Annotated in this window: 46 protein-coding genes (2 of these 46 cut by a window edge); 39 read left to right on the forward strand and 7 right to left on the reverse strand. The window is 62.1% G+C overall.

What is annotated here, in order from left to right; translation table 11 throughout:
- The 9 genes from LDL28_RS13820 to LDL28_RS13860 all read left to right on the forward strand — a co-directional run.
- Nucleotides 1-287, forward strand: the 3' portion of a protein-coding gene (locus LDL28_RS13820) for a hypothetical protein (RefSeq protein ID WP_233059076.1). It extends 97 nt beyond the left edge of the window; only the last 287 of its 384 coding nucleotides appear in the window; its start codon lies off the left edge, out of view; the stop codon is at nt 285-287.
- Nucleotides 284-1,081, forward strand: coding sequence for an SCO family protein (locus LDL28_RS13825; protein WP_233059077.1), 798 nt, complete (start codon nt 284-286; stop codon nt 1,079-1,081). The genes LDL28_RS13820 and LDL28_RS13825 overlap by 4 nt, the downstream gene beginning before the upstream one ends.
- Entirely contained in the window at nt 1,078-2,076 is a 999-nt protein-coding gene (gene coxB / locus LDL28_RS13830; RefSeq protein ID WP_233059078.1) for a cytochrome c oxidase subunit II, read from the forward strand. Before LDL28_RS13825 ends, coxB begins: the two co-directional genes overlap by 4 nt.
- A 5-nt stretch (nt 2,077-2,081) precedes the next feature.
- Entirely contained in the window at nt 2,082-3,722 is a 1,641-nt protein-coding gene (locus LDL28_RS13835) for a cbb3-type cytochrome c oxidase subunit I (protein WP_233059079.1), read from the forward strand.
- A complete protein-coding gene (locus LDL28_RS13840) occupies nt 3,715-4,347 on the forward strand; it encodes a cytochrome c oxidase subunit 3 (RefSeq protein WP_233059080.1) in 633 nt (210 codons plus the stop codon). The genes LDL28_RS13835 and LDL28_RS13840 overlap by 8 nt, the downstream gene beginning before the upstream one ends.
- Nucleotides 4,347-4,661: a hypothetical protein gene (locus tag LDL28_RS13845; RefSeq protein WP_233059314.1), complete on the forward strand. Its 315-nt coding sequence runs from the start codon at nt 4,347-4,349 to the stop codon at nt 4,659-4,661. Before LDL28_RS13840 ends, LDL28_RS13845 begins: the two co-directional genes overlap by 1 nt.
- 223 nt (nt 4,662-4,884) lie before the next feature.
- Nucleotides 4,885-8,058 carry an efflux RND transporter permease subunit gene (locus tag LDL28_RS13850; RefSeq protein ID WP_233059081.1) on the forward strand — a complete coding sequence of 1,058 codons (3,174 nt, stop codon included), beginning with the start codon at nt 4,885-4,887 and terminating at the stop codon, nt 8,056-8,058.
- Nucleotides 8,051-9,223: an efflux RND transporter periplasmic adaptor subunit gene (locus LDL28_RS13855; RefSeq protein WP_233059082.1), complete on the forward strand. Its 1,173-nt coding sequence runs from the start codon at nt 8,051-8,053 to the stop codon at nt 9,221-9,223. Before LDL28_RS13850 ends, LDL28_RS13855 begins: the two co-directional genes overlap by 8 nt.
- A gap of 16 nt (nt 9,224-9,239) precedes the next feature.
- A complete protein-coding gene (locus LDL28_RS13860; RefSeq protein ID WP_233059083.1) occupies nt 9,240-10,613 on the forward strand; it encodes an efflux transporter outer membrane subunit in 1,374 nt (457 codons plus the stop codon).
- A gap of 17 nt (nt 10,614-10,630) precedes the next feature.
- Here the strand turns inward: LDL28_RS13860 and LDL28_RS15735 are convergent, their stop codons facing one another.
- From LDL28_RS15735 to LDL28_RS13870, 3 genes are all read right to left on the reverse strand, one after another.
- Complete coding sequence (locus LDL28_RS15735; protein WP_370636350.1) at nt 10,631-10,888, reverse strand: YXWGXW repeat-containing protein; 258 nt, start codon at nt 10,886-10,888, stop codon at nt 10,631-10,633.
- A gap of 176 nt (nt 10,889-11,064) precedes the next feature.
- Complete coding sequence (locus tag LDL28_RS13865; RefSeq protein WP_233059084.1) at nt 11,065-11,364, reverse strand: hypothetical protein; 300 nt, start codon at nt 11,362-11,364, stop codon at nt 11,065-11,067.
- Nucleotides 11,365-11,631: 267 nt separating this feature from the next.
- Nucleotides 11,632-12,465: a DeoR/GlpR family DNA-binding transcription regulator gene (locus tag LDL28_RS13870; protein WP_233059085.1), complete on the reverse strand. Its 834-nt coding sequence runs from the start codon at nt 12,463-12,465 to the stop codon at nt 11,632-11,634.
- A 224-nt stretch (nt 12,466-12,689) separates the two neighbouring features.
- On the opposite strand from LDL28_RS13870, the gene LDL28_RS13875 reads away from it, so the two are divergent.
- From LDL28_RS13875 to LDL28_RS13920, 10 genes are all read left to right on the forward strand, one after another.
- The gene (locus tag LDL28_RS13875) at nt 12,690-14,288 is read left to right on the forward strand and encodes an FGGY-family carbohydrate kinase (RefSeq protein WP_233059086.1); all 1,599 of its coding nucleotides are present in this window, start codon (nt 12,690-12,692) and stop codon (nt 14,286-14,288) included.
- Nucleotides 14,285-15,997 carry a glycerol-3-phosphate dehydrogenase/oxidase gene (locus LDL28_RS13880; RefSeq protein ID WP_233059087.1) on the forward strand — a complete coding sequence of 571 codons (1,713 nt, stop codon included), beginning with the start codon at nt 14,285-14,287 and terminating at the stop codon, nt 15,995-15,997. Before LDL28_RS13875 ends, LDL28_RS13880 begins: the two co-directional genes overlap by 4 nt.
- Before the next feature lie 3 nt (nt 15,998-16,000).
- Entirely contained in the window at nt 16,001-16,999 is a 999-nt protein-coding gene (locus LDL28_RS13885) for a hypothetical protein (protein WP_233059088.1), read from the forward strand.
- A gap of 400 nt (nt 17,000-17,399) precedes the next feature.
- Nucleotides 17,400-18,164 carry a triose-phosphate isomerase gene (locus tag LDL28_RS13890; protein ID WP_233059089.1) on the forward strand — a complete coding sequence of 255 codons (765 nt, stop codon included), beginning with the start codon at nt 17,400-17,402 and terminating at the stop codon, nt 18,162-18,164.
- Nucleotides 18,161-18,979, forward strand: a complete 819-nt coding sequence (locus LDL28_RS13895; RefSeq protein WP_233059090.1) for a DeoR/GlpR family DNA-binding transcription regulator — start codon at nt 18,161-18,163, stop codon at nt 18,977-18,979. Before LDL28_RS13890 ends, LDL28_RS13895 begins: the two co-directional genes overlap by 4 nt.
- 34 nt (nt 18,980-19,013) lie before the next feature.
- Nucleotides 19,014-19,496 (forward strand): RpiB/LacA/LacB family sugar-phosphate isomerase, encoded by a 483-nt coding sequence (locus tag LDL28_RS13900; protein ID WP_233059091.1) that lies wholly within the window; start codon nt 19,014-19,016, stop codon nt 19,494-19,496.
- 52 nt (nt 19,497-19,548) lie between these two features.
- Nucleotides 19,549-20,469, forward strand: coding sequence for a substrate-binding domain-containing protein (locus LDL28_RS13905; protein WP_233059092.1), 921 nt, complete (start codon nt 19,549-19,551; stop codon nt 20,467-20,469).
- A 28-nt stretch (nt 20,470-20,497) separates the two neighbouring features.
- Nucleotides 20,498-22,006, forward strand: a complete 1,509-nt coding sequence (locus LDL28_RS13910) for a sugar ABC transporter ATP-binding protein (RefSeq protein WP_233059093.1) — start codon at nt 20,498-20,500, stop codon at nt 22,004-22,006.
- On the forward strand, nt 21,996-23,012 hold the full coding sequence (locus LDL28_RS13915) for an ABC transporter permease (protein ID WP_183480707.1): 1,017 nt from the start codon (nt 21,996-21,998) through the stop codon (nt 23,010-23,012). The genes LDL28_RS13910 and LDL28_RS13915 overlap by 11 nt, the downstream gene beginning before the upstream one ends.
- Before the next feature lie 37 nt (nt 23,013-23,049).
- Nucleotides 23,050-24,831, forward strand: coding sequence for a dihydroxyacetone kinase family protein (locus LDL28_RS13920; RefSeq protein ID WP_233059094.1), 1,782 nt, complete (start codon nt 23,050-23,052; stop codon nt 24,829-24,831).
- A gap of 53 nt (nt 24,832-24,884) precedes the next feature.
- Here LDL28_RS13920 and LDL28_RS13925 read toward each other — a convergent pair whose 3' ends face one another.
- Nucleotides 24,885-25,835: a helix-turn-helix domain-containing protein gene (locus tag LDL28_RS13925; protein WP_233059095.1), complete on the reverse strand. Its 951-nt coding sequence runs from the start codon at nt 25,833-25,835 to the stop codon at nt 24,885-24,887.
- Nucleotides 25,836-26,059: 224 nt separating this feature from the next.
- Between LDL28_RS13925 and LDL28_RS13930 the strand changes: the two genes are divergently transcribed.
- The 18 genes from LDL28_RS13930 (at nt 26,060) to LDL28_RS14015 (ending at nt 51,935) form a co-directional block, all read left to right on the forward strand.
- The gene (locus LDL28_RS13930) at nt 26,060-27,025 is read left to right on the forward strand and encodes a thiamine pyrophosphate-dependent dehydrogenase E1 component subunit alpha (protein ID WP_233059096.1); all 966 of its coding nucleotides are present in this window, start codon (nt 26,060-26,062) and stop codon (nt 27,023-27,025) included.
- 32 nt (nt 27,026-27,057) lie between these two features.
- Nucleotides 27,058-28,086: an alpha-ketoacid dehydrogenase subunit beta gene (locus LDL28_RS13935; protein WP_183480715.1), complete on the forward strand. Its 1,029-nt coding sequence runs from the start codon at nt 27,058-27,060 to the stop codon at nt 28,084-28,086.
- Between the two features lies 1 nt (nt 28,087).
- Nucleotides 28,088-29,236 (forward strand): acetoin dehydrogenase dihydrolipoyllysine-residue acetyltransferase subunit, encoded by a 1,149-nt coding sequence (locus tag LDL28_RS13940; protein WP_233059097.1) that lies wholly within the window; start codon nt 28,088-28,090, stop codon nt 29,234-29,236.
- A 331-nt stretch (nt 29,237-29,567) separates the two neighbouring features.
- Nucleotides 29,568-31,037, forward strand: a complete 1,470-nt coding sequence (xylB, locus tag LDL28_RS13945; RefSeq protein WP_233059098.1) for a xylulokinase — start codon at nt 29,568-29,570, stop codon at nt 31,035-31,037.
- Nucleotides 31,038-31,136: 99 nt separating this feature from the next.
- Nucleotides 31,137-32,267 carry a major royal jelly family protein gene (locus LDL28_RS13950; protein ID WP_233059099.1) on the forward strand — a complete coding sequence of 377 codons (1,131 nt, stop codon included), beginning with the start codon at nt 31,137-31,139 and terminating at the stop codon, nt 32,265-32,267.
- Nucleotides 32,268-32,299: 32 nt separating this feature from the next.
- Nucleotides 32,300-33,667, forward strand: coding sequence for a sugar porter family MFS transporter (locus tag LDL28_RS13955; protein ID WP_233059315.1), 1,368 nt, complete (start codon nt 32,300-32,302; stop codon nt 33,665-33,667).
- 585 nt (nt 33,668-34,252) lie between these two features.
- The gene (locus tag LDL28_RS13960; RefSeq protein ID WP_233059100.1) at nt 34,253-35,548 is read left to right on the forward strand and encodes a LysR family transcriptional regulator; all 1,296 of its coding nucleotides are present in this window, start codon (nt 34,253-34,255) and stop codon (nt 35,546-35,548) included.
- On the forward strand, nt 35,545-36,771 hold the full coding sequence (locus LDL28_RS13965) for an MFS transporter (protein WP_233059101.1): 1,227 nt from the start codon (nt 35,545-35,547) through the stop codon (nt 36,769-36,771). The genes LDL28_RS13960 and LDL28_RS13965 overlap by 4 nt, the downstream gene beginning before the upstream one ends.
- A gap of 69 nt (nt 36,772-36,840) precedes the next feature.
- Nucleotides 36,841-39,186, forward strand: coding sequence for a TonB-dependent receptor (locus LDL28_RS13970; protein ID WP_233059102.1), 2,346 nt, complete (start codon nt 36,841-36,843; stop codon nt 39,184-39,186).
- 74 nt (nt 39,187-39,260) lie between these two features.
- On the forward strand, nt 39,261-40,541 hold the full coding sequence (locus LDL28_RS13975) for an MFS transporter (RefSeq protein WP_233059103.1): 1,281 nt from the start codon (nt 39,261-39,263) through the stop codon (nt 40,539-40,541).
- 67 nt (nt 40,542-40,608) lie between these two features.
- Nucleotides 40,609-42,159 (forward strand): aromatic amino acid lyase, encoded by a 1,551-nt coding sequence (locus tag LDL28_RS13980; RefSeq protein ID WP_233059104.1) that lies wholly within the window; start codon nt 40,609-40,611, stop codon nt 42,157-42,159.
- Nucleotides 42,152-43,510 (forward strand): dihydroorotase family protein, encoded by a 1,359-nt coding sequence (locus LDL28_RS13985; RefSeq protein WP_233059105.1) that lies wholly within the window; start codon nt 42,152-42,154, stop codon nt 43,508-43,510. The genes LDL28_RS13980 and LDL28_RS13985 overlap by 8 nt, the downstream gene beginning before the upstream one ends.
- Nucleotides 43,507-44,769 (forward strand): Zn-dependent hydrolase, encoded by a 1,263-nt coding sequence (locus LDL28_RS13990; RefSeq protein WP_233059106.1) that lies wholly within the window; start codon nt 43,507-43,509, stop codon nt 44,767-44,769. Before LDL28_RS13985 ends, LDL28_RS13990 begins: the two co-directional genes overlap by 4 nt.
- A 44-nt stretch (nt 44,770-44,813) precedes the next feature.
- Nucleotides 44,814-45,920: a DUF917 family protein gene (locus LDL28_RS13995; RefSeq protein WP_233059107.1), complete on the forward strand. Its 1,107-nt coding sequence runs from the start codon at nt 44,814-44,816 to the stop codon at nt 45,918-45,920.
- On the forward strand, nt 45,917-47,563 hold the full coding sequence (locus tag LDL28_RS14000) for a urocanate hydratase (RefSeq protein WP_233059108.1): 1,647 nt from the start codon (nt 45,917-45,919) through the stop codon (nt 47,561-47,563). Before LDL28_RS13995 ends, LDL28_RS14000 begins: the two co-directional genes overlap by 4 nt.
- A 49-nt stretch (nt 47,564-47,612) precedes the next feature.
- On the forward strand, nt 47,613-48,662 hold the full coding sequence (locus LDL28_RS14005; RefSeq protein ID WP_233059109.1) for a site-specific integrase: 1,050 nt from the start codon (nt 47,613-47,615) through the stop codon (nt 48,660-48,662).
- A 733-nt stretch (nt 48,663-49,395) separates the two neighbouring features.
- A complete protein-coding gene (locus tag LDL28_RS14010; protein ID WP_233059110.1) occupies nt 49,396-50,937 on the forward strand; it encodes a carbohydrate porin in 1,542 nt (513 codons plus the stop codon).
- Nucleotides 50,938-51,155: 218 nt separating this feature from the next.
- Complete coding sequence (locus LDL28_RS14015) at nt 51,156-51,935, forward strand: acetoin reductase (RefSeq protein WP_233059111.1); 780 nt, start codon at nt 51,156-51,158, stop codon at nt 51,933-51,935.
- Nucleotides 51,936-51,989: 54 nt separating this feature from the next.
- On the opposite strand, the gene LDL28_RS14020 is transcribed toward LDL28_RS14015, so the two are convergent.
- The gene (locus LDL28_RS14020) at nt 51,990-52,790 is read right to left on the reverse strand and encodes an alpha/beta fold hydrolase (RefSeq protein ID WP_233059112.1); all 801 of its coding nucleotides are present in this window, start codon (nt 52,788-52,790) and stop codon (nt 51,990-51,992) included.
- Between the two features lie 220 nt (nt 52,791-53,010).
- Nucleotides 53,011-54,180 carry a glycosyltransferase 87 family protein gene (locus LDL28_RS14025; RefSeq protein WP_233059113.1) on the reverse strand — a complete coding sequence of 390 codons (1,170 nt, stop codon included), beginning with the start codon at nt 54,178-54,180 and terminating at the stop codon, nt 53,011-53,013.
- A gap of 776 nt (nt 54,181-54,956) precedes the next feature.
- On the opposite strand from LDL28_RS14025, the gene LDL28_RS14030 reads away from it, so the two are divergent.
- Nucleotides 54,957-56,279 (forward strand): UDP-glucose/GDP-mannose dehydrogenase family protein, encoded by a 1,323-nt coding sequence (locus LDL28_RS14030; protein ID WP_255663281.1) that lies wholly within the window; start codon nt 54,957-54,959, stop codon nt 56,277-56,279.
- Nucleotides 56,280-56,422: 143 nt separating this feature from the next.
- Nucleotides 56,423-57,193 (forward strand): SDR family oxidoreductase, encoded by a 771-nt coding sequence (locus LDL28_RS14035; protein WP_233059115.1) that lies wholly within the window; start codon nt 56,423-56,425, stop codon nt 57,191-57,193.
- Between the two features lie 71 nt (nt 57,194-57,264).
- On the opposite strand, the gene LDL28_RS14040 is transcribed toward LDL28_RS14035, so the two are convergent.
- Nucleotides 57,265-57,671 carry the end of a phosphoenolpyruvate hydrolase family protein gene (locus LDL28_RS14040; RefSeq protein ID WP_233059116.1) on the reverse strand. The gene runs 424 nt beyond the window's last position, so only the last 407 of its 831 coding nucleotides appear in the window; its start codon lies off the right edge, out of view — the gene reads right to left on this strand; the stop codon is at nt 57,265-57,267.

A 57,671-nucleotide genomic window follows, 5' to 3' on the forward strand; every position in this document is an offset into this window, starting at 1 on the left:
GCCTTGCCGTGGGGGGGCTGGTGATCGTGGCCGACATGCTGTTTCCGCAAAAATCGCTCGACCGCCTGCTCAAGCCGCCATTCCCGGTGATTGCGGAACCGGCACTGCAATCCGATCCGGTGGCGGACATGGTGGCGTTCCATGCACGCGAAATGGCCGTGCTGAACGGTTTTGGCTGGACCGACCCAGCCCGTGGCATGGGCCACATCCCCATCGAACAGGCCATGCGACAGATCGTGCGTGAAGGCATCAAGGGCTGGCCCGTGGAGGGAGGGACCGGGCCATGACCATGCCGCGCCGCGCAACGGGTGTGAAATGGGCCCTGCTGGCATGTCTGGCCGCCCTGTCATGGCCCGTGCCCGGCGCGGCGGATGACGCGATGACGGCGCTGGCTTTTACGCCGCATCAGGGGGCGCTATTGCCGCTCGACGCCCGGTTTGCCGATGCGACCGGTCAGGTCCGGCCGCTGGGTAACTTCCTTGGTGGCAGGCCCGCCATCGTGTCCATGGGTTATTATGCCTGCCCCAATATGTGTGAACTGGAGCGCACCGACCTGCTGCATGCGCTGGCGCGCAGCGGGCTGAAAACCCCGTCCGACTATACTCTGGTGGTGGTCAGTATCGACCCATCGGAAACGCCCGCCATGGCGCGTCAGGCCCGTGAGGACGATCTGGCGCATTTTCCCGTAACGGCGGCGGAACAGGGGTGGCATTTCCTGACCGGGGATTCCGCCAGTATCCAGCGCCTGTCACGCGCGGTGGGGTTTCATGCGCGCTACGACCCCGGGCTTCGACAGTACGTTCATCCCATGGGGCTGGTATTTGTTACCCCGGCGGGCATGGTTTCCGGTTATGTCCTGGGTATCGGCTACCAACCGGGCGATGTACGGCAGGCCGTGGCCCATGCGGCGCGTGGCGAGCGTGTTACGGCGTCGCCCATCCTGCTGCTGTGCTTTCACTATGATGAAACGACGGGACGTTACACGCTGGCGGTTGAAAAGCTGCTACGGATCGGGGCCGTGCTGACCGTGCTGATGCTGGGATCGGTACTGGCCATGGCCCATGGGCGGGGCCGCCGATGAGCTGGCTTCCCGAAGCATCATCGCATGCCGTGCGGGTTGATGTCCTGCTGGCGGGGCTGCTGCTGATCAGTCTGGCGGTGCTGGGGCTGGTGTTCGGGTTGATGTTTCTCAATATCATCCGTTTTCGGGTGGGGAGCCGGATGCCCGTCGCGCATGAGGTGGCGGCCCATAAAAGCTGGCGTTTGGAGATTGGCTGGACCACGGCGACACTGGTGATTTTCTTCGCCCTGTTCATATGGGCGGCGCGTCTGTACGTGGTGGGGTTCCAGCCGCCCACGGGCGCGATCCAGATTTATGTAACGGGCAAGCAGTGGATGTGGAAGGTCCAGTATCCGGGCGGCCAGCGTGAGATCAATGCCCTGCATGTTCCGCTAGGCCGGGCCGTACAGCTTTTGCTGACATCGGAAGATGTCATCCATGATTTCTCGATACCCGTCCTGCGGATCAAGCATGACGTCCTGCCGGGGCGGTACCAGAGCCTGTGGTTCATCGCCACCCGGACGGGATCGTTTCGTTTTTACTGCACGCAGTTCTGCGGCATCGGGCATTCGCGCATGACCGGCACGCTGGAAGTCCTGAACAGCACCGACTACGCCGACTGGCTGGACCATACGCCCGCCAGCGGAAGCCTGGCCACGACGGGGGAAGCCCTGTTCATCCGTAACGGATGTAGCGGCTGCCACGTATCGGGGCGTTACGCGCCCGATGCGCAGGAGACTGCCCGCGCGCCGTCCATGGTGGGGCTGTACGGCGCCGTGGTGCCCGGCCCCGATGGGCGGCCCGTGCGGGTGGATGGCGCCTTCCTGCATGACGCCATCCTCCATGCACGCGCAGGCCGCGCGCCTGCGGGAACCTACACCACTGAAATGCCGTCGTTTCGCGGCGTGCTGGGGGAGGACGAACTGACGGCGCTGGTTGCCTATATCCAGACATTATCGCCATCCGTTCCATCGGGCGCGCAGGCCGTGGCCCAGACCCCGCGTGAAGGGAAGTGACCGTCATGGCCCCCCAGCCCGGCAGTGAACGCAGTTACCTGTGGCAGGACGGCACCCTGCGGTCATGGCTGCTGACAACCGACCATAAACGGATCGCGCTGCTGTACATGGCCTCCATCACCGTGTTCTTCGCCATTGGCAGCATGGGGGCGGCCCTGATCCGGCTGCACCTGATCATGCCGACGGGCGCGATCGTGTCGGACGAGACCTACAGCCGCATGTTCACCCTGCACGGCGTTGTCATGGTCTGGCTGTTTCTCGTGCCCTCCATTCCCGTCACGCTGGGCAATTTCCTCGTTCCCCTGATGCTGGGGGCACGTGACCTGGCCTTTCCGCGGCTTAACCTGATCAGTTGGTACCTGTTCGTCATGGCCGGGATGCTGGTGGTGTACGGGCTGTTCCGTGGGGGGCTGGAAACCGGGTGGACATTCTATACGCCGCTTTCCACCGATTATACGCAGGGTCGGGTGCTGCCGGTCGTGGCGGGTGTCTTCCTGAGCGGCTTTTCGTCCATCGCCACCGGGGTCAACTTCATCATAAGCATCCACCAGCTACGTGCGCCGGGCATGACGTGGTATCGCCTGCCGCTCATGCTCTGGGCGCTGTATGCCACCAGTGTCATTTTCGTGCTGGCAACCCCGGTACTCAGCATTACGTTGCTGCTTCTGGCGTTTGAGTACTTTTTTCGTGTCGGCGTGTTCGATCCTGCCCTGGGGGGGGATCCGCTGCTGTTTCAGCACCTGTTCTGGTTCTACTCCCACCCGGCAGTTTACATCATGATCCTGCCGGGCATGGGGGTGATCAGCGAGGTGGTCAGCACTTTCTGCCACAAGCCGGTTTTCGGATACAGGTTCGTGGCGTGGTCGTCCATTTCCATTGCGGCCATCGGCTTTCTGGTCTGGGGGCACCATATGTTCGTGGCCGGGACATCACTTTACGCCGCCGTTGTATTTTCCATGCTGAGTTTCCTTGTCTCCGTTCCTTCGGCCATCAAGGTCTTCAACTGGCTGGGCACCATGCATGGCGGCGCCATCCGGCTTGATGCGCCCATGCTGTACGCCATGGGCTTTATCGGGCTGTTTACGGTGGGGGGACTGACCGGGCTGTTCCTTGCTTCCCTGGCCAGTGACGTGCATCTGACACAGACATATTTCGTGGTGGCCCATTTCCATTACATCATGGTGGGGGGAATGGTGTCCGCCTATTTTGCCGGGCTGCATTACTGGTGGCCCAAAATAACGGGACGCATTTACCCCGAAATGTGGGGGCGGACGGCGGCGGCGCTTCTGTTCTTTGGCTTCAACCTGACATTCTTTCCGCAGTTCCTGCTTGGTTATGAAGGAATGCCGCGACGCTACGCGACCTATCCCGCGCAGTTCCAGGTGCTTAATGTGCTGTCTTCCGCCGGGGCCAGTATCCTTGCCCTCGCCTATATCCTGCCGCTGGTCTATTTTACGTGGTCGCTGTTTCGTGGCGCGCGCGCAAGTGACAACCCATGGCAGGCGACAGGGCTGGAATGGCGCACATCCTCCCCGCCGCCGACGGAAAACTTCATCCATCCCCCCGTCATGACCCATGAGGCCTATGATTACGCCGCACTGGATCAGGCGCATGACGCCGCGCGGCAGGAGGAAGCGCATGGCTGATCACCTCGCGCCCTATGATACGCCCCTGCACCGTGACGAAACGGCAGTGGCCGGCATGTGGCTGTTTCTGGCCAGTGAAGTCCTGCTGTTTGGCGGGCTGTTCCTGATCGTTCTGGTCTATTCGCACACGCATGCGGCGGGATGGGCTCTCGGGGTGCGGCATACCAGCCTGACGATCGGCTGTATAAATACACTGTTACTGATAACCAGCAGCGCCGTTTATACCCTTGCGGTGGAGGCGGCCCGGCAGGGAAAGGACCGCCGCATCATTCCCGCCGGGCTGGGGGCGGCGGGACTGGGGGTGGTGTTCCTTGTGCTCAAAAGCCGGGAATGGCGTCTTGAGTTTACGGAACACCTGTTTCCCGGTGCGGACTTTTCCATTTCCGGGCCGGATGCGGGCGGTGCGCAACTGTTCTACAGTTTTTATTTCCTGTCCACCGCATTGCATGGGCTGCATATGCTGGTCGGTATCGGGCTGATCGTGTGGGTCTGCTACCGGACCCGGGCACGGATGGGCCAGCGTGCTTCCGACATGGCGGTGGATGTGGTGGGACTGTACTGGAGTTTTGTCGATCTTGTCTGGATCCTGCTTTTCCCGGTCCTCTACCTGATCGGGCGGGCGTGATGGCGCGTATCGTGGCGTGCTGGGTTCTGCTCATGCTGCTTTTTGGGGAAGAGCTGATCATGGCAAAAATCGGTTTCACCCCCGGCATCTGCGCAGGCGCGGTCCTTATGGGGCTGATTATTGTATTCGGCTTCATGCGGATTGCGCAGGCACCGCCTCTGGCCGCGATATTTGCACTGGGCGGCCTGTTCTGGCTGACAATATTACTGGCGCTAGGCAGTCTGGACAGCTTTACCCGAACAAATTTCGCCGTAGGCGACAGCCTGTCTTCCCGATCCCATCATGTACCAGCGTCACGGGGCGTCTCCCCCTGACATGGCCCGCGCATGTTTTCGAGGCCTGTTTTTCATCTTCCCCGATCAGCCGATCGCCCCGTTGATGCGTTGAGACCAGATCAGGCTGGCGACCGGATATGGCGGGAACCGGCTCGGGGACCACGATCATGAAGATGCTGCGCATTCCACGGGTTTCAGGCAGGTCCGATACTTCGGCTGTACTGGCGGGTGCCGCCCAAACCTGCCGGGGTTGCGCCACGGCATGAATGCGATTGTCCGTCTCGCACTCGCGCGGCCCTATACATTCGTGGTGATGGCCATCCTGATCGTTTTTATCGGTGTGCTGTCCGCCATCCGGACGCCGAAGGATATCTTTCCCGAAATCCGCATCCCCATCATTGCCGTGGCCTGGACCTACAGCAACCTTTCACCGCAGGACATGTCGGGGCGCATCGAACTTCCGTTCCAGCGCGTCCTGACCACGACGGTGAACAATATCGAACATATCGAGGGGCAGTCGCTGACGGGGATCGGGGTTACGAAAATCTTCTTCCAGCCGGGAACCGATGTCCGCATCGCTAATGCGCAGGTTACGGCCATCGCCCAGACCATCCTCCGCCAGCTTCCCATTGGCACCACACCCCCGCTGATCCTCAATTACAGCGCCTCCACGGTGCCTATCGTCCAGCTTGCGCTGTCGGGCGCGGGCCTGAGCGAACAGCAATTGTATGATTATGGCTTCAACTTCATCCGCAACCGGCTGGTTACCGTGCCGGGGGCCGCCATTCCCTATCCCTATGGCGGCCGGGTGCGCCAGATCCAGATGGACCTTGACCCCGGGCAACTGCAATCGCGCGGCGTATCGGCGCAGGATGTAGGCAACGCGCTGACAAGCCAGACACAGATCACGCCGGCTGGCTTCGTGAAGATTGGCGAGTACCAGTATAACTTCAGGTTGAACAATGCGCCGCTTTCCGTGGAGCTGCTGAACAGCCTGCCCGTGCGAACGGTCAATGGCGCGGTGGTGCGCGTGCGCGATGTGGCCCATGTGCGTGATGGCTCAACGCCCCAGCAGAATGTGGTCCATGTGGACGGGCAGCGTTCCGCCCTGATGACGGTGCTGAAATCGGGCGCCACCTCCACCATCGCGATCGTGGCGGGGATCAAGGCGATGATGCCCGATGCGACGCGCGGATTGCCGAAGCAGCTCAGGCTCAAGCCCGTCAACGACCAGTCGCTGTTCGTGAAGGCCGCCGTGAACGGCGTGGTCCGCGAAGGCGCGATCGCGGCTGGCCTGACCAGCCTCATGATCCTGCTGTTCCTGGGTTCGTGGCGGTCCACGCTTATCGTGGCCACGTCCATTCCCCTGTCGGTCCTGGGGGCAATTACGGCGCTTTCCGCGCTGGGGGAAACGCTGAATGTCATGACCTTGGGCGGTCTTGCGCTGGCCGTGGGCATCCTGGTGGATGAGGCCACGGTCACGATCGAGAATATCGAGCGTCATCTGGAAATGGGCAAGGATGTCCATGCCGCCATCATTGACGGATCGGGTGAGATCATCGTTCCGGCTTTTCTCTCGCTCATATGCATCTGCATCGTGTTCGTCCCGATGTTCTACCTGCCGGGCATCGCGGGTTTCCTGTTCGTGCCCATGGCGTTTTCGGTCATGTTCGCCATGGTGATGTCCTTTATCCTGTCACGCACGCTGGTCCCCACCATGGCCATGTTCCTGTTGCGGCCGCATGGGCAGGAAAACCAGACGGGTGGAAATCCCTTCACACATTTCCAGCAGGGGTTCGAGCGGCGTTTCGAAGCACTTCGTGCCGGTTATGGCGCGCTGCTTGCCGTCGTGCTGGACCATCGGGGCTGGTTTGTGGGCGGATTTTTCGGGTTCGCCATGCTGAGCATGGGCCTGCTGCCTTTTCTGGGGCGCAATTTCTTCCCCCAGGTCGATGCCGGAACCCTGACACTGCACGTGCGCGGCCCGGTGGGGATGCGCATCGAGGAAACATCGGCCCTGTTCCAGCGTATCGAGAAGCGGATCCGCCAGCGCATTCCCCCAACGGAACTTGACTCGATCGCCGATAATATCGGCCTGCCCACCAGCGCCATCAACACGGCGTACAACGCCTCCGGCACGATCGGGCCGCAGGATGGCGACATTATCGTGGCGCTGAAGGAAGGCCATCGCCCCACCGGACACTACATTCGCGTTCTCCGTGCCGAACTGCCCGGATTTTTCCCCGAAGCGACGTTTGCGTTCCTGCCATCGGACATTACCAGCCAGATCCTGAATTTCGGTGCGCCCGCGCCGATCGACATTCAGGTATCCGGTCCCAACCCGGACGAGACCCGCCAGTTCGCCCAGCGGATACTGCGCGCCATACGCCCGATCGACGGCCTGGTCGATGCCCGCATCCAGCAGCCCGGACATTACCCGGAACTGCGTTTTGATGCGGACCGCACCCGCATCAACCAGCTTGGCCTTACGGAAGGGGATGTGACCAGCAGCATCGCGACCTCAATTGCGGGCACGGTGCAGACGGCGCCGCTGTACTGGCTCGATCCCCACAGCATGGTCACCTATCCCATTGCGGTGCAGATGCCCGAATACCGGATCAGTTCGCTGGCGGATCTCATCGGGTTGCCGGTTACGGGCGTTTCGACAACCCAGCTACAGGTGCTGGGCGCGCTGGGCGCGCTGGGCACGATTACGCGGGGCACGACTTCCCCGGTCGAGGCGCAGTACAACATCCGTTCGCTGATCGATGTGTTCGCGGCGGGGGATGGCCGTGATCTCGGCGCGATCGCGGAGGATGTGCAAAGTGCATTGCGGCGTCTCGATCATGACCGCCCGGAGACGGTCACGGTCACGCTGCGTGGCCAGTATCAGGCCATGACGACTGCCTTTTCAGGCATGGGTTTCGGCCTGATGGGGGCGATCGTGCTGATCTACCTGCTGATTGTCATCAATTTCCAGAGCTGGACCGATCCCTGCATTGTCGTCCTTGCCCTGCCGGGCGCGCTGGCGGGCATATGCTGGATGCTGTTTGCGACACGCACGCCCCTTTCCGTTCCCGCGCTGACCGGGGCGATCATGTGCATGGGGGTGGCCACGGCGAACTCCATCCTTGTTATCAGCTTCTGCCGCGAACAGCTGGCGGAACATGGCGATACGATGCGCGCGGCCATAACGGCGGGCAGCACCCGCCTGCGGCCCGTCATCATGACGGCGCTGGCCATGGTCATCGGCATGCTGCCCATGGCGCTGGGGCTGGGGGAAGGGGGAGAGCAGAACGCACCATTGGGCCGGGCGGTCATAGGGGGGCTGTTATTCGCCACCTGTGCCTCGCTGTTTTTCGTGCCTACGTTATTCGCCACGATTTATGACTGGCGCGCGCGCCATGGGGCGGATGGAGCACGCGCCCATGCCTGATACGCAGATATTGCCACAGGCGGCCCATAAACCGCGACTGGGGTGGATACTCCTTGGCGGGCTGTGCATCTTCGGGATCATCCTTCTGGTGGGAACGATTGTGCGCATCCATGCACGCCATCGGCTTCATGCCGTTAATCTCGCGTCCTTGGTTCCTGCCGTTACCATCGTGCATCCGGGTGGGCATGCCGTTGACACGCTGGTTCTGCCCGGTTTCCTTCAGGCATGGTACAGTGCGCCGGTCTATGCCCGGACCAGTGGCTACCTGCGGCGATGGTACGTCGATATCGGGCAGAAGGTGGACGAAGGCCAGACCCTGGCGGAAATTGATACGCCCGATGTGGATCTGCAGCTTGCCGCGGCAAAGGCGGCGCTGGGCACACGGACCGCGCAGCGTGATCTGGCGCGGATCACATCACGGCGGTGGGACCGTCTCATTGCGCAGAATGCCGTGTCCCAGCAGGAAACGGACGAGCGCCGGGGCAACTTCGCGGCCAGCGAGGCAGCCCGCCACGAAGCGGCGGCGGATGTCGAGCGGTACGAGACACTTTCCGGATTCAAGCGCATTATTGCGCCATTTCCCGGGGTTGTGACCAGCCGCGCGACGGATATTGGCGCGCTGATCGTCGCGGGCACCGCCGCCAGCCAGCCGCTTTTTACGGTATCGGATGTAAGGCAGCTCCGGTTGTACGTGCGGGTGCCACAGGCCTATGCCGCGCGGATGCATGACGGTTTTCTGGCGCAGTTCACCGTGCCGGATTATCGTGACCGCAAGTTTGAGGCGCGTCTCCTGCATTCAGCGGATGCCGTTGATTCACAGTCGGGCACCATGCTGGTCCAGCTTGTCCATGACAATACGGACAACCTTCTCAAACCCGGGGCCTATGCGCAGGTCATCTTTACATTCCATGGGCCGGGGCCGCAGGCCCCCCCGTCCGTGCGTATTCCGGCCAGTTGCCTGCTGTTCCGAAGGGACCGGACAACCGTGGCGCTGGTGGATGACGATAATCACGTCAGGATACAGCCGGTCTCGATCCTGACGGATTTCGGTACGGAACTGGAAGTAACGGGACTGACACCGCAAAGCCGGATCATCAACACGCCGCCGGACGACATCAGTGAGGGCGATCCGGTCAAACCCCGTGAGGATGGGCATGCGTCCTAACTGGGGCAGGGGGGTCATGTTCCTCCTTTCCCTGCTTTGCGGATGTAACCTGGCCCCCCGTTACAGGAAACCGGCGGAGTCCGGCCTTCCCGCCACGTTCCGGGAAACCGGGCCCTGGACCCCGGCCCGGCCAGCCGAGACCGCGCAGCGTGGCGACTGGTGGCTGGTCATGGGGGATGAAGGACTGAACCGGCTGGAGGACAGGATTGAGCATGGCAGCCCGCAACTGGCCGCGGCCGTGGCGCGGTATGAGCAGGCCCGTGCCCTTGTCCGGCGCGCACGCGCCGACTTCTTCCCCCAGATCGACGCCACGGCCAGCGCGCAGCGGGAACGCGCGCTGTTTCCGGCCACCGGTAATTATTATGAATACCGGGATTACGAGACGGGTGGCACCGTTTCATGGGAGCCCGACATATGGGGGCGTATCCGCAATCTGGTCGCCGCGGCGCGGGCGAATGCCCAGGCGAGCGCGGCCGATCTGGCGGGCATCCGTCTCAGCCTGGAAGGCGAACTGGGCGATGACTATTTCCAGCTATGCGGTCTTGATGCACGCATCAGCCTGCTGCAACGGACCGTGGCCGCCTATACGGCGTCCCTCGACCTGACAACGAAGCGATTCATGGGCGGGGCCGCGAATGAACTCGATGTAGGGCGGGCGCGGACCCAGCTAAGCGCCACGCAGTCCCAACTGGAGCAGCAGATAGCGGATCGCGCGCTGGTCGAACACGCCATTGCCGTGCTGGTGGGGGAGCAGCCATCCACCTTCGCGCTGGCCCCTTCGGGCGGCCTTGCGCCCGTGCCGGCCATTCCCGTAACGGCCCCTTCCCAACTGCTGGAACGCAGGCCGGATGTCGCGGCGGCAGAACGGCACATGGCGGCAGCGAATGCCCGGATCGGGGTGGCGCGGGCGGCCTTTTTTCCAAATATCACGCTGGGTGCGACGGGGGGGACGGAAAGTGTGACCGGCACCCTTCTGGCGGCGGGCAGCGGGGTCTGGGCACTGGGCCCGGCGCTGGCCACGCTGGCCATATTCGACGGGGGGCGGCGGTTCGCCAATCTGGCCGTCACCCATGCGGCCTATGTCGAGGCCGCCGCGAATTACCGGCAGACGGTACTGACCGCCTTTCGTGAAGTGGAGGACCAGCTTGCCCTGTTAAATCATCTGGCGGATGCGTCCGCGCGGCAGGAGGAAGCTGTCGTGGCGGCGGCGCGGACCACCTATCTGGCAACCCTCCAGTATCGGGAGGGGGCGGTGGATTACCTGCAGGTCGTTATTGCCCAGACCGCTGAATTACAGAGCCGCGAGGATCTGATCACGATCAATACGCGCCGCCTTATGGGGGGAATTGACCTTGTCCGCGCCATGGGGGGAGGCTGGCGCAACGGTTGAGCCCGCCGGGCCCATGTTCACCGCCGCCGCCAGATGCCCGGCCGCCAGACATAGCCACGCGGGTACCACACCCAGCGTCCGGGCGCCCAGACATAGCCCCGGCGTGGTCGCGGCACCATCTCACGGCGTGCGGGAGGAGGCGGAGGGCGCCGCACGATCACTCCGGGGGGTGGAGGCCCCACGATTACGGGAGGTTGCGCGTAAGCTTCCCCACCGGTCAGAAGGGCCGCCATGATTATCAGGACAGCCCATCCGTTCCTGTCATACATGATCATTGTTCCTGCACCCTTGCTGGGGGAAAATCGATCTGGACCCGTGTTGTTTTCGAGCAGGCGGACAGTCAGGAAATGGAAGAATATTTATTGAGGTAGGCCGACAGGAATGCCGGAGTTTCCGCATTATTTTGTGGATACGGGAATGAGTGTGAAATACAGCAGGGTATTTTCAACCGTTATTGCAACGGAGCCGCCTGTTTTGTGCGCTGTTGTCCGCTGGTGGCGGGTTCCGGGTTCTGGGGTGGGGAACCCGATGGGTATTGCTCGGGTTGTTCATGGGACTTCCTGTCCTGATGGAAAGACGGCCATGACTTTGATTCGGAACCCGTCAACCCACGTGAGGGCGGGGTGGTCGTAACCGGTTTCTCGGGCGACAGGGTGGACGGGGAGCGCGGCGTCTGCGCCATGCCTGCCGCCGGATAGCCAAAGGCCAGTACGGTCATGCCTATGATTCCAAGACCTGCATGGTAAGACATGGATGCCTCCTGATGAAGGGATATGCCGGAACGCTGTTTTTTAAGGGAAGGCTTTCGGTGCGGTCCCAACGATTTCAGGTAGGCGGAGGTTCCTGTACCCCGCATCCTTTCACTTCGATTATCCGATGGAACGGATTGTACGATCCGCAGTGGGTCGTGTCCTCTGTCTTTATGTGCAGGGCAATAAAAGTTTTTGGTCGTAAAAATATTCACCAAAAACTTCTCATATTTAAAAAGTGTTCCCGGGTGGAATTTCAGGTTGGCCCGTCAACAGCACGCATGATCACCACAGACTTCAAGCGTGGCCCCGGCGGCAACCAGCTTTTCACGAATGGCGGGTTCAAGCTGGGTATCGGTCAGGACGAGATCAAAATCATCCATCCCCCCCAGACGGTACACCCCCCCCGTCTGGAACTTGGAACTGTCCGCCAGCAATATGGTCCGGTCGGATATTTCCATGAGTACCCGCTTGATTTTGACAACATCGGGATTGTTCTGGAACGCGGTGGTGCCATGGATGACGGATGTGGACAGGAACATGGTGTCGGCATGGAGTCCACGCGCCGCCTGTTCGCATATCAGCCCGAAAAAGGCATTGCGGGGCCGGTTGTAATCTCCCCCCAGGCAGATCAGGCGCAGGTCGGAATACGGGGTAAGGGCCGTAATCACGCCCATGGCGTTGGTGATGATGGTAAGGGGCGCCAGTGCGGGCAGCAGGGGGAGCATTTCGGCAACCGTGGTGGAATCATCCAACACCAGAACCTGTTCCGGCCGGATCAGGGATATGGCGTGCGTAATGATGGTCTGCTTGCTGTCGGTCGCCCGCGCCTTGCGGTAGGTGACGGTCTTGCGGGTGGCGGTGCGGTCACGCAGGGTGATGCCGCCGTGCAGTTTCTCGATCAACCCCTGCCGCGCCAGTGCGTTGGCGTCGCGGTGGATGGTCATGCGGCTGACGGCGAACCGCGCCGCCAGGTCATCGATCGTGGCGTTTCCCGTTTCAAACAGAAGGTCAAGAATACGCTGCTGGCGGCCAGCATTATCCCGGCGGCGGGGGGAAGGAGAGGAGTGGCGGGAAAGGGCCGGGGCCAGGTCATCGGTCATGCGGGAAAGCGATCTTTGCCATAAGGAAGGGATGGATCCCGTGTGAAAATACCATTCACCCGACCACATGCAATGTGTGTGTCAGGTTTATGCGGTCATTCAGGCGTGATGCGATCCGGTTCCCTCTCTCACGATCACATATTTATGTGATATATATAACATTTATTATGTTATTTATTGCCGCCTGAATCCGTTGCCATCTGCTGGATATCGGGAGGTCAAGGATGCGCCGGGACTTCATCATCGGAATTGACTGCGGGTCGACAGCCACCAAGGCAGTCATTTTTTCACCAACCGGTCAGATCGTGGGTACGGGGCGCAGGCGACTGGCCCGGCACATGGACCGGCCCCACTATGTCGAGCGCGATATGGGCGAAGCATGGCTGGGCGTGGCCCAGACCATACGCATGGCCCTGGCGGATGCCGGCCTGTCCGGGCAGGCCATCGCGGCCGTGGGGATCACGGCCCATGGGGACGGGCTGTTCATGCTCGACCGCATGGGCAATCCGCTCGGGCGCGGGATCATGTCACTCGACAGCCGTGCGACCGCGCTGCATGAAAGCTGGCGACAGCGCGGCGTGCTGGACCAGCTCGTGCCGGTTGCGGGGCAACGGCCCTATGTCTATTCGGCCAGTACGTTACTGGCGTGGATACGCGATCATGAGCCGGAGCGTTATCATGCCATCGGCTCCATCCTGTTCGCCAAGGACTGGATCAGGCTCTGCCTGACGGGTGAAGTCGCAACCGACATGACCGAGGCCAGCACCGCCTTCACCGATCTGCATACACAGCAGTATAGCAGGGAAATACTCGATATCCTGGGTCTTGGGGCGATACATGCCTGCCTGCCGCCCATGCTGGAATCCTGCACGCGCGCGGGGGGCGTGACCCCGGCGGCCGCGGCGGCGACCGGCCTGCTTGCCGGCACCCCGGTGGCGGCCGGGCTGCATGACGTCACCGCCGCCGCCGTGGGCATGGGCCATACGTGCCCCGGTGACATGTCGCTTACCGCCGGGACTTTTTCCATCAACGAGGTTTTCCGCGATCATCCCGTAACGGGCGATGGCTGGTCCTGCCGCGCGGGGTACCGCCGGGGGTTGTGGAACTGCATGGCGATCTCGCCCGCATCCTCCAGCAATCTGGAATGGATGGCGAAACTGCTGCTGCCCCATGACGGGGAGGCGACCGGCCTGCTGATGCGTGAAGTGGAAGCGCGTCTGGCCACCGCGCGAGAGGCGCGCACCGTGCCGCTTTTCCACCCCTTCCTGTTCGGTTCCCCCTATGCCGCGCCCGCCAGCGCGTCCTTTTTTGGCGTGCAGTCATGGCATGACCGCACGGACCTGTTCCAGGCCATGGTGGAGGGCATGGTTTTCAACCACCGCATGCATGTCACCGCCCTGCGCCAGACCGGGGCCGTGGCGCGGCTGGGTGTGTCGGGTGGGGGAAGCGGCCAGCCCGCCATCGCCCAACTTTTTGCCGATGTGCTTGACATGCCGGTGGATATTTCCGGTGTGCGGGAAGCGGGTGCGCTGGGTGCCGCGCTGACGGCGGCGGTTGCGGTCGGTCTGTATCCCGATCTGGAACATGCGGTGGATGGGCTTGACGTCTCATGCACCACCTACCGCCCCGATGCGGCGCGCGTGGCGGTTTATGACAGCCTGTACCACCGCTACGTTGCCCTGACGCGGGCCATGCGTCCGTTCTGGCAGTCCCTGTACGATATGACGCCCCAGCCGACGGACCAGCCGCCACAGCCCGCCATCCATCCCGCCATTCCCCTGCACCTGTCGGGTGCGACCGTAATGGGAAGAATGCCCTCATGAATACCTGTATGCCGCCGGATCAGGCGCGAACGGAATTTGATGTCATCATCATAGGCGCGGGAATCAACGGCGTCGGGCTGATGCGTGAACTGGCCCTACAGAACGTGCGGGTGCTGGTGGTGGACCGGGCGGATATCTGTTCGGGGGCGTCCTGCGCGCCATCGCGCCTGATCCATGGTGGCATCAAATATCTTGAAACGGGCGAATTCCGCCTGGTCGCGCAATCCACGCTGGAGCGTAATCTGCTGCTGCGCAACGCCGCGCATATGGTGCATCCGCTGCCCACTACCGTGCCCGTTTCTTCATGGTTCGGGGGGATCGTGCCTTCCATCCGGCGGTTCATGGGGCTGGGCGGCAAAATGGCTGACCGGGGCACCGTGGTGACGGAACTGGGAATGCTGATTTATGATTTCCTTGGCCGCCATAACCGGGTCATGCCGCGTCACCGCTTCTTCCCGCGCCGCCAGAGCCGGGCGCGCTGGCCGCATATGGCCAGCTCCGTCATGGCGACGGGTATGTATTACGACGCCGCGATAACCCAGCCCGAACGGCTGGGTTACGAGTGCGTGCGTGACGCCCTGATGACAGAGAGCGGATGCGTGATCGCGACCTATACACGCATCGAAGCCTTCCATGACGGCACGCTGACCCTGCGGGATCGCCTGTCCGGTCGGTCGTGGCAGGCGCGGGCGCCGGTCATGGTCAATGCGGGCGGGGCGTGGATTGACCAGATCAATGCCATACTGGGGCTGCGGACCCGCTATATCGACGGCACGAAGGGATCGCACCTGCTGTTGCGCCATGACGCGCTGCTGCGCGAACTGGATGGGCATATGGTCTATTTCGGTACGCCGGATGGGCGCATCTGCCTTGCCTATCCATTTCTTGGGCACGTACTTGTCGGTTCCACCGATATACGGCAGGGCGACCCGGATACCGCCCTGTGCACCGATGAGGAGCAGGCCTACATGCTCGACATGCTGGGCGCCCTGTTTCCCGGGTTCAGGTTCAGCGCGGACGATGTGATCTACCGCTATTGCGGCGTGCGCCCGCTCCCCGCCTCCGGCGCATCCGATCCCGGTGCGATCAGTCGCGACCATATCGTGCATGAGGACAGGCTGGGCCCGGCCGCCCTTTTCTCGCTCGTGGGCGGGAAATGGACCACCTTTCGCGGCCTGGCGGAAGAGGTGGCCGATACCATCCTGCCGCGCCTGGGCAGGGCGCGACAGGTCTCGACCCGCCGGTTGCCTATTGGCGGGGGCAGGAATTTCCCCCCACCCGCCCGGCAGGCCATCTATACTGAAGGGATTGCCGAAGCATACGGCATCCCCCCCGAACGGGCGCGGACACTGTTTGCCCGCTATGGAACGCTGGCGCAGGACATTGCGCGGTTCTGCGCCCATGTATCCGACATGCCCCTGCGCAGCCTGCCCACCTACACCCGGCGCGAGATCGCATTCATCGCGCGGTATGAACAGGTTCGCCATGCGGCGGATATTCTCTACCGGCGCACGACCATCGCCCTGTCCGGCGCGTTAACGCCCGATGTCGCGCGTGAAGTGGCGGAAGTGGCGGGTGACACCCTGGGGTGGGACGCGGATGAAATCCAGCGTCAGGCGCGTGATGCCTGGCAACAGGCTGAAACATGCCACCATATGGCCGCCCACCCCGTGCCGGAAACCGCGCGGCCTGAAGCGATTGGAGCCTGAGCCATGAACCGGTATGAACAGAAGATCGCCCGCATGGTCGCGGGAACCGATACGCCCGCCGATTTCATCCTGGCCGATGCGAAGGATGCGGACATGGCGGCCGGCATCAGCGCCATGGGCTCCAGCCGCGGTGTGGTAACGTCCTCCGCCTACCGTCCGCGCGGGGCGTATCTGAATGATATACGCGCCATGCTGGAGCAGGATATTGTCGATATCATGCTGGTTTCCGCCTCCAACCTGGAAATATTGACCAGGGAGGGCGCTTTTGAGGGCAGCCGCGTGCAGCCCGCCATCCGCGCCAACGACACCAGCGAATTATGGCGTGGCCGGGCCAGCCCCTATACGACCCAGAAATCGGTTCCGTTCCGTTCCGCCGCCCTGTCCGGGGCGCAGGCCCGGCTTGGCCTGTATTCCCTGACCTTCAATGGCGACGCCGCGCAGGACGCCCATGCGCTGGAATGTTTCCGCAACTTTCGGGAGGAGGCGCACGAGCATGGGTTTTCCTATTTTCTGGAAGTATTCAACCCTAACGAGGGGCGGATTGCGCCACAGGATCATGGCGTGTTCCTCAATGACATGATTGTACGCACCCTTGCCGGGTTACGGCAGGCGGAACGTCCGGTTTTTCTCAAAATCCCCTATAACGGTACAGCGGCGCTGACGGAACTCTGCGCCTTTGACCCACGCATGGTCGTGGGGATCATGGGTGGGGGAAGCGGGACGACACGCGACTGTCTGGAACTGCTGTATCAGGCGCAGGGCTGTGGCGCGCGGGCCGCGCTGTTTGGCCGCAAGATCCTTGACGCCGATGATCCGCTGCTGCTGGTTCAGGCCATGCGTCACGTTACGGATGGCGATCTCCTGCCCGATGAGGCAACGTGCCTTTACCACGAGACCCTGGCCGGAAAGGGCCGCCGCGCGACCCGCCCGCTGGGTGCGGACCGCCGCGTTACGGAAGCCTGCCTGCTCGATGGCCCGGTGCGCGCGGAGGTGGCGGGATAGTCACCCTGAACGGTTATCCGAAACTGGATGACTAATAAAAAACAATAAAAGTTTTTGGGTGCCGCCTTTTTTCAAAAAGGCGGCGTCCCCTGAAGCGTTCTGAAAGAAGCTTCACCAGCACTTCGTTGCGGGCATACCCGCGCGCAGTGCCGCGGACATCGCAAAGGCGGAAGAGACCGGATGGGCGCTGGTCTTATGGTGATGATAGAAATAATCAGATATGAATACATAAAGGCTGCAATTATTTTGCCTGTAATTTACTTGGTGAGAGCTTTTCCCGGCGGATCATGGGAACGTGATGGATCACCCGCATATGCGCAGGCAACGATAACCCTTGTAGTGAGATATATCACACATGGAGCGTTACATATGAACGTTCCAGTCAGTGTGGAGATATCTGATGCACCCTGTGCCTGTATGGGTCGGCACAAGCTGGAAAATGAACAAGGGACCAGCCGCCGCGATTGAAACGGCGCGCGCGCTGGCCGCCTTCACCCCGCCCGCGGGTGTGCAGCCGTTTGTGGTTCCGCCTTTTACATCGCTCAGGGATGTCTGCGCCATCCTGCACGACACCCCCGTGCTGACCGGCGCGCAGAACACGCACTGGGAGGACGCCGGGGCCTGGACGGGCGAGATTTCCCCCGCGATGGTGGCGGAATGCGGCGCGGATCTGGTGGAAATAGGCCATTCCGAACGCCGCGCCCATTTTGGTGAGACGGACTGGACCGTCAACCTGAAGGTCCATGCGGTGCTGCGCCATGGCATGCGGCCACTGGTCTGTATTGGCGATAGCGCGCAGGAACATGATTTTGGCGTAACGCGTGAGGTTCTCGCCCGCCAGATCATGATCGCGCTGCACGGTGTCTCGCCCCGCAAGATGGCGCGGGTGCTGGTGGCGTATGAACCCGTATGGGCGATTGGCGTGAACGGACGGGCGGCGGAGGCAGGCTTCGTGGCTGAAACCCATGCCCATCTGCGCGCGGTGCTGGTACGGATCGCGGGGGAGGAAGCGGGTAGGTGCGTGCCGCTTCTGTACGGGGGCAGTGTCACGCGCGAAAACGCCCGCGCCTATACGCGGCTTGACAATATAGACGGGGTCTTTGTCGGGCGCGCCGCGTGGAATGTTACCGACTTTGTGCAACTCATCAGGAGCGTGGCGCCATGAACATGACGCATCTGGCTGAATCCCGCACCGTTGCCGCCCGCAGGCGCGCCATTGTCGATTACGTCATCACGCGCGGCAATGTGGAGATTGATGAACTGGTCCACCGCTTTGAAACAAGCCGCATGACCATACATCGCGACCTGCACGCCCTGTCCGGGCAGGGGCTGGTGCGCAAGGTGCATGGCGGCGTGACGACCCTGCCCAACGGTATTGTCGAAAGCAGCATGCTTTACCGCCTGCGCCGCGCGGTCCGTGAAAAGAAGGCCATCGCGGCGCTGGCGGCGGGCATGATCGCATCGGGTGACGTGATCGCGCTGGATGATTCGACAACCGCGCGTTTCCTGTCGGACCATCTGGCCGGGATCGGCGCGCTGACGGTGCTGACCAACAGCCTTGGCATCGCCACCACGCTGGCGGGGGCGCCGGATATCAGGCTGCTGGCGCTTGGCGGGTGTTACCATCCCACTTTCGATGCGTTTTTCGGGCTGTTATGCGAACAGGCCATTGGCGCGTTGCGGGTGAACACGCTGTTCATGTCGGTTTCCGCCATTCATGGGCTGGGCGCCTATCATCAGGAACAGGACATCGTAAAGGTCAAGCACGCGCTCATGCGCGCGGCGGACAGGCGCGTACTGCTGGCCGACAGCACCAAGTTCGGCGTGACCGCGCTGAACCGCCTGGCCGACCTTGGGGAATTCGATGTGCTGATAACCGACGATGGCCTGCCCCCGGATATACGCGACCACCTGCATGATCGCGGCATCAAGGTGCGTATGGCCCGCTCAAGCGCACCCGATACACTCAGGACGGCATGAAACCACGATAGATCTCTCAATATGGAGAAGAACCATGCGTATAGCCATTGGCGGCGATAGTGCCGGTAAGGGACTGGCCGGTATTCTCGTGCAGCATCTGATAGACCGGGGGGAGCATGACGTACTCGACATGTCCGCCCAGCAGGCGGGCAGTACGGAACCCTATGCCACGCTGAGTGAGCGGGTGGGTCTCGCCATCCTGTCTGGTGAGTTCGATCGCGGCATCCTGTGCTGTGGCACCGGCATCGGGGTGTGCATCGCGGCCAACAAGATACCGGCCATCCGCGCCGCCCTGACACACGATACCTATTCCGCCACGCGGGCCGCCCTGTCCAACAACGCGCATATCATCACCATGGGGTCGCGGGTGATCGGTGTGGAGGTCGCCAAAGGCATTGTCGATGCCTGGCTGGCCAATGCATTCGACCCGCAGGGAGCATCGGCGCGCAATGTCGCGGCGATCGACGCGCTGGGCCTGAAATACGCCAGCCATGTCCCCGCCACCACGGAATGCTGAACATGGCCTGAAGCCCCCGGTGGAATGCCGGTAACGGGAAAGAATAATAAAAATGAAAATCGCTTTTCTGCTTTCCGCGCTGCTTGCATGCGCGCCATTGGCCGCCCGGGCGGCTGATACCGGCGCGCCCCTGCGCTTCGTGCTGATCCCCAAAACGGTTCATCCGTGGTTTGACAAGGTCAATACCGGCGCGCACGCGGCGGCCGACCTGCTGGGCAGGCTGACGGGCCGCAGGATCGAGATCGAATACCGCGCCCCGCAGACGGCGGATGTCTCATCGCAAAACGACATTATCGAACGCGCCGTTGCCACGCACCCCGACGGGCTCATTCTCGACCTGCTTGATGAAAAGGGCAATCACGCCACCATGCAGGAAGCGGTGGATGAAAAAGTCCCGATGACCGTGTTCGACTCCCTGCCGCCCGAAGGCATGGATGTGACAGCCGTGGGGGCGGATTTCTGTGAACAGGGCACCATCGCGGCCCAGCGCCTTGCCGGCCTGATCGGGGGGAAGGGGGAAGTCGCGATCATGATGGGCGTGCCGACAGCGCCCAACCACAGCCTGCGCGCCCAGTGCGAGCGCACGGCCTTCGCCCGGTATCCGGGCATTACGGTGGTGGCGACCGGCATTGACAACGACAGTATCGAAACCGCGCAGAAACAGGCCGCCGCCATCATGCAGGCGCATCCCGACTTGGCCGGCTGGGTGGCGTGCGATGCGTCCGGCCCGGTCGGGATCGGTCAGGCCATCCGTGAAAGCGGGCGCACGGGCAAGGTGCGCGAGGTCGGTCTCGATAACCTTAACGACATGATCCAGCTCATCCATGATGGCGTGGCGGATTCCTCGGCGTCCAGCCGCCCCGAAATGCAGGGCTACTGGGCCGTGGTCGCGGCATGGCAGCGCGCGCTGGGCCAGAAAACCCCCAAGTACATCGATACGGGCATAGATGTGCTGACCAGTAAAAACATCTGAACAGGTCCGTCATTAGGGAGTGATACCCATGGCAGTTCTTCAGGTTGAATCCCTGCGCAAGGCCTATCCCGGCGTTGTCGCGCTCGATCATATCGACCTGACGCTCGAAGCGGGGAAGGTCCATATCCTCGCAGGGGAAAACGGGGCGGGAAAGTCCACGCTGATCAAGGTGCTGACCGGGCTGGTCACCCCCGACCAAGGCCGTGTGCTGATCGGGGGGCATGATGCGCTGGCTGATCGCAGCCTGTTTTCGCGCGTGGCGTATGTGCCGCAGGAACTGAACCTGTTTGCATCCATGAGCGTGGCGGAAAACATGTTCATGCCGTTCGCGCGCTCCGGCTTCGGTAGCATGATGCTGCCGAAAAAGGCGATGCAGGCCGCCGCGCGCAGGCTCATGACCCGCTTTGGCATGCATGCCCGTCCCGACCAGGCGGTCGGGCGTATAAGCGTGCCCGACCAGCAGTTGCTCCAGATCGCGCGCGCCGCCAGCCGGGAGGAATTCCGCGTGCTGATCCTGGATGAACCCACATCCTCGCTCACCTCCAGCGAAACGGACCACCTGTTCACCATCCTGCGCACGCTACGTGATGAAGGATGCGCGATCGTGTTCGTCTCCCACCGGATGGAGGAAATATTTGTGCTGGGCGATACCGTGACCGTCCTGCGCAATGGCCGCAGCGTGGGCACGTACCCCATGGCGGATATGGGGGAGCAGGAACTGATCCGCCTCATGTCCGGCAACACCGTACATCTGGAGGAGCGTTTCCAGCCACGCGCGATCGCGTGCGCGGAGGATGAGACGATCCTGAAAGTGGAGCATATGAGCGGCCCCGGCTTCACCGATGCGTCCTTCACGCTGCGGCGCGGCGAGATACTGGGCTTTGCCGGTCTGGTCGGCGCGGGGCGTTCGGAACTCATGCAGACCATGTTCGGCTACCACCGCGCCACGGCGGGGCGGTGCGTCGTGCATGGGCGCGAAATTCCCCGTGGCCGGCCGGACGGTGCGGTGGGTCTGGGCATGCTCTACCTGCCCGAGGAGCGCCGGCACCACGGTATCTTCCCGCTGCTGAGCGTGCGCGAGAACATTGGCATTTCCGTCCTGGGCCGGATCATGCGTGGCGGCGTCATTCCATCGGGTCGGGAGCGGCGCGTGGTGGCGGATACGGTCGAACAGTTCGATGTGCGTACATCCTCGGTGGAAAAGAAGATCATGTACCTGTCGGGCGGCAACCAGCAGAAGGCGATCATCGGCCGCGCCATGGCCTGCCATCCGCGCGTGCTGATCTTTGATGAACCGACCAAGGGCATCGACATCGGCACCAAATTCCAGATCTACCGCATCATGCGGCAACTGGCCGAGGACGGGGTGGGGATCATCCTCGTCTCATCCGAAATGGCGGAGCTGCAACGCTGCGCCACCCGCATCATCACCATGCATGCGGGCCGGATCACCGGCTCGTTCGATCAGGCCACGACCGACATCAACACACTTGTAGGCGCGATCATCGGCGCGCCGGAGGTTCGTCATGTCGCTTGAAACCACATTTCCCACCGCCCCGCCCACGCCACCGCGCCTGCCGCCGCTGCGCAGGCTGGCCGCGCGCTGCATGAGCAGCCCGCTGGGGGGCGTAATCGCGGCGCTTGTCATCATATTCGGCGTGTCGTGCCTGCTGTCGCCGCATTTCCTGACCAGCTTCAACCTCATGATCATGGCGCGCGCGCTGGCCTTTATCGGGCTGGTCACGATCGGGCAGTCCGTCCTCATGATCCTGGGGGAACTGGACCTGTCGGTCGGCGCCATTGGCGGGCTGGCGGGTATTACGGGGGGCATGCTCATGGTGCAGGCGGGTCTTGACCCGTGGCTGTCGCTTGGGCTGTGCCTGTTGCTGGGCACGCTGTGCGGCATGCTCAACGGCGTGCTGATTACCCGGCTGCGGCTTCATTCGCTGGTGCTGACCATCGGCATGGCGGGCGTGTACGGCGGGGCCAACCTTGTCGTGACGAAAGGGGTCGCCATTACCGGCGTGCCCGGCGACATCTCGTTCCTTGGCCGGGGGGTGGTTTACGGGGTGCCGGTGCCCTTCGTCATCCTGCTCGCCTGCCTTGGCGTCGTGGGCTTCGTGATGGCGCGCACGCCGGTGGGACGGTATGTCTATGCGATCGGCAGCAACCCCGAAGCGGCGCGCATGCTGGGCCTGCGGGTTGACGCCATCCGGGTCGCGGCCTTCGCCACGGCGGGGTTCCTGTCCGCCCTTGCGGGTATCCTCATGGTGGCGCGTCTGGGCACGGCGCAGCCTTCCATCGGGGATACGTGGGTGCTGGCCCCGATCGCCGCCGCCGTCATCGGTGGGGTCGCGACAACGGGGGGGCTGGGCAGTCCGGTCGGCGCGGTGCTGGGTGCGGTGATCATCGGCATTATCGAAAACATCATCGTGCTGTTCGGCATCTCGCCTTACTGGCAGTCGATCGTCAGTGGCGGGATCGTCGTGCTGGCCATTTCCTTCGATTCACTGGCGCGGCGCTACATCCATCGCGATGCGTAGGCGCACGGGCATTTCCTGACGGCAGGGAGACATGACAATGACCAGAATTTGCGGTGATGCTTCCGAATTCGCCCTCTCGGCGCTGCATGGCTACAGCCTGGCCAACCGCCATCTGGTGCGCATGGTACGCGGTGGGGTCGTGCGGGCCACGCCGGGCCGGGCGGGCAAGGTGGCGGTGGTGGTGGGGGGTGGTTCAGGCCACTATCCCGCCTTTAACGGCTATGTCGGCGCCGGATTTGCCGATGCCGCGGTGGCGGGGGACATCTTCGCCTCCCCCTCCACGCAGGCGATCCACGCCGTGGCGCGCAGGGCGGAACGTGGGGGCGGGGTCATACTCGGGTTCGGGAATTACGCGGGCGATGTGCTGAACTTCGGCATTGCCGCCGACCGGCTGCGGGAAGCGGGCATTGACACCCGCCTGCTCGCCACCACCGATGACGTGGCCAGCGCCGATGCGGCCGATGCGGCGCGCAGGCGCGGTGTCGCGGGGGATCTCGCGGTTTTCAAGATCGTGGGGGCGGCGGCGGAGGCGGGGCTGGGCCTTGATGAAGTCGAGGCCATTGGCCAGCGCGCCAACCGCCAGACCCGGACCTTCGGCGTGGCGTTCGAGGGCTGCACCCTGCCCGGTGAGCGGGCGCGCCTGTTCCACGTGCCCGAAAACCGTATGGCGCTCGGTCTGGGCGTGCATGGTGAACCCGGCGTGGATGAGCAGGATATTCCCACCCCCGCCCAACTGGCGCACATCCTGTTCGACCGTATCGTGGCCGAACTGCCCGATGGTGCCTCCCGCCGTGTCGCCATCATCCTCAACGGGCTGGGCAGCACCACGCCCGAAGAGCTTTTCGTGCTGTGGGAGGCGCTTTCCCCCCTGCTGGCGCAGGCTGGCCTGACCGTGATCGCGCCATTGGTGGGCGAATACGTGACCAGCCTCGATATGGCGGGCTGTTCGCTGACCATGACGTGGCTGGACGCGGAACTGGAACATTACTGGCGCGCGCCGGTCGAGACCGCCGCCCTGCGCCATGCGGGCGTGGAGGGCGAGCCGGACATGGCGGATGCGGTGATGGAAGCCGAACCGGCCCCGATCCATGCCCCCGCCATCACGGCGGAGGGACGACGCGGCGGGTTGTGCGTGGCCGATGTCATGACGCAACTGGCGCAGGCGCTGGCGGCGGCGGAAACGGAGCTGGGCCACATCGATGCCATAGCGGGCGATGGCGACCATGGGCAGGGCATGGCGCGGGGGGCGGGGGCTGCGCGCCATGCCGCCCGTGCCGCCGCCATGGCGCATGCGGGTGCCGCCACGGTGCTGGCCGCCGCCGCCGATGCGTGGGCCGACCGCGCGGGCGGCACATCCGGCGCGCTGTGGGGCGAAGGACTGCGCGCCTTCGCCATGGCGCTGGATGATGGGGGCATGCCCGATGCAACGCAACTGGCGGGTGGCGCGCGGCGGGCGATGGAGCGCGTGATGCAGCTTGGCAGGGCCCGGCCGGGCGACAAGACGCTGCTGGACGCGCTCGTGCCGTTTGTCGAGACACTGGAGCGGGAATGCGCCATGGGGCATGCCGTGTCCGATGCCTGGGGCATTGCCGCCAGTGCCGCGCAACAGGCGGCGGATGCCACGCGTGACCTCATGCCCCGGATCGGCCGCGCGCGCACCCATGGCGCGCGCAGCCTGGGCCATCCGGATGCGGGCGCCCTTTCACTGGCGCTCTGCCTGCGCGTGGTGGGGGAACATCTGGGTGATGTCAGGCAGCCTTCAACGGACATGGCCTGCATGGCCGGTGAAACGCGCGATCCCCTCCAGCCCCGGGCCTGAAGCCGGACCCGGGCCCGGAACCCGCGTGATGAAGCGGAGCGGGGAGACATCATTCAGGCGCGTTTCGTGGCGGGCGCGCCGGTCAGGCTGCGTATCTTGCGGTGCAGGGTGGAGCGGCTGATGCCCAGCATCCGCGCCGCCACCGCCACCTTGCCGCGTGCGCTGGCCAGCGCCGTGTCGATCGCCATGATCTGCGCGTCACGCAATGGCGTGGTGGGGGGCGAGGTATCGTTCAGCAGGCACAGGCTTACGTCCTGCGCGGGGGCAATGCCCATATGCTGCCGGGCGGCATGGGTCGCCCCCACCACCCGGCGTTCCGGATCGAGCGCCAGCATGGGTACGGACGGACCCTCCGCCATGCCCAGGATCATGATGGTATGATTGCGGTACCGATCCATGAAACACGCCTGTTCGATCTGACGGGCCGCCTGCAGCAGGCAGGTCGCGATCAGCATGCCGTTGGTACTGTCGCCCACGGACCGGAACGTGCTGGCGTTGATGGCTCCGGCAAGGCGGCCCGCCGCGTCATAAACCGGCATGGCGATGCAGCTCAGCCCGTGCAGCCTGCTGCGCCAGTGCTGGTTGCGGTGAACGCTCACGCCCCGATGTTCGGCAAGGCAGGTTCCAATGCCATTGGTGCCCGCGCTGCGCTCATGCCACAGGGCGCCGGGCCATAGCTGCCAGCGGCGGCACCCGCGCTGCATGTCCGCGCCCGTTCTGTGCGCAACCACGACCCCACCGGCGCTGGACAGCATGACGGTATACCCCACGGGTTCCACCGCCGCGTGCACCCGGTCCATTTCCGGCCCCGCGAAGTGCAGCATCCGGCCCATCTGCTGGCAGCACTGGCGCAGTTCGGCGCCCGACAGCATATCGGGCAGCGCGGGTGTCGCGGGGTCAAGGTTGTAGTCATGTTGGCATCGCCGCCATGAGGCTTCCAGCCCGGCCTGGAGTGCGGGCGTGGTGGCAGGGGCGGAAGACAGGAAACGTGGACTACGCAACATGCTGTATTCTTTTTTTCCGGCACTGATATGCGTGTGAGGTGGCGCGTAAACTCCCGGCCAGGTGTCGCGGTTTCGCGACACTTCGTACTGTGTCCGTCACATGGGTGTGAAAGACGGCAGGCCATTCTTGCCCGGCCATTCCATGCGGGTGTGTGCTGCGTGGGTACCCGCCCGCACCCCGTGTGCCCAATGGGCGGGACCAGTAAGGAACAGGGGAAATACCCATGCAAATAGCGCGTGAAACGCTGCTGCGCTCATACCGGGCCATGCGCACCATCCGCATGTTTGAAGAGCGTCTGCATGTTGAATTCGCAACCGGCGAAATTCCCGGTTTCGTCCACCTCTATTGCGGCGAGGAAGCCTCCGCCGTAGGGGTGTGCGCCAATCTTACGGATAATGACACCATCGCCAGCACCCATCGCGGCCATGGCCACTGCATTGCCAAGGGCGTGGAAGTTGGCGGCATGATGTCCGAAATTTACGGGCGCAGCACCGGCGTATGCCGGGGCAAGGGCGGCTCGATGCACATAGCCGACCTGACATGCGGCATGCTGGGGGCCAATGGCATCGTGGGCGGTGGCCCCCCGCTGATCTGTGGCGCGGCGCTGTCGCACAAGACCCTGCGTGACGGCGGGGTTGCCGTCGCCTTTTATGGTGATGGCGCCTCCAACGAAGGCACGACGCTCGAAAGCCTCAACCTCGCCATGGTCTGGCAGTTGCCCGCCGTTTTCGTGGTGGAGGACAATGGCTATGGCGAGGCCACCAGTTCCTCCTACGCCTGCGCGGGCACCCAGAAGGCGCGCGCCGCGGGTTTTGGCATGCCGTATATCGAATGCGACGGGTCGGACTATTTCGCCGTCCATCAGGCGGCGGGTGAGGCGATTGCCCATGCGCGCGAGGGCAAGGGCCCGGTCATGCTGCATGTCCACCTGACACGCTGGTACGGCCATTTTGAAGGGGACGCCATGACCTACCGCGCCGCGGATGAAGTGCCGAAGGCGCGGAGCGAGCATGACTGCCTCAAGCTGTTTCGGGACCGTGTGACGCAGGCGGGCCTGCTTGACGCCAGCGTGCTCGATGAAATCGACGCCGCCGTGGCGGACGAGATCGAGGCCGCCGTAATGAAAGCGAAGGATGATCCGCTACCGCAGGCGCCCGACCTTCTGGCCGATGTGTATGTCCGGTACTGATCCGATCCCTTCAGGAACGAAAGAAGCGAACAATGAGCAAGAAAAGCTTTCGTCAGGCCATTAACGAGGCCCTGCGCCAGGAAATGCGCCGCGATCCCACCGTGGTCCTGATGGGTGAGGACGTGGCCGGTGGCCGTGGTGGATCGGCGGGCATAACGGATGCATGGGGCGGCGTTCTGGGCGTGACCAAGGGACTGCTGGAGGAATTTGGCGATACCCGCGTCCTCGACACCCCCATTACCGAAGCCTCCTATATCGGCGCTGCCGCCGGTGCGGCGGTGACGGGCCTGCGCCCGGTGGCGGAACTGATGTTTGTCGATTTTGTCGGCTCCTGCCTTGACCAGATCATGAACCAGGCCGCGAAGTTCCGGTACATGTTCGGCGGCAAGGCGCGCACGCCGCTGGTCATCCGCGCCATGTACGGCGCGGGATTCAACGCCGCCGCCCAGCATAGCCAGGCGCTGTATCCGCTGTTCACCCATATTCCGGGGCTGAAGGTTGTCGTGCCTTCCTCCCCCTATGAAGCCAAGGGCCTGCTGATTTCAGCCATCCGTGACGACGATCCCGTCATCTTCCTTGAAAACAAGGTGATGTATGATGACGAGGAGGAGGTGCCCGACGAGGCCTATACCATCCCGCTGGGGGAGGCGAACCTGACGCGCGAGGGCAACGATGTCACCATCGTCGCCTTCGGCCGCATGGTCGGGCTTGCCAACCAGGCGGCTGACCGGCTGGACAGGAAGGGGATAAGCTGTACGGTCATCGACCCGCGCACCACATCGCCGCTCGACCGGGAAACGATACTGGAATGCGTGGCGGATACCGGCAGGCTGGTCATTGTTGACGAATCAAGCCCGCGCTGCAACATGGCGACCGATGTCGCGGCCCTGGTGGCGGAAGAAGCGTTCGATACGCTGCGCGCGCCCATCCGCCGCGTGGTGCCCCCCCATACGCCGGTGCCGTTCGCCACGGTTCTGGAAACGCTTTACCTGCCCAGTGTGGAAAAGATCGAGGCGGCGGTCACCGCCACCATGAACCATCGTGTTGTGGAGAAAGTCTGACATGGCCCAGGACATCACCCCCATTACCATGCCCAAATTCGGCCTGGCCATGACGGAAGGCAAGATTGCCGGCTGGATGGTCGCGCCGGATACGGACATAAAGACCGGCGATGAACTGGTTGATATCGAGACCAGCAAGATCACCAATACCTTCGAAAGCCCCGTGACCGGCAGGCTGCGCCGGCAGGTCGCGGCGAATGGTGAGACGCTGCCCGTCGGTGCACTGATCGGCGTGGTCGCGGATGCGGCGGTCAGCGATGCGGACATTGATGCGTTCATCAGCCGTTTCCAGGCGGATTTCGCCGCCACCGCGGGCGAGGCGGGCACGGACGCCCCGGTGGATGAGCCGGTCATGGTGACGGTGGGCAGTCATACCCTGCGCGTGCATGACCGGGGCACGGGGGAGGAGACGCCTCTCGTGCTCATTCACGGCTTTGGCGGCGACCTGAAGAACTGGATGCTCAACCACGCCGCACTGGCACAGGGGCGGCGCGTCATCGCCTTCGACCTGCCGGGGCATGGTGGTTCATCCAAGGATGTCGGGCCGGGCACGCTGGCTTTCTTCGCGGAGGTCACGGCACAGTTGCTGGCCCATCTCAAGCTGGGGCGCGTGCATGTTCTCGGTCATTCGCTGGGGGGCGGCATCGCGCTGACACTGGCGCAGATGGCGCCGCAGAGCGTGGCCTCGCTTACGCTCATCGCCCCGGCCGGGCTGGGGGCGCAGATCAACATGGAATTCATCAACGGCTTTATCGAGGCCGACCGTGTGCGTACGTTGCAGGATGTCCTGAAATATCTGGTACATGACAAATCCCTCATCGGGCGGCGCATGGCGGATGATGTGTTGCGTTACAAACGCCTTGACGGGGCGGAGGCGGCCCTGCGCACCATCTCGGCCGCGTGCTTTCCCAATGGCAGGCAGGGGGATGACCTGCGCCCGGTCGTGGAGGCCGCCGATCTGCCCATAACCCTGATATGGGGTCACGAAGATGAAATCCTGCCCGTCACCGGGGCGGATGGCCTGCCCGCACGTATTGTGCGGCACATCCTGCCCGACATCGGGCATATGCCGCAACTGGAAGCCGCCAGCAAGGTCAACACGCTTGTTGCCGACTTCATCAAAAGCCCCGACCTTGTAAAAACACCCTGACAGGCGGGGCAGGCTCCATTCACGACACCCGCAACGAAAGGGGAGGGGCGCAGCGGCCTCTCCCCTTAACTGTTGGGATTTCATGCCCTTCATCATCGGGGGGTGCATAAGTAATCGTGAAAGAAATAAAAGCAAATTTAGTGTAAATGATGATCATATGGTCATGTAGTGTTGTTGAGAGCGGGTTTCGCTTTTACCGCCTGTTACTTACCCAAAAATACGCACGGCATGCCTGTCCAGTACCGGCGCCTGTGTATTCACCCGTATTTCCAAAGACGCGGCAAAACAGAAAAGGCCGGACTGGAACACCAGTCATGGCATGGGAATAATAATGTTTGTCGGAATCGATCTGGGCACTTCGGCCCTGAAAGCCGTTCTGGTGGATGACAGCCAGCAGGTTGTCGGTAGCCACGCCTATCCATTACGTGTCAGTTCCCCGCATCCCGGCTGGAACGAGCAGGCGCCGCAGGACTGGTGGACCGGCCTGCTGGCCGCGATGGACGCCCTTGCCCATGCCCACCCGCGTGAAATGGCGGCGGTCAGGGGCATCGGCCTGTCCGGTCAGCAGCATGGCGCGGTCCTGCTGGGGCGGAATGGGGATGTGCTGCGTCCCTGCATCCTGTGGAACGACGTGCGCGCCGCCGCGCAGTGCCATGTGTTTGAACACAGGTTTCCCCAAAGCAGGCAGGTCTGTGGCAACATGGCCATGCCGGGTTTCACCGCCCCCAAGCTGATATGGGTGGCGCAGAACGAGCCGGATGTTTTCCGCGCCACCCACCATGTTCTCCTGCCCAAGGCGTGGCTGCGCTACCGTATGACGGGCGAAATGATCGAGGACATGTCCGACGCCTCCGGCTCCCTGTGGCTTGATGTGGGGGGACGGCAGTGGTCGGATGCGGCGCTGGCGGCAACGGAACTTACCCGTGACGCCATGCCCGCGCTGGTGGAGGGGACGGCGCGCGCGGGCACGCTCCATACCGCCCTGGCCGGGCGGTGGGGCATGGCGGCGCGTCCGGTCCTGGCGGGAAGTGCCGGGGATAACGCCGCCGGTGCGGTGGGGCTGGGTGCGGTCGGGGCCGGGTCGTCCTTCCTTTCGCTGGGAACTTCGGGGGTACTGTGGGTGACGACGGATCGCTTCCGCCCGCATCCGCAGGGGGGCATCCACGCATTCTGTCACGCCGTGCCCGGAATGTGGCATCAGATGGGGGTAACGCTTTCCGCTGCCTCCGCCCTCGCATGGTGGGCGCGGACGACCGGCATGAGCGAGCAGGCGCTGCTGGCGGAACTGCCGGAACGGATTGCACGGCCTTCGCCTGTCATTTTCCTGCCCTACCTTTCGGGTGAGCGCACACCGCATAATGACGGCACGATCCGTGGGGTTTTTGCCGGCCTGTCGCATGGCGCCACCCGTGCCGACATGACGCAGGCGGTGCTGGAAGGGGTCGCGTTCTCGTTCCGGGACATTGTGGATGTGCTGGCCGAGGCAGGCTCCATCCTGACCGGGGCGGATGTAATCGGCGGCGGTTCCAACAGTCGTGTCTGGGTGTCCATTCTGGCCAGTGTCACGGGGCTGTCGCTGCACCGGCTGGCCCATGGGGAGCAGGGCGGGGCGTTTGGCGCGGCCCGCCTTGCGCGCATCGCCGTAACGGGGGAGACGGTGGAGAGCGTCTGCCAGCCGCAGCGGCGCGAGGAAACACTGGATCCCGACCCGGAGCTTGGCGCGGCCTATGCCGCCACGCTGGCGCGTTACCGTGCGCTCTACCCCGCCATTCGGGGCGCGATGGAGACCTGTCCGGCCTGAGTCCCTGCCGCAGTCCCTGCCGCGCATGAAAAAACTGGTGGCCAGTTTCGTACCATCGGGTCACAAATCAGGCAGGAACAGGAAAATGGATGGACAGTTATGAAAAAAGGCTTGTTGCACACGATCTTCCATCACCGCGTCTGGGGCGCCGCCGCACTGGCGGTGCTGGCGTGCGCGAACGCATTCGCGGCGGATAGTGTGGACCACGGGGCCGCGCCGAGCGGCAACATCGCGGTCATGGCCCGCTTTTCGGACATGCAGCCATCGGGTATCGCAGTCCTGCATGACGGGCGGATCATCCTCTCCTTTCCCCGCAGCGCCGCCGACCACAAGGGACCGCGCGTGGCCCTGCTGCATGAGGGCAGGGCCCTGCCTTTTCCCGATGCGGCGACACAGGCGCGGTTCATCTCCCCCCTTGGCATGACAGTGGATGCGACAGGCCGGTTATGGATTATTGATGAAGGAACCGTCGCGGGGCAGAAGGAGCCGCCCACCCCCGCCCTGATCGGGCTGGACGGGCATACCGGCCATATTGTGGCGACCATTCCACTGGGCAGCGGCGCCACGCGCCCGGACAGCCATGTCAATGACGTGCGCGTGGACATGACACATGGCGCGCAGGGTACGGCATATGTGAGCGATACGTCGCTTATGGACCATCCGGCCATTATTGTTGTTGATATTGCAACGGGTTACGCGCGCCGTGTGCTGGAAAACGTCCCCTCGACCCGTGCCGAGCCGGGTTTTGCCATGGAACTTGACGGGCAGATGCTGCGCTATGACATGGCGCACCCGGTCATGGGGCAGGGGGGAATAGATGGCGTGACGCTGAGTACGGATTCGGACAGGCTCTACTGGCAGCCCCTTTCGGGCCGCCGGTTGTACAGCGCGCCAACCGCCATGCTGGCCGATGCGGCCGTGTCCCCCACGCAACTGGAACAGTCCGTGCGTGACGAGGGGGAAGACGCGGTCGTGGACGGCATGGCGACCGGGCCGGACAACACCCTGTACCTGACCGATATTGAACGCCATGCCGTGTTGCGCCGTACGGCGGATGGGCACCTGTCCGTCGTGGCGCATGACCCCCGCCTGATCGCCCCCGACGGCCTTGCCCTGAAAGATGACGCCCTGTGGCTGACCGTGGGGCAGTGGGGGCGTCTGCCCGTGTTCCATAACGGGCGCGACCTGCAGGAACGGCCATGGCTGGTGGTGCGCATCCCCCTGAAATAAGCCAGAGCGGCAAGCTGAAAGAATGCAGAGAAATGGCGCATGACAGGCAGACGGCTTCGGGTTCCGGCATTGTAAACCTGATCGCGGCGGTCGCCGCGACGGGCGGCCTGCTGTTCGGGTATGATACCGGGATCATATCCGCCGCCCTGTTGCAGATCACGCGCGATTTCGCACTGGAGACGCTGGGCCAGCAGATCGTGACATCGGCCATCGTGGCCGGTGCGCTGGGGGGCTGTCTTGTGGCGGCCCCCCTGTCGGACAGGCTGGGGCGGCGGTACATGATCATGTTCGCGGCCCTGGTCTTCATTATCGGCACGCTGGTCGCCTCCCTTTCCCCATCGGTGGAGCTGCTGGTCTTCGCGCGGTTCATCCTTGGGCTGGCTGTGGGGATGTGTTCACAGATCGTGCCTGTCTATATCGCGGAAATCGCCCCGCGTGAGACACGCGGGCAGATGGTCGTGCTGTTCCAGCTTGCGGTGGTGTTTGGCATTCTGGTCTCCTTCATTGCGGGGTACCTGTGCCGCAACCAGACCTGGCGGCTCATGTTCGGCCTGGGGGTGGTGCCGGCGGTCATCCTGTTCGTCGGCATGTCGCTGCTGCCACGCAGCCCGCGCTGGCTGGCCATGAAGGGCAATCTGGAAGGGGCGTTTGAAGTGCTGCGTCGCCTGCGGCGCGACCCGGCGGCGGCGCGCACGGAACTCGACACCATCATCGCCATGCATGATGAGCAGGCCCCATGGTCCGCGCTGTTGCAGCCATGGGTGCGCCCGGCTGTCGTGGCGTCGGTGGGGGTGGCGCTGTTCTGCCAGATTACCGGCATCAACGCCGTACTGTATTATGCGCCAACCATTTTCGCCGGGGTGGGATTTGGCCAGAACTCGGCATTGCTGACATCCATCGCCATTGGTGTGGCGATGGTCCTGTCCACCGCGTTCGGGAGCTGGGCGGTGGATGCATGGGGGCGGCGCAGTCTGCTGCTGCGGCTGATCCCCGGAGCCGTCATCTCGCTTATGGTGCTGGGCCTGATGTTCGCCATCGGCTCGACCAGCGGGCTCGATACATGGATCACGGCGATAGCGGTCGTGTGCTACGCGGTCTTTAACGTGGGGAGCCTGTCGGTGGCGGTCTGGCTGGTGGGGGCCGAGGTTTATCCGCTGTCGTGCCGTAGCAAGGGCATGAGCCTTGTGGCCGCGACGCACTGGTCGGCGGACCTGCTGATTTCACTTACGACCCTGTCTCTGGTGCAGGCGCTGGGGGCGGCGGGAACGTTCTGGATGTACGCCGCCATCAATCTTGTCGCTCTGGTGTTTGTATGGCGATACGTGCCCGAAACGCGCGGTCACTCGCTGGAGAAAATCGAGGCGAGCCTGAAGGCCGGTACATTCTATGAAATGACCTGACCCCGTATGCGGGCATGGCCCTGTTTTTTTATGGTGTAGTGTTCCCGCCCCGATAAGGCTGAAGGACGCGGAGGGGGATGGTGTTCCTCTTCCCCCTATGGCGCGCCCGCATGCGCTGCGCCATCGTGCCCTGTGATGTGGGCGGGTGGATATGTACCCGCCCGGTTCCCTGTATTCATCCCTGCCGACATCCTGAAAAAAACGGGTCCGGTTCCCCTGTCCGGTCGCGGGTGGGGTTGGGGTAAGATGTTACGATTTCAGAACTGTTTTCGCGCCTGATCCCCTGTGATCGTGTGGGGCGTTATACCTTATTCTGCTTTTCATATACCTTTTTGTGCGTATTTGTTGCGGGTTAGCAACTTCCTGCTATATCGTGAAAATGGCTAAAAACTGCTGAACACAAGGGTCATGAAGCCGGGAAACCACACGGGAGAAATTTTACTAAAATTGTTAGTGTTTTCATATAAGTCTCAATATGTGTGATTTATAAGAAAATTACGGAATGATTTGTGTATATTTTTCTTATAACATGCAACCTGCGTTATCGAGCCGCCCGTAATCCACGAGAAGCATGAGGGAGAAGAAATGGAACTGTCCGCGTTAATCTATTTCGTCTCGCTGGTTGACCATAAATCAACCCATGATGCCGCATCCGTCCTGAATGTCAGCCAGTCCACCATCAGCCACGCCGTGTCCGCGCTGGAACACGCCATGGCGGCCCCGCTTATTACGCGCGGCGTGCGCCGCCGGAACCATACCGGCATTACCACCGCCTATGGGCAGAACCTCTATCGGTCTTCCGTCATGCTGCTGCACTGGTGCGCCGATCTGCTTTCAGGCAAAACAGTGCGCACGCCCCGGCTGGCGCTGGATCTTTATTCCGGCCGGCGCGTCACGCTTCCCGGCCTGTCGGATGAGAGCCTGCAACGCATCATGCGCTCCAACCTGAGCCTGCGCATGATCGGTCACTTCCTGACCGTGTGCGACGTGGGCAGCATTGCGGGGGCCGCGCGCAGGTTATTGCTGACCCAGCCCACGGTTACGCGGCAGCTTCATAAACTGGAAAGCATTGTCGGGTCATCCTTGCTGGTCCGCTCCACCTGCGGGGTGCAGCCCACCGCGTCCGCGCGGCTGCTCATTCAGGGGTGCCAGTCCATAGACAGGATGTACCGCCGGATCATGAAGGATGAAAACATCAGCTATTTCCTTCAGACCCGGGCGCTGCACCTGGCGGCGATGATGCCATCGAGCCCGGACAGTTCGCTGACCATCCTTCTGGCCACGCTGGTGCGTTACTGGCGCGAAAAGCGCTTTACGCCCCCCCTGTCCATTTCCACCACCGCGGCCCCCACCATCATCGCCGGTCTGGTCAATGCGGATTATGATGTGGGACTGTGCGACCTGGTTGACCTGCCATCGCATTTCCAGTCCGTCGATGTCGAAACGCAGAACCTGTTTCTCGTGCTGCCCATGAACAGTACGGAATCAGCCGCCATGTCGCTGCCCACCATCATGGGTGGCCATGTCCTCGCCGTGCCGGGGTTCGGCACCGGCCTGCGCCGCCTGACCGATATGTTTCTTGAAAACGAGGGGATCACACCGGCAGGCATCGTTGAAACGCAGTCCCTGTCGCTTCTGCTGCGGCTTGTCATCGATGGTACCTGCTGCGCGCTGCTTCCGGCGGGATCGTTCCATGCGGCCAATGTGCGCGCCATTCCCCTGCCACGGCGCTACCGCATGACAACCCGGCTGGTCTGGAAAGCCAGCCATGCCGATATGGCGAGCATCGACCGGCTCAGGCGCAGCATCATGGAAATACAGTCGCAGCGCCCCCGCGCGGTCACCACCCGGTCGCGCCCGGCGCACGCGAATGCGGCATGAACAGCCTGACCTCCATCTACCGCGTCACCAGTCCGTGGCGGCGTCGCGGGGTTGTGGCGCTGCTGGTCCTGGCGGGCGGCATAAGCTATATCGACCGCTCCGCGCTATCGGTCGGCAACATGGCGATTGTGGCCGACATGCACTTTTCCGATACGCAGATGGGGTGGATGCTTTCGGCGTTCGCATGGTCCTATCTGGTGTTCCAGGTTCCGGCGGGTCTCCTGTCCGACCGCTGGGGCGGGCGCGTCGTGCTGGGGGTCAGCCTGGTCATCTGGTCGCTGGCCCAGATCGCTTTTGGCCTGGTTTCGGGCGTGTGGGCTTTCTTTGCATGCCGCGCGCTGCTGGGCGCGGGGGAAGCGCCGCTTTTCCTTGCCGGGACAGGGGTGATCACGCGCTGGTTCCGGCCGGAGGAACGCGGCGGCCCCATCGGGCTGTTCAATGCGTCCTCCACCCTGGGGCCTGCCATTGCCCCGCCGCTGCTGCTGGCCATCATGAGTGTGTGGGGCTGGCGGGACATGTTCATCACCGTGGGCTGCGCCAGCCTGCTGCTGGCATTCGTCTGGCTGGCGGTGTATCGCGATCCGGAGCAGGTGGTGGTGCGCGCCACGCGGCGGCCCCCTACGCGCACCCATCTGGCCTACCTGCTGAAACAGCGTTCGACATGGGTGCTGGCCACGGGTTTCGTCGGGGTCATCTATATTACCTGGCTATATGGCGCGTGGCTGCCGGCATACCTGCAGAAGGTCCATCATCTGACGTTGCGGCAGGCGGCGCTGTTATCCGCGTTGCCGCAACTGTTCGGTTTCCTTGGCAGCGTGCTGGGTGGTTTCCTGACCGACTGGCTGGGCCGCCGGGGTGCATCACCCGTCATCGCCTGCCGCACGCCCCTTGTCTGGGGGCTGGTCTGCGCTTCCGTCGCGACCGTAATGGCCGCGGTCATCCCATCCCTGGGCCTGTCCGTCGCCCTGATCTGCGTAGCGCTGTTTTCCGGCGGGATCGCCATGACCAGCGGCTGGGCGCTCGGGGCGGTCATCGTGACTGAAGACCGCGTGGCGACCATGGAATCAATTCAGAATACAGGGGGCTCCCTTGGGGGCGCGCTTGCGCCCGCCCTGACCGGGATGATCGCCGATCACTTCGGCTCGTTTGTCCCGTCCCTTCTTGTTGCTGGCGCCATCGGCTTTCTGTGCGCCGGAATTTATCGGTACGGCCTGAACGAATAGTTCAGGCGCCCTTCGGAACATTCACGCCCATATCCACTCGGTCCGGGTGCAGGAAAAGGATATAAACCTATGGACTTCCGGAAAAATCTGGCACGTTCGACACTTATGGCCACCGTAGCAGCATTCGCACCCTATCACGCATGGGCGGCCGATGCATCGCCACCAGAACATGCCACCCATTCCCCTGACACAACAAAGACGCATGCCACCCGGGCGCAGCGTGTTCTCAGGCATCAGGCAAGCGAGACCATTTCGGTTTTCGGCCATGGGTCAACCCGGCAGATGACAAGCGTGACCCGGACCATGATGGAACAGAGCGTGCCCGGCACCTCCCCCATGAAGGTGCTGAACCAGTTGCCGGGCATTGTGTACCAGTCGGCCGACCCGTTCGGGGCGTATGAGTATTCAAGCTCGCTGTACATGCGTGGCTTTTCACAGAACCAGATCGGTTTCACGCTCGATGATATTCCGTTGGGCGACCAGCAGTTCAACAACTATAACGGCCTGAGCATCACGCGCGCGATTACGACCGACAACGTGGGGGGCGCCGATGTGTCGCAGGGCGCGGGCGCGGTGGATGTGGCGTCCAACAGTAATCTTGGCGGCGCCATCCAGTTCCATTCCCTCGATCCCTCCCATACCCGTGGCGGCACGGTGGAGCAGACATTCGGCAGCAACCAGACATTCCGCACCTTCGCCCGTATCAACAGCGGCGATCTGAACAGCAGCGGCACGCGCTTTTACGCATCCTATGCCCGCACGGACATGAACCTGTGGAAGGGTGGGGGCTATGACTATTCCGATCAGGTCAATGCCAAGATTGTGCAGCCGCTGGCCAATGACTCATCCATCAAGGCGTTTTTTGACTGGAGTTCGACCCAGCAGTTCGATTACCAGGACATGACCCAGAACTACCTGAGCACGATCGGCCCCAAGCTCGCCAACTATTACCCGAACTATACCGCGGCCTATCAGGCGGCGCAGGGGATCTATCCCGCGCAGTACCAGAAATCCAACGACCCGTATGACGCCGCCTATTACGCAGGCACCGCCAACCGCGTGGATTACTTTGGCGGTATCACGCTTGATGAAAACCTGTCATCGCACCTGAACTGGAAAACGACGGTTTATGGCCATGGGGACAGTGGCTACAGCACATGGACCACGCCCTATATGCCTTCGCCCAACGGCGCGCCCCTGTCGCAGCGCGTGCAGGATCCGGGCATCCAGCGTGGTGGTTTCCTTTCCGCCGTGACCTATGGCATCGCCCGGCACAAGATCAATGCCGGCGTCTGGTATGAATATGGCCGGTTTACCGAGGGGCGCTCCTTTGCCGAAGCGCCGCTTCTGGGGCAGGGAACGCTGGGCAACCCGACGGATGGGTACCCCTCCAACGTATTCGCCACGCCATGGCAGGAAATCTTCCATAGCAATACCTTTACATTCCACCTGCAGGACACGTTTCAGGTCATGAAAAACCTGAAGATCAACGCGGGTTTCAAATCCATGATCGTCTCGGCGGGCAATACCGTGCCGACCCAGAATGTCGCGGCGAACGGGGGGCTGATCGCGCAGGGCAACCTGACGGCGGCGGACGCCTTCCTGCCGCAGGTCTCCGCCGCATGGCGCTTCCTGCCGCATCATGAACTGTTCTTCGATGTGTCGAAGAACATGCGCACCTACCCCGAAGATGGCTTCACCACCAACGTCTCCGCCACCCCATGGACGGAAACCCAGAGCGCGTTCCAGTCCACCAAGAACCAGCTACGCCCGGAAAAGGACTGGGTTTACGAACTGGGTTACCGCTACACCACACCCATGCTCAGCGGGCTGGTCTCGCTCTATCGCGTCAACTTCTCCAACCGCCTGCAGCTCATCACCTCCAATCACGGGATCAACCCGCAGACCGCGATCAGCAATGTCGGCGGTGTGACCACCAATGGCGCGGAAGCCAGCTTTACCGTGCGCCCGACAGATGGCCTGTCGATCTATAACTCCTTTTCCTACGCCCATTCCACCTATGACCAGAATGTCGTGACCACGAATGGTATCGAGCCCACACGCGGCAAGCTCATACCGAACTATCCCACGTTCATGTACAAGGGCAGCATTTCCTATTCCTGGCATCACTTCAAGGCGAACCTGGATGGTAACTACATATCCAGCCGCCAGTTGACCTATACGAACGATGCCCATGTGCCTGGCTACTTCCTGGCCAATTTCGGCATGCATTACAACTTCGGGGACTACAAGTTCCTCAAGGGCATCAACGCCAGCTTCAATGTCTATAACCTGTTCAACAAGACATATGTCGCAACGACCAATGAACTGGGGAATACATTCACGGCGGGCTACAATTACTTCCTGATGGGCGCGCCACGGCAGTTCTTTGGTACGATCAGCACCAATTTCTGATCCATCCGGCCGCCTGCCTGCCCCGTGGCGCGACCGGGGCGGGTGGAAATACCATGTGATGAAGGACAAGCGCCGTGCAGACGCCCCCCATGCGACATCGTAACCTGATTATGGCGGCCTCCATCGGCAACCTTCTGGAATGGTACGATTTTACGGTTTACGCCCTGTTCGCCCGCTATATCGGGGAAGCGGTTTTCCGCTCCGCCGATGGTTTTTCCCAACTGGCGCAAAGCCTGCTGGTTTTTGGCCTGGGCACGGTGGCCCGCCCCATGGGCGCATTCATGCTGGGGCTGTATGCGGACCGGCACGGACGCAGGAAGGCCCTGTCGCTTACATGCGTTCTCATGGGGGTGGGGGCTGCCCTGATCCTTCTCGACCCGCCCTATGCCCGCATCGGTCGGCTGTCCATCGTGGTGCTGTGCTGCGCGCGGCTGTTGCAGGGGATCTGCGCGGGGGGCGAAATCGGCAGCGCCACGGCCTTTCTCAATGAACAGGCGCCGCGTCACCGGCGCGGGCTGGCGGGGTCGTTCCTGCAGGCCACGATGGGGCTTTCCAATATCCTTGGCGCGGGGGTCGCGGCCGTGCTGACCGCCGTGCTGACACAGGCGCAACTGGGGGCGTGGGGCTGGCGCGTGCCGTTCGCGATCGGGCTGGCCATCATCCCCGTCGGGCTCTATTTGCGCGGGGCGATGCCCGCCGATATGCCAGCGGCCCGCAACACGCCCGATACCGCCATTTTGCGCGAACTGTTCACCACGTACCGGAAAAACGTTTTCCTCGCCTTGTGCATGTCCATCCTGTGGGCGACGGCGCCGTACAGCCTGATCATCTATTTCCCGCTTTACATGCAGGGTTCTTTCGGTGTTTCGGCCCATGCCAGTTACGTCGCCTTCATGACCGGGAACGTCGCCCTTGTCGGTGGGTCGCTGCTGGCAGGCCTGCTGGCGGACCGGGTCGGGGCATGGCGCATGCTGTCCGGTAGCGCGCTGGCGCTGGCGGTCGTGCCCGTGCTGCTGACCTCCGCGCTGCCCGCCCATCCGGGCCTGCTGGCGATGGTGGGGGTCGAGACCGGGTTATGCGCGCTGGTCGCCCTTTATGTAGGTGTGGCGCCGCTGGGTATCGCAAGCCTTTTTCCGCGCCCTGTCCGCGCCAGTGGCATCGCGATCGGGTACAACGCCGCGATGGTGGTTTTTGGCGGTTTTGCCCCTGCATTCCTGAGCATGCTCGGGGCGCGGCAGCACATGCTTCTGGCCCCTGCTTTCTATGTCACGTTCACGGCGCTCCCGGCACTGGCGGCGCTTGCCGTAAGTGCAGGATATTTTGGCCCGGCGCGTACAGTGCAGCCGAAGGCATAGCTTGCGCAGGGATAAGCATATGACCGGCGACACTATAAATGCGACACTATCCGCACGGGGAGACGGCATGATGAAGCACACCACGGATGTTGTTCTGACGGGACATGACCTGTGCCTGACACAGATCGCCAGAATAGCCGATGGTGCCTGTGTAACCCTTTCGGCCGAAGGGATGAAGCGCATGGCGGCCAGCCATGCCACCCTGCTGTCGCTGCTGGCGGAAGGAAGCGAGGTCTATGGCACCACCAGCATGGTCGGGGCCTTTAAGGACTGCGACATCCCTACGGACGACCCGACGGCCTATGCCCGGCGGCTGCTGCGTTCGCATGCGCTGGGGTCCGGTCCGGCATTTGACGTGCGTGAGGTCAGGGCGGCCATGGCCATCCGGCTCAATGGGCTGTTAAGCGGCCAGACGGGCGCGTCCCCCGCGCTGGCGCGTGCCCTGCGGGATCTGCTCAATGCCCGGATTACGCCGGTCGTGCGCATTTATGGTTCGATCGGGTGCGCCGATGTCGGGCTGATGTCGCATATAGGCAAGGCCCTGCTGGGTGATGGGGATGTCATGGTACCGGGGCATGATGCGCCGCAGCCCGCCATGGCCATGCTGCGTCGCCACGGGCTGTCCCCGCTTGTTCCGGGGCCGAAGGACATCATGACCGTCCTGTCCAGCAATGCGCTGTCGGTCGCCACGGTCGCCCTTTCGGTGACTGAACTGCGGCGTACATTGCCGGTCAGCCTGGGGGTGTATGGTCTGTCCTGCGCGGGATTTGGCGCGTTCCGCGCGCCCTGGCAGGCAGCACTTGGCAACGGCACGATGGCTGAAAGGCGCGTGGCCGCGTTCGTTGCGCAGGCGATGCGGGGTGATGCCTGGGTTTCGCGTGGGCATATCCACGACCCGTTATGCTTCCGTTGCCTGCCACAGACCGGGGGGGCGCTTCTCGCAGCCCTGCTGCGGGTGGAGACGGCGTTGCACCATGCCTTCAACCACTGTGATGACAATCCGCTTCTGGTCGGGGGCGAGATCCTGACATCCGGTGGGTCGCTGCTGCTGGAACTGACGCTGGATGTGCAGATGCTGCTGCAGGCGGTCGCGCATTACGCGCGCGGTTCCATGGGGCGCATCCTGACCCTGTGCCGCGACGACCTGTCCGGCCTGCCGCGCAACCTTACCCTGCATGTGGGATATGACATCGCATTCGGCGCGGCGACGAAGCTGGCGGTTGATCTGGGCACCCGCATCCTGCGGGAAGCCGCACCGGCTTCACTGTACCAGGTGCCCGTCGCCAACGGGGTGGAGGATGAAGCCTCCTACCTTCCCATGGCGGGGCGCGCGCTTGAGCTGCAGGTCAACCTGCTGCACCGGCTGGTTGCGCAGGAAGCCGTCACCGCCTTTCAGGCGGTGCACCTGTCGGGCAATGAAAGCGTGCTGCACGGTATGGCGGGGCATCTGTACGCCCGGCTGGCCACGTGCATCGAACCGGTCAACGATCACATCCCGCTCTGCACTGTTTTTGACGCCGCGCGTGATGTCCTGTTCACCGGCGAAACCGCAATATCCGGCCCGTCCAGCCTCCTGTTCGGGTCTGACAGCATCTTACGGGAGCATGAAAATGCATGAACTTGTCCTGACCGGGGCGGTCGTGACCTGCGCGGGAATACTGCGCGATGGCTGGATCGCGGTCGATCACGGGCGCATTTCCCGCTTTGGGCAGGGGACGCCCCCACAGGCCACGAAAACGGAAAACCATGGCGAGGCCCTGCTTCTTCCCGGCGGGATTGACGCGCAGGTCCATTCCCGCTCCCAGAAGGGGCAGGAAGATTTCATCTGGACCACCCGATCCGCCGCGGCGGGGGGCGTCACCACCATTGCCGACATGCCTTATGACGATGGCTTTCTGGTCTGTACCGCCGAGCGCCTGCGGCTGAAGGCGCGGGAGGCCGCCGAGCAGGCGCGCGTGGATTTTGCCCTGTGGGGCACCATCGCGCCCGCCGATGGGCCGGTCCATATTGCCGATATGGCGGCGGCGGGGGCATGCGCCTTCAAATTTTCCACTTTCGGCACCGATCCCGAGCGTTTCCCACGCATTCCGGCCGATCTTCTGGCCGAATGTTTCAGCGCCGTCGCCCGCTGCGGCCTGGTCGCGGGCGTGCATAACGAACATGACGCGATGGTGCGCGCCCATATCCGCCGCGTGGCGGAATCCGGCGTGACCGACTGGCGCGCCCATGGCCTGTCCCGTCCCCCGTTGTCCGAGGCGCTGGCCACGGCTGAAATTTACGAAATCGCGGCGGCGACCGGCTGCTCGGCCCATGTGGTGCATGCGTCCATCATTCGGGGCTACGAACTCTGTGCCGCATACCGCCGCCAGGGCTTCGACACCACCATCGAGGCCTGCATCCACTACCTGACGCTGGATGAGGAACACGACGTCGCGCGCCTGGGTGGCAAGGCCAAGATCAACCCGCCCATCCGCCCCCGGCGGGAGGTCGAGGGCATATGGGCGCATCTGGTGGCCGGGAACGTGAGCGTGGTTTCAACGGACCATGTCTCTTGGAGCGAGGGACGCAAGACCAGCCCGAACATGCTGGAAAATGCATCCGGCGCGCCGTCGCTTGAAATCCTTTACCCGCTTTTCCTGACCGAACTGTCACGCCGGGGGCTTTCGGCCAGCCTCGCGGCACGGCTGCTGGCGGAAAACCCGGCGCGCCTGTTCCGCCTGTCCTGCCGCAAGGGGGGCATCGCCATCGGGCGTGATGCGGACATCACGGTCGCCCGGGCGGAAAGCTGGACCTACGACCCACGGGCCAGCGGCAACGCCTTCGCCACCTGGAGCCCCTATGAGGGCCGGACGCTGGACTGGCGCATCGCGGCCACCTACCTGCGTGGCCAGCGCATATTCGATGGCGCGCAGGTTCTGGCCCCGCCGGGCACGGGGCGGTTCGTAACCCCCGAAGGGTGCGGCGCATGAACATGTCCACCCTTTCATCGCATATCCAGCCCGAGCGGCTATGGGCCGATCTCATGGAACTTGGGACGATGACCGATCCCGACCAGCCTTATACCCGCCGCTCCTTTTCCGCGCGTTTTCTGGATGGGCGCGGCTGGTTGCGGCACCGTTTCCAGCAGGCGGGCCTGTCATGCCGGATCGATGCGGCGGGCAACCTGATCGGACGCCGCAGCGCCGTATCGCCCGACGCACGTACGATCATGACCGGCTCGCATTCCGATACCGTGCCCGGCGGCGGCAGGTTCGATGGCATACTGGGCGTGCTGGCAGGGCTGGAAATCGCGCGCGCGATGCGTGATGGCGGCGTCACGCTGGCGCATCATTTCGAAGTAACCGATTTCCTGGCCGAAGAGCCGAGCGATTTCGGCCTGTCGTGCATTGGCAGTCGCGGCATGACGGACAGCCTGACACCCCGGCATCTCGCCCTGCGCGCGCCATGGGGCGAAACCCTGGCCGATGCCATAAACCGCATGGGCGGCGATGCGTCCCGCCTGTCCCATGCGCAACGCCATGACATCGCGGCCTTCATGGAACTGCATATCGAGCAGGGCATCGTGCTGGAGCGTGAGGGCACGGAGGTCGGCATTGTCGAGGCCATTGTGGGCGTCACCCGCATCGAGGTCATTTTTTCGGGGCGCGCGGATCATGCCGGCACGACCCCCATGGACTGCCGACGTGACGCCATGGTTGCGGCGGCGGGGCTGATTACCGCCGTCTCGCATCTGGGGCGTGATGCGGCGCGGGCGGGCAGGGGGCATGTCACGGCGACATGCGGCATTGTGGAGGTGCTGCCCAATGCGTCCAATGTCATCCCGCGTCAGGCCCGGCTGGTGATCGACATCCGCGTGAGTGAACGCGATGCCTGTGAACGCCTGCTGGCCCAGCTTCGCGCCGTCGCCGCCGCGCAGGCCGCGGCCTGTGACGTGACACTGGCGCGCTTTGAAATCCAGTCCGACTCCCCCCCCGTTGCCTGTAGCCCGCTCCTTGCCGACTTTCTGGAAACGGCGGCGGGCGCGCTGGGCCTGTCATCGCGCCGCATGGTTTCGGGGGCGGGGCATGATGCGGCGTTCCTTGCGCGCGTGGCGCCCAGCGCCATGGTTTTCATTCCCTGCCGCGATGGCCGCAGCCATGACCCGGATGAATGGATCACGGCGCACGACGCCGCCAACGGCACGCGCGTGCTGGCCGACGCGATCATGGCGGCGGACGCCGCGACCTGAATGCATACGAAAACAACCCGTCCTTTACTTCATGAGGTCCGACTGTGGGTAGAATACTTGTAGCCAGAGATGTCGAAGCCGCCATTCGCGGCGGTTCGATTTTTGCCTGTGGCGGGGGCGGATGGGTCGAACATGGCCGCATGCTGGGAACCGCCGCCGTCAATGCCGGCCAGCCCGAACTGGTCGGCATGGATGAAATCGCGGATGACGCCATCATCGCCACGGCGGCCGCCATCGGCGCGCCCGCCAGCACCACGCAGTGGGAAATGCTGGGCGTCGATTACGTCAATGCCGTGCGGCTGGTGCAAAAGGAACTGGGGGCGCCGATCTATGGTCTCATGATCGGGCAGAACGGCAAGTCCAGCACCCTCAACGCCTGGCTGCCGGGCGCCATTCTGGGCACCAAGGTAGTTGACGCCGTGGGCGACATGCGCGCCCACCCCACGGGCGACATGGGCTCGATCGGCATGGCCAATTCCCCCCTGCCCATGATCCAGGCGGTGGTGGGCGGCAACCGGGCGAACCACGCCTATATCGAGATGGTGGCGAAAGGGGCCACGGCCCGTATCTCGCCCATCTTGCGTACGGCGTCCGATATGTCGGGTGGTTTTATCGCCTCCTGCCGTAACCCCTTGCCAGCGTCCTATGTCCGCGCCCATGCCGCCGCCGGTGGCATTTCACGGGCACTGAAGCTGGGGGAAGTCGTGCTGGAGGCGGAAAGGAAAAACGGGCACGCCGTGATTGACGCCATCGTGCGCGAACTCGACGGCTGTATCATGGCGCAGGGGCGTGTCAGCGCGAAGAATGTGCGTTATACCGATGAAGCCTTTGATATCGGGACCATAACGGTCGGGTCCGGTTCGTCCGCCGTGGTGCTGCATGTCATGAACGAATACATGGCCGTGGAGACACCGGACGGGCAGCGCCTTGCATCCTTTCCCGATGTCATCACCACCCTTGCCCCCAGCGGCTACCCGCTGAGTGTGGGTGAAGTGGAAGAGGGCATGGACATTCTTGTGCTCCATGTCGAGAAAACGAAGTTTCCCCTTTCTTCCAGTGTCGTTGACCCGGCGGTCTATCCGCCGGTTGAACGCGCGCTGGGTATCGAACTTGCATCCTACGCCATAGCCGGAAGGAAACAGGACTCATGATGCCGCGACGTTTTGAAGTCACATCGGGCAACACGCTGCGCTGTCGTGGCTGGCGACAGGAAGGGCTGCTGCGCCTGCTGGAAAACGTGCTGAGCGTGGGCGAGGACCCGGACAATCTGGTCGTTTACGCGGCATTGGGGCGCGCCGCGCGCAACTGGCCCGCGCATGACGCCATCGTCTCGACACTGAAGACCATGGCGGATGATGAAACGCTGATCGTGCAGTCCGGCAAGCCGATCGGGGTGGTCAGGACGCATGCGGGCGCGCCCATCATCATCATGGCGAACTGCAACATGATCGGCCAGTGGGCGAAGGCGGAGGAATTCTACCGGCTGGAAAAGATGGGCCTGATCTGCTGGGGCGGCCTTACGGCGGGGGACTGGCAGTATATCGGCTCACAGGGTGTCATTCAGGGCACCTATGAAATTTTCCGCCGCATTGCCGAACAGCATTTTGACAGCAGCCTTGCCGGCCGCCTGATCCTGACATCGGGGCTGGGGGGCATGGGGGGGGCGCAGCCGCTGGCCGGAAGGCTGGCCGGAGCCGTGATCCTGTGTGTCGAGATCAATCCCGAACGGATCGAAAAACGCATCCAGTCCGGCTATCTCCAGCACCGGGCCGATACGCTGGATGAGGCGCTGGCCATGGTCGGGGCCGCGCAGGCCCGGGGGGAGGCCTGTTCTATCGGGCTTACGGGAAACGCTGCCGAAATCTTCCCCCAAATTCTGGCGCGCGGTATCGCGCCCGACATCGTGACGGACCAGACTTCGGCCCATGACCTGGTGTACGGCTATATTCCCGCCGGGATCAGCCTTGATGAGGTGGAACAGCTTCGCCGTGACGATCCGCAACGCCTGATGGCGCTGTCATCGCAGTCCATTGTCCACCATGTGCGCGCCATGCTGGACTTCCGCAGGAACGGATCGGTCGTTTTCGATAATGGCAATCTCATCCGCACGCAGGCGCATAAAGCCGGGGTCAGCGACGCGTTCGACATTCCCATCTTCACCGAAGCCTATCTGCGCCCGCTTTTTGCCCGCGCCATTGGCCCGTTCCGCTGGATCGCCCTTTCCAACGATCCGGAAGACATCCGCAAGATAGATGATTACCTGCTCGAAACATTCGCGCGGGATGCCTCCGTCGTCAACTGGATCACCCTGGCGCGCCAGTACATTCCCTTTGAAGGACTGCCCGCGCGCATTGCATGGATCGGTCATGAATCCCGCACCATGGTCGGGCTTGCCGTGAACCGGATGGTGCGTGACGGTGTTCTGTCCGGCCCCGTGGCCTTTACGCGCGACCATCTGGATGCTGGCGCCATGGCGCATCCCAATATCATGACCGAGAACATGAAGGATGGCTCGGACGCCATTGCCGACTGGCCTTTGCTCAACGCCATGCTGGCCTGCTCATCGCAGGCCGATCTTGTCGCGATCCATTCCGGCGGCGGTGGATATGCCGGTTATATGACCAGTTCCGGCATAACCGTAATCGCGGATGGTTCGGCGCAGGCGGACGAACGGCTGCAAAAAACCCTGACCAATGATACCAGCCTTGGCGTCATGCGCTATGCCGATGCGGGATATGAGGAAGCGTATGACGAAGCGGACAAGCGCGGTATTCGCTATCTTTCGGTTAAATAGGGTGCGAGTGCTCCCGTAGCTGCCTTACGGGAGGGGCTTGAGTTCCGGCATGCCGCCTGCCATCGTGGTGTCCATGTCTTCCGATCCGCCTCCTCCCTTGCCCCGGCTGACCGGGGGTGCGGGCATTCCGCCTGTGGGGGGAGAAGTGCGCGGGCCGCTAACCCCGGCCGGGGTTGCGGCACTGGAGGCCGCGACCGATTTCGCCCAGCGCGCCACAGCCCCCGCGACCCTGCGCGCCTATCGCGCCGACTGGGCGCATTTCCAGAACTGGTGCGACAGAACCGGGTTCTGCCCCCTGCCGGCGGAACCCCGGGTGGTGGGGGCCTATCTTGCCAGTCTGGCCGAAGATTTCGCGCCTGCCACCATCCGCCGCAGGCTGGCGGCCATAGGCAAGGCCCATCGCTTTGGGGACCTGCCATGGAATCCGGGGCATCGGGATATTCAGGGGCCATTACAGGGCGTATTGCGTACGCAACGCCGTCCGGTCAGCAAGCCGGTGGCGGTGCGCCGGAACCTGCTTGGGCAGTTGCTGGCGACCTGCGACCTGACGCCCCGTGGCCGCCGTGACCGGGCGCTGCTGCTGGTCGGTTTTGCCGCCGCCCTGCGCCGCTCCGAACTGGTGGGCCTGCATGTGGAGGATATTACGCCCACTGAAACGGGCGTAAGGCTGCACATCCGCGCAAGCAAGACCGACCAGACCGGGGAGGGGGCGATGATCGGCCTTGCCCATGGACAGCAGGCGCAGACCTGCCCGGTCCGGGCGCTGGCGGCCTGGCAGGCGGTGGCCCGGCGTGGCGCGGGGCCGCTGTTTCGCAAGGTGGATGCGAATGGCCGGATCCGCGAAAAGGCGCTTCATCCCGATGCCGTGCGCCAGATCCTGCATCGCCGGGGTGTCATGGCCGGCCTGCCTGCCGATGTCCTGACGCGCCTTACCCCGCATGGGCTGCGTTCGGGCTTCATTACCGAAGCGTATCTGGCCGATGTGCGGGAGGAGGAAATCCGCCGCCATGTCCGCCATCGCGACCCGCGCAGTACGCGGGGCTATATCGAACTGCTTGACCTTGTTATCGACACGCCCGCGGGAAAAATCGGCCTGTAAGTGGCGCGATCGCAAGGCCACGCCACAGGAGCAAGCTTGCGCTGGTCCGCATGCGGTGGGGCACCACGTAACGGATGAAGGGTGCGGAGATCACGTATTCGCGTCCATGGATGATGGTAAACCGGATAGAGGCAAGAAAAGCGCCATATTCCTGCTTTTTTCAGGGCCAGCGGGTATTGAAGCCCTATAAATATCCCCAAGGCGTAGAGCAACCTGTGGCAGGGAAAGCCCGTTATTATGGTCACGAATTTTCTTTTCAAATAGAAAGAGGTTCTCTGTGCCGGACTATATGCGGAAAAAAGCCGTTTCCTTTAACGGCTCCCTCGCCCGATCGGGTCATGCGCCAGTCAGGCGTTTCCCTGTCCGGAAGACTTTGTGAAAGTAACAGGCTGTCTTCATTCGTGGTTCAAGAAATAATAAAATAATTCACGATCAAGGCAAAAAAGACCCACAGACATTCCATTAAAAACCGCCACATTCCCGATGTTCCAGCCTTAACCGCCACAGGGGCGGGGCGGGTCGGGCAATGCTGGTGCCGTGTTGTCCATCCGTGCCGGGCGCAATGCGTCCCGTCCCCGAGAACTGGTTCTGCTTTTGGATTCACGATATTCATTTACGTGAGGTTTAGGGCATGCGCGTTCCTCATGAATCGGTAATTCCGTTTTCTGTCTGTCGATACTTTTCCGTAATCATGAATACATGCCGTGTCCGGTCTGTACTGCTGCGATGCTGCATGGCGGGTTTTCTTGGTTTCATGACCCTGTCCGGTGGTCCGGCGCGGGCGGCCAGTAGCGCGGATACGCAGTCACCTCCGGCACAGACATCGCAGGGGCTTCAACTGCCCCAGTGGCTGCGCAACATTCTGGGGGAAAAAAGCCAGCCAAGTGGCCCCCCCCAGGTGTCCAACCCCACCCCGTATGCCGAGACGCAACCCACGACCCCAACTTATGAAGCGATCCCGAGCTTTCTGAACGCACCCTATGGCCCGCCATCATTCGGTCCCCCCTTCGGCACGACCCATATGCTGGGAGACTGGGGGGGGATCCAGCCATGGCTCCAGAAGCGCGGACTGTATTTTGCCTTTGACGTGTATGAAGATATCGCGGGCAATGTGGCGGGCGGCAGGAAACAGGATTACACGGCCACCGGTCAGGTCGGTTCCACGCTTGATGTCGATTGGGACAAACTCCTGCACCCCGCCGGCGCATGGGCCCGGGACTTATGGCTCCATATGCTGGTGGTCAACGGGAATGGCCGTAACCTGAGCCGGATTTACGGCGATAACGATAATCAGGTCCAGCAGATTTACGGTAGTCGTGGCAATGTTGTCGCGCATCTTGTCTGGGCCTATTTCGAGAAGGCGTGGCTTGACCACAAGGTTGACCTGTCGGTTGGCTGGATTCCGACCGGCGTGTTTTTCCAGAACTCTCCATGGGTCTGCAATTACATGAACGTGTGGCTATGCGGCGGGGAGGCGCCGACCAAGTACCTTACCGGCGCGCGCGGATGGCCTTCGGGTAATATCGGCACTGTCCTGCGTCTCATGCCGGTGAAGGAGGTGTATGTCATGGGCGGTCTGTTCGCCGTTTCACCGCATCCCTATAACGGCGGCATTTCCGGCTGGTCATGGGGGCAGGACGGGCTGGGCAAATTATCCACCCAGGTTGAAATCGGCTGGTTGCCCGCATTCGGCCGTAACCACCTTGTCGGTCATTACAAACTTGGGGGGATGTATGACAATTCGCGCTATAATGATCTTTATGAGGACATAAATGGAAATCCATGGGTCATAAGCGGGTTGAGCCCGCGTAAGCAGAGCGGCCAGACCTCGGTATGGGTCATAGCTGACCAGATGCTGGTCCGCCGGGGCTCAGGTGAGCTCAACGGTCTTGTTCTTGGTGGATATTACGCTTATGCTTCCGGCCAGACATCACAGATCAATCATACACTTGTTGCCGTCCTGATGGATACCGGGGCGCTGTGGCATCGCCCGCTTGATAGTGTGGGCATAGCTTTTCTATGGTCGCGTTTCAGCCACTCCGCCATCCTGTCACAGGAACTTGCGGCCAGCCACGGCCTTCCCCTGCCCGGCGCCAATTTTGGCGTGCCGTATGGTATTCAGGGGCACGAGGCGATTTACGAGGCCTATTACGGCGTTCACATTCTCGATGGGCTGTCGATCAAGCCGGATTTCCAGTATGTCAATCATGTAGGTGGAACAACGGTTTTCAAGGATGCGGTGGTGCTCAGCACGGCTGTCAACATTGCTTTTTGAGATGTTATTTGAAAAATGAGTGCCGCAGTCGTCCGGGCATCTCTTCCGGATTGGAAATGTTTAGTCACTACTTGTGAGTATGCAAAGTAATGATAATTATAAAAGTAAATATACAACTATAAATAATGCAGTTCCCCGAACTTTCCCCATATGCAGAACGTTTTTCAGGCATCCCGCCGCATCATGTGGCATGGGTTTGAAAAGAAAGATGATCATTCATGTCTCTCGTTGGGAAAGTCGCCGTCGTTACGGGTGCCGCACAGGGGATCGGGCGCGGTATCGCGCTGCGCCTGGCGCGGGAGGGGGCGGATCTGGCTCTGGTGGACCTCAACCCGGAGCGTCTGGCCGGGGTGCGCGCGGAAGTGGAAGCGCTTGGTCGCAAGGCAATTACGCTGAATGCCGATATCAGCGTGCGCGAACAGGTTTTTTCGGTTGTCGATCAGGCTCTGGACCAGTTGGGCGGCGTTGACATCATGGTCAATAATGCCGGAGTGGCGCAGGTCAAGGCCCTGCTGGATGTAACTCCCGAAGACATGGACCGTATTTTCCAGATCAATGTGGCCGGAACGTTATGGGGCATTCAGGCGGCGGCACAGGCGTTCAGGAAACAGTCCCGCACGGGCAAGATAATCAATGCCTGTTCAATAGCCGGGCATGAGGGGTATGCGTTTCTCGGTGTCTATTGTGCAACCAAGTTCGCTGTCAGGGGACTGACGCAGGCTGCGGCAAAGGAACTTGCCAGCTTTGGTATTACCGTAAACGCCTATTGCCCCGGTGTGGTCGGGACGGATATGTGGGTGGATATAGACAGGCGCATGGCCGAAGCAACCGGCGCGGAAGTGGGCGAGACCTATCGCAAATATGTCAGTGGCATCACGCTCGGCCGGGCAGAGACGCCGGATGACGTCGCCAGTTTTGTCGCGTGGCTTGCCGGGCCGGATTCAGATTACATGACAGGACAGTCCGTGTTGATTGATGGGGGAATAGTCTTCCGCTAATTCCCCATCATATTGGACTGTTCACGATCAGACTATTTTGCAGTCATGAGGTTACTATGGATGAAGGGGTTGGCTGGTGGTCAGGAATGTTTCCACAAGCGCCAGAAAAGCCGCGGGCGCCTGCGCATGCACCCAATGACCGGCATCCTTGATGACATCCAGCCGGTAATGGGGAAAAAGCTGTCGCATGACGGGATAGTTATCCGGCTGGATATAGTGTGAACGTCCCCCGGCAATGAATAGCGTGGGACCATCATAATGCGTTCCCGGTGCCATGGTGGGCCATCCGACGATCGCGGGCATGGAAGCGGCGATTTCGTGTATTCCAATGTTCCAGCGCGGCTTTTCACCCAGATCAAGGTTCATGAGCATAAGGTCACGAACAGGTTTGTCGGAAATGACCTGCGCCAGCCAGGCTTCGGCACCGGCACGGTCAAGGAAGTCGGGCAAGGGCAGTGCAGCCAGTTTCCGGGCAAGCTGGTCGGACTGGGCAAACCCGCCCTGACCGGGCGCGATATCGGCAACCAGCAGGGCATGGACCGCAGCCGGGTGCCGCAGGGCAAGCATCATGGCCGTCTTGCCGCCCATTGAATGCCCGATTACCGTTGCGGGCAGGGCGTTATGCGCCGCAAGTGTTTCATGCACATCCGCGGCGAGGGTGGGATAATCCATTGGCCCATGCGGGCTTTTTCCATGGTTGCGCAGATCCAGCGCCAGCGTGCGGTGGGTCGCGGCAATGCGCCGTTGGAAAAAGCCAAAATTGCGTGCGCGCCCAAACAGCCCATGAAGGAATACGACGGGCGGACGGGACAGGTCACCATTTTCCGGTCCGAGTTCGATGACATTGAGAAGCATGGGTACGCAGGTTCCTGTTTTTGGGTCAGCTATAGGGAACCATCATACCCCAGGTTACGGAAATTGCTGAAACAGGCTTCAAACTCTGGATATAAATGTTGGAGCGGAAGGTAGAATGGCTCCAGATCAGGATTGCGCAAAGGGGGCAGGATTCGCGCGCCAGTCGCGGGCCTGCCCCGTAGCCCAGATATGTTGGAAAATACGTTTGTATATTTCCTTGTCAGGGCGGGCCGGTTGTTCGGTCCATGATGGCAGGGGGCAGAAGGTCGTCATTCGCGCTCATCCCCAGGGGCACGTCCTCATCATTGCCGATCAGGGAGGGGATATCGATCAGGACAGGTGGCTGGACTGTTTGAGAGACATGGAGAGCATACCGGAACAGGGAGAACAGAAAAAGCATCCCGCCCAGAAACCAAAGGGAGGCCAGGGATCGCGCCGCCCATGTCGCTATCGGTTCTGGTAAGGATATGGGATAGAGAACCGGCAGGGAGGAGAGAACGATACTGCCCCAGACCAGTGATGATGTCATCGGGCCATTATCGAGTGGCAGGCGCCCGGTAATATAAAAGCTCCATGGCAGCAGAAGAAGCAGATAGTAATGCGTCCACGAGACCGGGCTTGTTACGATACAGAAAGTCACCAGCAGGCTGAAATCGAATATATCCGCGACATGGGGATCTGGCGCACGCGTGGCCATAAACTCTTTTCGCCATTTCCAGCCAGTGTAACCCGTTAATAACAGAAGGAAGAGCGGAATATTTTTTACAAGAATATGGATATTGCCCGAAACATCCTGTCCATGCCAGTCGTGCAGGTAGGTAGGCCCCGTCTGCAAACGTAGCAGGAAGGCGCTGACAGACTGATTGTTGAAGGCTCCGATAGGTTTTGTCGAGAACTCTACTATGCAATGCTCATACCATTCATGCGTTATTGACGGCCCAAAAAATATTATGGACGATACGGCCATTATTACTATGACGGATGTGCTGGACAGGGCGGCACGGTAGTTGCGGCGATAGAAAAAATACAGAATGAAAATGGAAATCATCGGTTTTATTGATGCGGCCATGCCTATTATAAGGCCAGCCGTGTACATCCACCTGCGTTGGATAAGCAATAACGTGCCGATGAGAGCGAACAGTATAAAATGCGTGGTATTGCCCATGGCCATAAGGCTGTACCATAATGGCCCATTCGCCAGAAATATCAGCGCAAGGATGATTTTTGTTTTTGGATCGCATCCTTTTGCGAGTAATAAAAATGCGCCGATTGTAGCCAGAATACCCAGAAAAAGAAAAATCTGCTCCGCTACTTCATGCCTGAACCCTGCGAATGGCACGAACAGGTAGGACTCGATCGGCCAGTTGACGAATTCAGCCTGTTCGATCAATGGCCGCAGAGCCTGCGGACCACCCCGGATCACCGCCAGTCCCGCAGCATAATACGCTTTTCGAAAATCTACCTGAAAAGGGGGGAGATGCCCCCCGATAGGGAAAGAGTTATATATATTTATTGATATAAGAAGAAGCAGTATAAATAATACTGCCTGCCTTGCTATGAAAAGCCATGTTACGTTGCGCAACACACGCCCCCATCAATATAACAGGCCCCACCAAAATAACGGGATTGAGCCAGACAGATACCCCTAACGCGACAGTTACAAATTGTTTCATTGGCTGAATTCAAATCGATGTGAAAGGAATTCCCATAACTTCATTATGTCGTTGTTGATGGCTGTCCACACTGTCTTGCACCGAAATCGTTACGATCTTGGTGTAAAGACGCCTGACCTGCGGTAGGTCCCCGGAATAATTTCCAGTAAATACGTGTTAATTCATGTGTAAATGATTTTTCCTGCTGGCCTTGTGTGCGAGGGAGAAGAAGAGGGGATTGTAAGGTTGTGCCCCGCTCACGTCATGGATTATGACTTCGTGCCGCATGCTGGAGTGTTCATTGCGTGAGGCAGGACGACATGCCGGTCATAATGGCCGTGCGGGAGAGTGGAGTATTTTCAAGGTCATCGTAACCTTATGCATCATCTGCATGATACGGACGTAGATTGATCGCGGGCTTTATTTTCTTCAGCCAGTTCTGGAACTGTCAGCTTCGATCCTGTTCAGGATAACAGTTCCGGAAACAAACCAGGGGACCCAGGTGCGCATTGCTATGATCGGTGGAGGCTATGTAGGATTGGTCTCCGGCACATGTTTCGCGGAATTCGGCACGGATGTCGCCATTGTTGAAACCAATCCCGACCGTCTCGCCGCCCTGCGGGAAGGGCGAATCCCGATTTACGAACCCGGGCTGGACCGTCTGGTTGAAGATAACGTGGCGGCGGGCCGCCTGACCTTTGGTGATGATATTGCCACCGCCATCAGGGGTGTCGACGCCGTGTTCCTGGCTGTGGGCACGCCCTCGCGCCGGGGCGACGGACAGGCGGATACAAGTTACGTTTATGCCGCGGTTGAGCAGGTTGCCCGCGCGGCGGATGGATATACCCTTATCGTAACAAAATCCACCGTCCCGGTCGGTACTGGCCGTGAAATCGCCCGCATCGTGCGGGAGACACGGCCTGACCTTGATTTTGATATCGCCTCGAACCCGGAATTCCTGCGTGAAGGCAACGCCATTCAGGATTTCATGCGGCCCGACCGTGTCATTATCGGCACGGACCAGCACAAGCCGGGCGGCACCACGCGCGCGCAGGATATTCTGCGCAGGCTTTATCGCCCGCTCTACCTGCTTGAAACCCCGATCGTATTCACCGGGCTGGAGACGGCGGAGCTGATAAAATATTCAGCCAACTCGTTTCTGGCGATGAAGATCACCTTCATCAACGAAATTGCGGATCTGTGTGAAAAAGTGGGCGCGAACGTGACGGATGTCGCGCGCTCCATCGGGCTGGACGGGCGCATAGGCAAGAAGTTCCTGCACCCCAGCCCCGGCTTTGGTGGCTCCTGCTTTCCCAAGGATACCCGCGCGCTGACGGCAATCGGCCGTAACGCGGGTTCTCCCGTGCGCCTGATCGAGACGACGGTAGCGGTCAATGAAGCGCGCATGCAGGACATGGCCACACGGATCATCGCCTTTGCCGGGGGGGATGTGAGTGGCCTGACGGTCGGCGTGCTTGGCCTGACCTTCAAGCCGGAAACGGATGATATGCGCGAGGCGGCGTCCATCACCATCCTGACCCGGCTTGACAGGGCGGGGGCGCGTATCCGGGCCTTTGATCCCGCGGGCATGGAAACCGCCCGCGCCGTGCTGCCTGCCTCCGTTACCTATTGCCGCGATGCCGTGGCGGTGGCCGAGGGGGCGGATCTTGTCGTGGTGCTGACGGAATGGAACGAATTCCGCTCGCTTTCTCCCGATAAGCTGAAAAAGCAGATGAAAGGCCGCAAGATCGCGGATCTGCGTAATATCTGGGATCCGCAGGCCATAAGGGAGGCCGGGTTCGACTATATCTCGCTCGGGCGGCCGGGGCATATGTGATCCCCTTCGGGCCATCTCCATCCGCCGCGTGCCGGGGCAACAGGGTCACAAATCTGTGTCTGCGGGTCTGGAATGGTTAAGTCACTCGCATCCCTAATGGAAATTTCCTTATATTTTAAAAGATAATTATTCAGGAGAAGATCATGGGGCGTGTATCGGGAAAAGTGGCGCTTGTTACGGGTGCGGCGCTTGGTATCGGCAAGGCCACGGCCCTGCTGCTGGCGCGTGAGGGCGCGAAGGTGGTTGTGGCCGATCTCAAGGAAAAGGAAGGCCAGGCCATCGTGGCCGAAATTGAATCCGCTGGCGGCGAAGCCATGTTCGTTTCCCTCAATGTAACGGCGGAAGCGGATTGGGAAAAAGCCATGGCGGCCATTACCGGCAGGTTCGGCCGGCTGGATATCGCGGTCAATAACGCGGGTATCCTGTACAATGGCTCCGTTGAGACAACCAGCCTTGCGGACTGGCGGCGTGTGCAGTCCGTCAATCTGGACGGGGTGTTTCTCGGCACGCGGTACGCGGTGGAAGCCATGAAGCCCCATGGCGGCGGTTCGATCATCAATCTCTCCTCGATCGAGGGGCTGATCGGCGATCCCGCCCTTGCCGCCTATAACGCCAGCAAGGGCGGCGTACGGCTTTTTACAAAATCCGCGGCCCTGCACTGCGCGCGCTCGGGTTACAAGATCCGGGTCAATTCCATCCATCCCGGTTATATCTGGACCCCTATGGTGCAGGGCTTTACCGCCGAAACCCCCGATCAGGTGGCCGCGCGCCAGAAACTGATCGACCTGCATCCGCTCGGCCATCTGGGTGAACCGGATGACATTGCGTATGGCATCGTGTTCCTTGCATCCGACGAATCAAAGTTCATGACGGGCAGTGAACTGGTGATTGATGGCGGGTACACCGCGCAGTAACGCGCTTTCCACCCATCCGGCCACGATCCTTGATCCGTGGCCGGGAACGTCCAGCGCGATGCGTCTCTCCCTCAGCGGGTCATTGCCTTGAAGTTGCGGGTCTGCTCGGTCAGGGCGACCTCCACGGGCAGGCGCTCCATGCTCGACGCACCGTAAAAGCCGTGGCAGTCGGGACAGGCCGAAAGTACTTTCTGCGCATCGGCGGGCATGGCGATCGGGCCGCCATGGCACAGGATGATGATGTCGGAGCGGATCGTGCGGGCCGCTTCCGTAATCTCGTTAATCAGGGTGATCGAGTCCTCCAGCGTGAAGGCGGTTTCCGCCCCGATGGCGCCCCCCGTGGTCAGGCCCATATGGGCGACCAGCACATCAGCCCCCGCCCTGGCCATGTCCACTGCCTGCGCGGGATCGAAGACGTAGGGGGTGGTCAGCAGGTCCTTGCGGTTGGCGCGGGCGACCACATCCACCTCAAGGCTGT

Source organism: Komagataeibacter sp. FNDCR2 (assembly GCF_021295395.1).
Classification (GTDB): domain Bacteria; phylum Pseudomonadota; class Alphaproteobacteria; order Acetobacterales; family Acetobacteraceae; genus Komagataeibacter.

Bases quoted from the DNA above. Each gene is read 5' to 3' on its own strand.
- LDL28_RS13825 (WP_233059077.1), top strand. From the start codon at position 284: ATGACCATGCCGCGCCGCGCAACGGGTGTGAAATGGGCCCTGCTGGCA.
- coxB (WP_233059078.1), top strand. From the start codon at position 1,078: ATGAGCTGGCTTCCCGAAGCATCATCGCATGCCGTGCGGGTTGATGTC.
- LDL28_RS13835 (WP_233059079.1), top strand. From the start codon at position 2,082: ATGGCCCCCCAGCCCGGCAGTGAACGCAGTTACCTGTGGCAGGACGGC.
- LDL28_RS13840 (WP_233059080.1), top strand. From the start codon at position 3,715: ATGGCTGATCACCTCGCGCCCTATGATACGCCCCTGCACCGTGACGAA.
- LDL28_RS13845 (WP_233059314.1), top strand. From the start codon at position 4,347: ATGGCGCGTATCGTGGCGTGCTGGGTTCTGCTCATGCTGCTTTTTGGG.
- LDL28_RS13850 (WP_233059081.1), top strand. From the start codon at position 4,885: ATGAATGCGATTGTCCGTCTCGCACTCGCGCGGCCCTATACATTCGTG.
- LDL28_RS13855 (WP_233059082.1), top strand. From the start codon at position 8,051: ATGCCTGATACGCAGATATTGCCACAGGCGGCCCATAAACCGCGACTG.
- LDL28_RS13860 (WP_233059083.1), top strand. From the start codon at position 9,240: ATGTTCCTCCTTTCCCTGCTTTGCGGATGTAACCTGGCCCCCCGTTAC.
- LDL28_RS15735 (WP_370636350.1), bottom strand. From the start codon at position 10,888: ATGATCATGTATGACAGGAACGGATGGGCTGTCCTGATAATCATGGCG.
- LDL28_RS13865 (WP_233059084.1), bottom strand. From the start codon at position 11,364: ATGTCTTACCATGCAGGTCTTGGAATCATAGGCATGACCGTACTGGCC.
- LDL28_RS13870 (WP_233059085.1), bottom strand. From the start codon at position 12,465: ATGACCGATGACCTGGCCCCGGCCCTTTCCCGCCACTCCTCTCCTTCC.
- LDL28_RS13875 (WP_233059086.1), top strand. From the start codon at position 12,690: ATGCGCCGGGACTTCATCATCGGAATTGACTGCGGGTCGACAGCCACC.
- LDL28_RS13880 (WP_233059087.1), top strand. From the start codon at position 14,285: ATGAATACCTGTATGCCGCCGGATCAGGCGCGAACGGAATTTGATGTC.
- LDL28_RS13885 (WP_233059088.1), top strand. From the start codon at position 16,001: ATGAACCGGTATGAACAGAAGATCGCCCGCATGGTCGCGGGAACCGAT.
- LDL28_RS13890 (WP_233059089.1), top strand. From the start codon at position 17,400: ATGCACCCTGTGCCTGTATGGGTCGGCACAAGCTGGAAAATGAACAAG.
- LDL28_RS13895 (WP_233059090.1), top strand. From the start codon at position 18,161: ATGAACATGACGCATCTGGCTGAATCCCGCACCGTTGCCGCCCGCAGG.
- LDL28_RS13900 (WP_233059091.1), top strand. From the start codon at position 19,014: ATGCGTATAGCCATTGGCGGCGATAGTGCCGGTAAGGGACTGGCCGGT.
- LDL28_RS13905 (WP_233059092.1), top strand. From the start codon at position 19,549: ATGAAAATCGCTTTTCTGCTTTCCGCGCTGCTTGCATGCGCGCCATTG.
- LDL28_RS13910 (WP_233059093.1), top strand. From the start codon at position 20,498: ATGGCAGTTCTTCAGGTTGAATCCCTGCGCAAGGCCTATCCCGGCGTT.
- LDL28_RS13915 (WP_183480707.1), top strand. From the start codon at position 21,996: ATGTCGCTTGAAACCACATTTCCCACCGCCCCGCCCACGCCACCGCGC.
- LDL28_RS13920 (WP_233059094.1), top strand. From the start codon at position 23,050: ATGACCAGAATTTGCGGTGATGCTTCCGAATTCGCCCTCTCGGCGCTG.
- LDL28_RS13925 (WP_233059095.1), bottom strand. From the start codon at position 25,835: ATGTTGCGTAGTCCACGTTTCCTGTCTTCCGCCCCTGCCACCACGCCC.
- LDL28_RS13930 (WP_233059096.1), top strand. From the start codon at position 26,060: ATGCAAATAGCGCGTGAAACGCTGCTGCGCTCATACCGGGCCATGCGC.
- LDL28_RS13935 (WP_183480715.1), top strand. From the start codon at position 27,058: ATGAGCAAGAAAAGCTTTCGTCAGGCCATTAACGAGGCCCTGCGCCAG.
- LDL28_RS13940 (WP_233059097.1), top strand. From the start codon at position 28,088: ATGGCCCAGGACATCACCCCCATTACCATGCCCAAATTCGGCCTGGCC.
- xylB (WP_233059098.1), top strand. From the start codon at position 29,568: ATGTTTGTCGGAATCGATCTGGGCACTTCGGCCCTGAAAGCCGTTCTG.
- LDL28_RS13950 (WP_233059099.1), top strand. From the start codon at position 31,137: ATGAAAAAAGGCTTGTTGCACACGATCTTCCATCACCGCGTCTGGGGC.
- LDL28_RS13955 (WP_233059315.1), top strand. From the start codon at position 32,300: ATGGCGCATGACAGGCAGACGGCTTCGGGTTCCGGCATTGTAAACCTG.
- LDL28_RS13960 (WP_233059100.1), top strand. From the start codon at position 34,253: ATGGAACTGTCCGCGTTAATCTATTTCGTCTCGCTGGTTGACCATAAA.
- LDL28_RS13965 (WP_233059101.1), top strand. From the start codon at position 35,545: ATGAACAGCCTGACCTCCATCTACCGCGTCACCAGTCCGTGGCGGCGT.
- LDL28_RS13970 (WP_233059102.1), top strand. From the start codon at position 36,841: ATGGACTTCCGGAAAAATCTGGCACGTTCGACACTTATGGCCACCGTA.
- LDL28_RS13980 (WP_233059104.1), top strand. From the start codon at position 40,609: ATGATGAAGCACACCACGGATGTTGTTCTGACGGGACATGACCTGTGC.
- LDL28_RS13985 (WP_233059105.1), top strand. From the start codon at position 42,152: ATGCATGAACTTGTCCTGACCGGGGCGGTCGTGACCTGCGCGGGAATA.
- LDL28_RS13990 (WP_233059106.1), top strand. From the start codon at position 43,507: ATGAACATGTCCACCCTTTCATCGCATATCCAGCCCGAGCGGCTATGG.
- LDL28_RS14000 (WP_233059108.1), top strand. From the start codon at position 45,917: ATGATGCCGCGACGTTTTGAAGTCACATCGGGCAACACGCTGCGCTGT.
- LDL28_RS14005 (WP_233059109.1), top strand. From the start codon at position 47,613: ATGCCGCCTGCCATCGTGGTGTCCATGTCTTCCGATCCGCCTCCTCCC.
- LDL28_RS14010 (WP_233059110.1), top strand. From the start codon at position 49,396: ATGGCGGGTTTTCTTGGTTTCATGACCCTGTCCGGTGGTCCGGCGCGG.
- LDL28_RS14015 (WP_233059111.1), top strand. From the start codon at position 51,156: ATGTCTCTCGTTGGGAAAGTCGCCGTCGTTACGGGTGCCGCACAGGGG.
- LDL28_RS14020 (WP_233059112.1), bottom strand. From the start codon at position 52,790: ATGCTTCTCAATGTCATCGAACTCGGACCGGAAAATGGTGACCTGTCC.
- LDL28_RS14030 (WP_255663281.1), top strand. From the start codon at position 54,957: ATGATCGGTGGAGGCTATGTAGGATTGGTCTCCGGCACATGTTTCGCG.
- LDL28_RS14035 (WP_233059115.1), top strand. From the start codon at position 56,423: ATGGGGCGTGTATCGGGAAAAGTGGCGCTTGTTACGGGTGCGGCGCTT.